This is a genomic window from Pseudomonas sp. H3_A02, from assembly GCF_054671965.1.
In genome coordinates, this window is the sequence record NZ_CP162807.1 from 633,482 (window position 1) to 691,152 (window position 57,671).

At 62.2% G+C, this 57,671-nt stretch carries 47 protein-coding genes and 2 pseudogenes (2 of these 49 running past the window's edge); 37 read left to right on the forward strand and 12 right to left on the reverse strand.

The genetic code is table 11. The features are described 5' to 3' along the window. The 4 genes from aceF to msrA all read left to right on the forward strand — a co-directional run. Positions 1–744, forward strand: the 3' end of a protein-coding gene (aceF, locus tag AB4N80_RS02650; RefSeq protein WP_460080568.1) for a dihydrolipoyllysine-residue acetyltransferase. The gene continues 897 nt to the left of window position 1, outside the view; the window shows 744 of its 1,641 coding nt (coding positions 898–1,641); its start codon lies off the left edge, out of view; the stop codon is at positions 742–744. Positions 745–2,170: 1,426 nt separating this feature from the next. After that, complete coding sequence (locus AB4N80_RS02655; protein ID WP_122565365.1) at positions 2,171–3,562, forward strand: alkaline phosphatase D family protein; 1,392 nt, start codon at positions 2,171–2,173, stop codon at positions 3,560–3,562. Positions 3,563–3,744: 182 nt separating this feature from the next. Next, entirely contained in the window at positions 3,745–6,438 is a 2,694-nt protein-coding gene (locus AB4N80_RS02660; RefSeq protein WP_122565364.1) for a putative bifunctional diguanylate cyclase/phosphodiesterase, read from the forward strand. Positions 6,439–6,522: 84 nt separating this feature from the next. Beyond that, positions 6,523–7,170: a peptide-methionine (S)-S-oxide reductase MsrA gene (msrA, locus tag AB4N80_RS02665; protein WP_122565363.1), complete on the forward strand. Its 648-nt coding sequence runs from the start codon at positions 6,523–6,525 to the stop codon at positions 7,168–7,170. Between the two features lie 495 nt (positions 7,171–7,665). Here msrA and AB4N80_RS02670 read toward each other — a convergent pair whose 3' ends face one another. The 3 genes from AB4N80_RS02670 to AB4N80_RS02680 form a co-directional block, all read right to left on the reverse strand. Then, a complete protein-coding gene (locus AB4N80_RS02670) occupies positions 7,666–8,505 on the reverse strand; it encodes a 23S rRNA (adenine(2030)-N(6))-methyltransferase RlmJ (protein WP_122565362.1) in 840 nt (279 codons plus the stop codon). Between the two features lie 81 nt (positions 8,506–8,586). Next, positions 8,587–9,318, reverse strand: a complete 732-nt coding sequence (locus AB4N80_RS02675; protein WP_163006690.1) for a DUF4123 domain-containing protein — start codon at positions 9,316–9,318, stop codon at positions 8,587–8,589. Next, a complete protein-coding gene (locus AB4N80_RS02680; RefSeq protein ID WP_460080572.1) occupies positions 9,315–11,366 on the reverse strand; it encodes a type VI secretion system Vgr family protein in 2,052 nt (683 codons plus the stop codon). Before AB4N80_RS02680 ends, AB4N80_RS02675 begins: the two co-directional genes overlap by 4 nt. Positions 11,367–11,632: 266 nt before the next feature. Between AB4N80_RS02680 and AB4N80_RS02685 the strand changes: the two genes are divergently transcribed. Further along, a complete protein-coding gene (locus AB4N80_RS02685; RefSeq protein ID WP_122565360.1) occupies positions 11,633–12,127 on the forward strand; it encodes a DUF2165 domain-containing protein in 495 nt (164 codons plus the stop codon). Between the two features lie 212 nt (positions 12,128–12,339). Here AB4N80_RS02685 and putP read toward each other — a convergent pair whose 3' ends face one another. Then, complete coding sequence (gene putP / locus AB4N80_RS02690; protein ID WP_122565359.1) at positions 12,340–13,824, reverse strand: sodium/proline symporter PutP; 1,485 nt, start codon at positions 13,822–13,824, stop codon at positions 12,340–12,342. Between the two features lie 462 nt (positions 13,825–14,286). Between putP and putA the strand changes: the two genes are divergently transcribed. Together putA and AB4N80_RS02700 are read left to right on the forward strand one after the other, a co-directional pair. Beyond that, positions 14,287–18,240, forward strand: a complete 3,954-nt coding sequence (gene putA / locus AB4N80_RS02695; protein ID WP_460080575.1) for a trifunctional transcriptional regulator/proline dehydrogenase/L-glutamate gamma-semialdehyde dehydrogenase — start codon at positions 14,287–14,289, stop codon at positions 18,238–18,240. A 267-nt stretch (positions 18,241–18,507) separates the two neighbouring features. Then, complete coding sequence (locus AB4N80_RS02700) at positions 18,508–20,310, forward strand: acyl-CoA dehydrogenase (protein ID WP_460080578.1); 1,803 nt, start codon at positions 18,508–18,510, stop codon at positions 20,308–20,310. Positions 20,311–20,527: 217 nt separating this feature from the next. Here the strand turns inward: AB4N80_RS02700 and AB4N80_RS02705 are convergent, their stop codons facing one another. After that, positions 20,528–20,830, reverse strand: a complete 303-nt coding sequence (locus AB4N80_RS02705) for a cell division protein ZapA (RefSeq protein WP_460080580.1) — start codon at positions 20,828–20,830, stop codon at positions 20,528–20,530. After that, positions 20,827–21,057 carry a hypothetical protein gene (locus AB4N80_RS02710; RefSeq protein ID WP_122565356.1) on the reverse strand — a complete coding sequence of 77 codons (231 nt, stop codon included), beginning with the start codon at positions 21,055–21,057 and terminating at the stop codon, positions 20,827–20,829. Before AB4N80_RS02710 ends, AB4N80_RS02705 begins: the two co-directional genes overlap by 4 nt. 324 nt (positions 21,058–21,381) lie before the next feature. On the opposite strand from AB4N80_RS02710, the pseudogene AB4N80_RS02715 reads away from it, so the two are divergent. The 6 genes and pseudogenes from AB4N80_RS02715 to AB4N80_RS02740 all read left to right on the forward strand — a co-directional run. Continuing rightward, a pseudogene (locus tag AB4N80_RS02715) lies at positions 21,382–22,038 on the forward strand (MCP four helix bundle domain-containing protein); the annotation flags it as partial. 303 nt (positions 22,039–22,341) lie between these two features. Continuing rightward, positions 22,342–22,941: pseudogene (locus AB4N80_RS02720) on the forward strand (methyl-accepting chemotaxis protein); the annotation flags it as partial. Between the two features lie 276 nt (positions 22,942–23,217). After that, on the forward strand, positions 23,218–24,960 hold the full coding sequence (locus AB4N80_RS02725; protein WP_122565354.1) for a potassium/proton antiporter: 1,743 nt from the start codon (positions 23,218–23,220) through the stop codon (positions 24,958–24,960). A 34-nt stretch (positions 24,961–24,994) separates the two neighbouring features. After that, entirely contained in the window at positions 24,995–28,357 is a 3,363-nt protein-coding gene (gene mscK / locus AB4N80_RS02730) for a mechanosensitive channel MscK (protein ID WP_122565353.1), read from the forward strand. Between the two features lie 37 nt (positions 28,358–28,394). Further along, positions 28,395–29,858 carry a protein adenylyltransferase SelO gene (gene selO, locus AB4N80_RS02735; protein WP_460080583.1) on the forward strand — a complete coding sequence of 488 codons (1,464 nt, stop codon included), beginning with the start codon at positions 28,395–28,397 and terminating at the stop codon, positions 29,856–29,858. A 558-nt stretch (positions 29,859–30,416) separates the two neighbouring features. Beyond that, on the forward strand, positions 30,417–30,767 hold the full coding sequence (locus tag AB4N80_RS02740) for a DUF6124 family protein (RefSeq protein WP_354338195.1): 351 nt from the start codon (positions 30,417–30,419) through the stop codon (positions 30,765–30,767). 123 nt (positions 30,768–30,890) lie between these two features. Here the strand turns inward: AB4N80_RS02740 and AB4N80_RS02745 are convergent, their stop codons facing one another. The 4 genes from AB4N80_RS02745 to AB4N80_RS02760 all read right to left on the reverse strand — a co-directional run bounded on the left by AB4N80_RS02745 (position 30,891) and on the right by AB4N80_RS02760 (position 33,182). Next, the gene (locus AB4N80_RS02745; RefSeq protein ID WP_305482453.1) at positions 30,891–31,292 is read right to left on the reverse strand and encodes a helix-turn-helix domain-containing protein; all 402 of its coding nucleotides are present in this window, start codon (positions 31,290–31,292) and stop codon (positions 30,891–30,893) included. After that, positions 31,289–31,585: a type II toxin-antitoxin system HigB family toxin gene (locus AB4N80_RS02750; protein WP_305469399.1), complete on the reverse strand. Its 297-nt coding sequence runs from the start codon at positions 31,583–31,585 to the stop codon at positions 31,289–31,291. Before AB4N80_RS02750 ends, AB4N80_RS02745 begins: the two co-directional genes overlap by 4 nt. A gap of 166 nt (positions 31,586–31,751) precedes the next feature. Beyond that, positions 31,752–32,030: a hypothetical protein gene (locus AB4N80_RS02755; protein WP_305469397.1), complete on the reverse strand. Its 279-nt coding sequence runs from the start codon at positions 32,028–32,030 to the stop codon at positions 31,752–31,754. Between the two features lie 246 nt (positions 32,031–32,276). Further along, entirely contained in the window at positions 32,277–33,182 is a 906-nt protein-coding gene (locus AB4N80_RS02760; RefSeq protein ID WP_205929588.1) for a LysR substrate-binding domain-containing protein, read from the reverse strand. Between the two features lie 207 nt (positions 33,183–33,389). On the opposite strand from AB4N80_RS02760, the gene ycaC reads away from it, so the two are divergent. Beyond that, positions 33,390–34,016: an isochorismate family cysteine hydrolase YcaC gene (gene ycaC, locus AB4N80_RS02765; RefSeq protein ID WP_018603387.1), complete on the forward strand. Its 627-nt coding sequence runs from the start codon at positions 33,390–33,392 to the stop codon at positions 34,014–34,016. Positions 34,017–34,189: 173 nt separating this feature from the next. Further along, on the forward strand, positions 34,190–34,612 hold the full coding sequence (gene trxC, locus AB4N80_RS02770) for a thioredoxin TrxC (protein WP_122565348.1): 423 nt from the start codon (positions 34,190–34,192) through the stop codon (positions 34,610–34,612). Between the two features lie 124 nt (positions 34,613–34,736). Here the strand turns inward: trxC and AB4N80_RS02775 are convergent, their stop codons facing one another. Then, positions 34,737–35,507: a ParA family protein gene (locus AB4N80_RS02775; protein WP_014336219.1), complete on the reverse strand. Its 771-nt coding sequence runs from the start codon at positions 35,505–35,507 to the stop codon at positions 34,737–34,739. Between the two features lie 352 nt (positions 35,508–35,859). Between AB4N80_RS02775 and AB4N80_RS02780 the strand changes: the two genes are divergently transcribed. The 20 genes from AB4N80_RS02780 to AB4N80_RS02875 all read left to right on the forward strand — a co-directional run bounded on the left by AB4N80_RS02780 (position 35,860) and on the right by AB4N80_RS02875 (position 53,398). Then, positions 35,860–36,588 carry a beta-ketoacyl synthase chain length factor gene (locus AB4N80_RS02780; protein WP_122565346.1) on the forward strand — a complete coding sequence of 243 codons (729 nt, stop codon included), beginning with the start codon at positions 35,860–35,862 and terminating at the stop codon, positions 36,586–36,588. Then, the gene (locus tag AB4N80_RS02785; RefSeq protein WP_122565345.1) at positions 36,564–37,373 is read left to right on the forward strand and encodes a lysophospholipid acyltransferase family protein; all 810 of its coding nucleotides are present in this window, start codon (positions 36,564–36,566) and stop codon (positions 37,371–37,373) included. The genes AB4N80_RS02780 and AB4N80_RS02785 overlap by 25 nt, the downstream gene beginning before the upstream one ends. Further along, positions 37,354–37,614 (forward strand): phosphopantetheine-binding protein, encoded by a 261-nt coding sequence (locus tag AB4N80_RS02790; protein ID WP_122565344.1) that lies wholly within the window; start codon positions 37,354–37,356, stop codon positions 37,612–37,614. The genes AB4N80_RS02785 and AB4N80_RS02790 overlap by 20 nt, the downstream gene beginning before the upstream one ends. A gap of 9 nt (positions 37,615–37,623) precedes the next feature. After that, positions 37,624–37,878, forward strand: a complete 255-nt coding sequence (locus tag AB4N80_RS02795) for an acyl carrier protein (protein ID WP_030140951.1) — start codon at positions 37,624–37,626, stop codon at positions 37,876–37,878. Beyond that, the gene (locus AB4N80_RS02800) at positions 37,875–38,420 is read left to right on the forward strand and encodes a COG4648 family protein (protein ID WP_122565343.1); all 546 of its coding nucleotides are present in this window, start codon (positions 37,875–37,877) and stop codon (positions 38,418–38,420) included. Before AB4N80_RS02795 ends, AB4N80_RS02800 begins: the two co-directional genes overlap by 4 nt. Further along, the gene (locus AB4N80_RS02805) at positions 38,417–40,096 is read left to right on the forward strand and encodes an AMP-binding protein (RefSeq protein WP_122565342.1); all 1,680 of its coding nucleotides are present in this window, start codon (positions 38,417–38,419) and stop codon (positions 40,094–40,096) included. The genes AB4N80_RS02800 and AB4N80_RS02805 overlap by 4 nt, the downstream gene beginning before the upstream one ends. 185 nt (positions 40,097–40,281) lie before the next feature. Beyond that, positions 40,282–41,016, forward strand: a complete 735-nt coding sequence (locus tag AB4N80_RS02810; protein WP_305491583.1) for a glycosyltransferase family 2 protein — start codon at positions 40,282–40,284, stop codon at positions 41,014–41,016. Then, positions 41,013–41,957, forward strand: coding sequence for an LpxL/LpxP family acyltransferase (locus AB4N80_RS02815; RefSeq protein ID WP_122565340.1), 945 nt, complete (start codon positions 41,013–41,015; stop codon positions 41,955–41,957). The genes AB4N80_RS02810 and AB4N80_RS02815 overlap by 4 nt, the downstream gene beginning before the upstream one ends. Beyond that, positions 41,938–43,482: an HAL/PAL/TAL family ammonia-lyase gene (locus AB4N80_RS02820; protein WP_460080593.1), complete on the forward strand. Its 1,545-nt coding sequence runs from the start codon at positions 41,938–41,940 to the stop codon at positions 43,480–43,482. The genes AB4N80_RS02815 and AB4N80_RS02820 overlap by 20 nt, the downstream gene beginning before the upstream one ends. Beyond that, the gene (locus AB4N80_RS02825; RefSeq protein WP_122565338.1) at positions 43,475–43,900 is read left to right on the forward strand and encodes an acyl-CoA thioesterase; all 426 of its coding nucleotides are present in this window, start codon (positions 43,475–43,477) and stop codon (positions 43,898–43,900) included. The genes AB4N80_RS02820 and AB4N80_RS02825 overlap by 8 nt, the downstream gene beginning before the upstream one ends. Further along, positions 43,897–44,490, forward strand: coding sequence for an outer membrane lipoprotein carrier protein LolA (locus AB4N80_RS02830; RefSeq protein WP_460080596.1), 594 nt, complete (start codon positions 43,897–43,899; stop codon positions 44,488–44,490). Before AB4N80_RS02825 ends, AB4N80_RS02830 begins: the two co-directional genes overlap by 4 nt. Next, on the forward strand, positions 44,474–46,813 hold the full coding sequence (locus AB4N80_RS02835; protein ID WP_122565336.1) for an MMPL family transporter: 2,340 nt from the start codon (positions 44,474–44,476) through the stop codon (positions 46,811–46,813). Before AB4N80_RS02830 ends, AB4N80_RS02835 begins: the two co-directional genes overlap by 17 nt. Before the next feature lie 23 nt (positions 46,814–46,836). After that, positions 46,837–48,096: an NAD(P)/FAD-dependent oxidoreductase gene (locus AB4N80_RS02840; protein ID WP_122565335.1), complete on the forward strand. Its 1,260-nt coding sequence runs from the start codon at positions 46,837–46,839 to the stop codon at positions 48,094–48,096. Continuing rightward, entirely contained in the window at positions 48,093–48,821 is a 729-nt protein-coding gene (locus AB4N80_RS02845) for a class I SAM-dependent methyltransferase (protein ID WP_305469385.1), read from the forward strand. The genes AB4N80_RS02840 and AB4N80_RS02845 overlap by 4 nt, the downstream gene beginning before the upstream one ends. Continuing rightward, positions 48,818–49,300 carry a DUF3261 domain-containing protein gene (locus AB4N80_RS02850; RefSeq protein ID WP_122565333.1) on the forward strand — a complete coding sequence of 161 codons (483 nt, stop codon included), beginning with the start codon at positions 48,818–48,820 and terminating at the stop codon, positions 49,298–49,300. Before AB4N80_RS02845 ends, AB4N80_RS02850 begins: the two co-directional genes overlap by 4 nt. Beyond that, complete coding sequence (locus AB4N80_RS02855; RefSeq protein ID WP_354338192.1) at positions 49,297–50,493, forward strand: beta-ketoacyl-[acyl-carrier-protein] synthase family protein; 1,197 nt, start codon at positions 49,297–49,299, stop codon at positions 50,491–50,493. The genes AB4N80_RS02850 and AB4N80_RS02855 overlap by 4 nt, the downstream gene beginning before the upstream one ends. After that, the gene (locus AB4N80_RS02860) at positions 50,490–50,957 is read left to right on the forward strand and encodes a hotdog family protein (RefSeq protein WP_305482446.1); all 468 of its coding nucleotides are present in this window, start codon (positions 50,490–50,492) and stop codon (positions 50,955–50,957) included. The genes AB4N80_RS02855 and AB4N80_RS02860 overlap by 4 nt, the downstream gene beginning before the upstream one ends. Further along, positions 50,954–51,682, forward strand: coding sequence for a 3-oxoacyl-ACP reductase FabG (gene fabG / locus AB4N80_RS02865; RefSeq protein ID WP_122565330.1), 729 nt, complete (start codon positions 50,954–50,956; stop codon positions 51,680–51,682). The genes AB4N80_RS02860 and fabG overlap by 4 nt, the downstream gene beginning before the upstream one ends. Beyond that, a complete protein-coding gene (locus AB4N80_RS02870; protein WP_122565329.1) occupies positions 51,682–52,908 on the forward strand; it encodes a beta-ketoacyl-ACP synthase in 1,227 nt (408 codons plus the stop codon). The genes fabG and AB4N80_RS02870 overlap by 1 nt, the downstream gene beginning before the upstream one ends. A gap of 43 nt (positions 52,909–52,951) precedes the next feature. Further along, positions 52,952–53,398 carry a hypothetical protein gene (locus AB4N80_RS02875; RefSeq protein WP_003197008.1) on the forward strand — a complete coding sequence of 149 codons (447 nt, stop codon included), beginning with the start codon at positions 52,952–52,954 and terminating at the stop codon, positions 53,396–53,398. Positions 53,399–53,776: 378 nt separating this feature from the next. Here AB4N80_RS02875 and AB4N80_RS02880 read toward each other — a convergent pair whose 3' ends face one another. Then, positions 53,777–54,298 (reverse strand): hypothetical protein, encoded by a 522-nt coding sequence (locus AB4N80_RS02880; protein WP_305469379.1) that lies wholly within the window; start codon positions 54,296–54,298, stop codon positions 53,777–53,779. A gap of 449 nt (positions 54,299–54,747) precedes the next feature. Between AB4N80_RS02880 and AB4N80_RS02885 the strand changes: the two genes are divergently transcribed. Both AB4N80_RS02885 and AB4N80_RS02890 read left to right on the forward strand, forming a co-directional pair. Further along, on the forward strand, positions 54,748–55,677 hold the full coding sequence (locus tag AB4N80_RS02885) for an alpha/beta fold hydrolase (RefSeq protein ID WP_460080602.1): 930 nt from the start codon (positions 54,748–54,750) through the stop codon (positions 55,675–55,677). 291 nt (positions 55,678–55,968) lie between these two features. Next, on the forward strand, positions 55,969–57,671 hold the 5' portion of the coding sequence (locus AB4N80_RS02890; protein ID WP_460080605.1) for a dermonecrotic toxin domain-containing protein. Its footprint extends 1,669 nt past the window's final position; the window shows 1,703 of its 3,372 coding nt (coding positions 1–1,703); the start codon lies at positions 55,969–55,971; its stop codon lies beyond the right edge, outside the window.

Sequence of the window (57,671 nt, forward strand, 5' to 3'; positions counted from 1 at the left end):
GGCGGCGCGGGCATCCCGCCGATCCCGGCGGTGGACTTCAGCCGCTTCGGCGAAACCGAAGAAGTGGCCATGACTCGCCTGATGCAGATCGGCGCGTCGAGCCTGCACCGCAGCTGGCTGAACATTCCCCACGTGACTCAGTTCGACCAGGCTGACATCACCGAGCTGGAAGCTTTCCGCGTCGCGCAGAAAGCCGTGGCGGAAAAGGCCGGCGTGAAGCTGACCGTGCTGCCCCTGCTGCTCAAGGCCTGTGCGCACCTGCTCAAGGAACTGCCGGACTTCAACGCCTCCCTGGCCCCAAGCGGCAAGGCTGTGATCCGCAAGAAATACGTGCACATCGGCTTTGCCGTCGACACCCCGGAAGGCCTGCTGGTACCGGTCATCCGCAACGTCGATCAGAAGAGCCTGCTGCAACTGGCTGCCGAAGCCGCTGCCCTGGCCGAAAAAGCCCGGAACAAGAAGCTCACCGCCGACGACATGCAAGGCGCCTGCTTCACCATCTCCAGTCTCGGCCACATTGGCGGCACCGGCTTCACGCCGATCGTCAACGCGCCGGAAGTGGCGATCCTGGGTGTTTCCAAGGCCACCATCCAGCCGGTCTGGGACGGTAAAGCCTTCCAGCCGAAGCTGATGCTGCCTCTGTCGCTGTCCTACGATCACCGTGTGATCAACGGCGCCGCCGCGGCACGCTTCACCAAGCGCTTGAGCGACTTGCTGGGCGACATCCGCACCATCCTGCTGTAACACCGGGCGGCCCTCCCTTGGGGGAGGGCCATTCGGCGCATCGTTTTCCGAGCGCCACGCTCGTACCTCAACCCCGTCCGTTTGGCGGGGCTTTTTTTTGCCTGGAATTCAGGCCGGGTATATGGGTATTGGATGTGCCGGCCTCATCGAGAGCAGGCTCGCTCCCACAATGGATTTGCGGTGCGGCACAGTACCTGAAACTGATGAAGCCCTGTGGGTGCTGTTCACTTAGGAAAAGTGGCGTTTTTTCAGAAATGGAAAGCGTCGTTTTTTGGAAAAATCTACTCGCCTTTTTCCGGGCAGGTGGTGTGTATATCCATTGCTGCGGTAACGGCTGCTGGCGGTTCCGCTCTTACAGCGGGTCACTTTTGAAGAGCCCGGAAGCCGGCCCAGTCAAAAGTAACCAAAACGCTTTTGCCCCACCACTCGGTGCCTCGCCTAGGCTCGGCATGCCTGAACGAAGGCATTGCTCCGTGGGCCGCCGCGAAGGGCCATCCATGGCCCAGCGCGGCTAACCCGGCATCCATGCCGGGTTGCCCACTGCGCAATACCTTCGTTCAGCCAGCGTGGTTAACGGGGCGCCCGAGATCAACGTCCACGGCGAGGCGGCCTGATAGCCGACCTGGCTCTTGGTTGGGACCGCGTTCCTCCTGTGGGAGCGGGCTTGCTCGCGAAGGCGGTGGGTCAGTTTGCGGTGATGTTGGGTGTGCCGACGGCATCGCGAGCAAGCTCGCTCCCACAGGGGATCTTGGGTGTTCATGAGTCTTGTGTTCACCACAGGCCCACTGTGGGAGCGAGCTTGCTCGCGATAGCGGTGGCTCAACCACATAGGGCCGGCATGTGCCCCGCTCTTGCTCTTGCTTTGGCTCTTGATCTTGATCTGGACGCCCCGTTAAACCACGCTGGCCGAACGCAGGCATTGCGCAGTGGGCATCCCGGCATGGATGCCGGGATAGCCGCGCTGGGCCATGGATGGCCCTTCGCGGCGGGCCCACGGAGCAATGCCGGAGTGAGGGCACACCGAGCCTTAGCGAGGTGCCGAGTGGTGGGGCAAAGCGCTTTTGGTTACTTTTGGCGCTCTTCCAAAAGTGACCCGCCGTAAGGGCGGAACCATAAGCAGCCGTTACCGCAGAAACGGATATACACACCAACCCACGCCTTTCGGAACACATAATCAGAGTCGTCAATAACGACTTAGTGAACAGCATCACCTGTGGAAGCGAGCCCACTCGCGAAAGCGATATGTCAGGGCAACCCGGCATTTTCCTACCCCGCAAGCTTCAAATGACTACGTCCCCTGTTAGTCATTACCCACAGCCTGCGCCCCCTACCCTATCGATATTTATGGCGCGCCGGGCTTTAGCATCAAACCGTCAGGCCACTTGATGCCTGCACCCACCGACTAAAACTTCGAATGGATTCGAATATGTTCAAACCTACCGTCGGCCCCATTGTCGGGCACACGACCACCGATCACGCCCGGATATTCCTGCGCGGCGATCACGGCAACAACCGGGTATTTGCCGGCATTCGCCACCGGCGCCGAGGGGACACCCGTTGGTCAAAAGGGCACTTCGTCCAATTGAAGGCATACCGCGACATGTCCGATGTCATCGTATTGAAAGGCCTTCAACCCGACACCGCCTACGAATACCAGGCCGGCTGGCTCAGCCCCTTGAGCCCGACCCATACCGTGGAAACCATCCAGGAACTGCCGCTGCAATGGCCCCGCAACACCTACTGTTTGCGCACGCCGGCCGATAAAACCGATGCACCACGGGCTTATATCGTGGGTTCATGTCGCTACTTGCGGATCGCCGCCAGCACCCCGTTACTCCCCAGCCTTGGGGATCGCACCTTTGCCGGCATCAATCGCGTCGTCGAACAGGCCGACCCGCCGATCAGCGCGGTGTTGATGACCGGAGACCAGGTTTATCTCGATGACTTGAATATCATCGGCCCGGACCGAACCTATAAACACATCCTTTTCAGATACCGATCGGTATTTACCCAGCCGCACATCAGAAAACTGATGTCTGGCACGCCGACCTACATGATCCTCGACGACCACGAAATCGAAGACAACTGGCCCGCCAGGAAAACCGACCACGATGATGTCCTGTATGCCAATGCCATGAGCGCTTATGGGCTTTACCAGGCCAGCCATGGGCCCGCCCATGAACTGTCGAGCGACGGAACATTGAACAAGTCGTTGGCCCGCTACTGGTACACCTTTGCCCATGGCGATATCCACTGGTTCGTCACCGACAGCCGGACGCAACGCAACCTGTCGGCGGACGATCGGCGCATCCTCGACGCGGAACAGGAACGGTCCCTGCTCGAGTGGCTCGTCAGCAGCCCCGCACGGGTCAAGCTCGTCGTCACCAGCGTGATGTTTTTCCCTGACAGCCAGCGCAACGACGGCGATGCCTGGCAGGCCTTCCCGGAACAACGTCTGCGCCTGTTGGAGACCATCCGCCGCCATCGGATCAAAAACGTGGTGTTCATCTCGGGTGACGTCCACGGTTCCATGACCAGCCGCCTGCGTCACAGCCAGGATCCTGATTTCGAGGTCAACACCGTCGTTTCATCGCCGTTCTACAACAGCAAACTGCTGCCTTTTGCAAAAGCCGCGGATTTTATTTTCCACAGGTCCATGGCCCGCACGGACAGCGGTGAGTACCGCTATGAACTGACCAGCGAAGTGGTGAGCCGGGACAACTTCGCCCGCCTGCAGGTCACGGCGCAGAGCCTTCAAGTCACCTTCCACGACCGTGACGGCGGGCCCTTGCAGACGGTCGATATCCCGCTGCGATGAACTTCCATGCCCTCTGATCGGCCGGCGACTGGAGAAATCCCGTTGTCGGCCGATAAAAGGTTTATAGCACTTGGCCTTCATCTCTCTTGTCAGCCAGTGCCGCAATGATGCAACCTTGCGCCAATCCGTAATAACGAGGGCGTCAGCCCGGCGCGATCAGCATTTTCGAAGCGAGTTTCCCCATGAAAAGCCAACCCGATGCCGCCAGCCGTATGGCGGCCGAGGTAGTGACGCAGTTACCGGTGCCCGCGCGGCTCGGTATGCTGCGTTTCGAACGGCTGAATGAAGCTAGCTGGGCGCTGTTGTTTCTCGACCCCAACTGCGAGCGACACTTCGGCCTGCCGGCGGTAGAGCTGTGCTCGCTGGTCAGTTCGCCCTACGCCAGCCTGATGGAACCCGAAGCGCGCTATCAATTGCACGACGCCATCCAGCAACAATTGGCCCAGGCCGCGCATTACCAGATTCGTTACACGCTCCACACCGCCAAGGGCCCGATGAATGTGCTGGAAACGGGCGAAGCCTACAAGCAGCACAATCGTCACCTGCTGCGCGGCTACCTGCTGGTGGTGGACAATTTGCTGCAAAGCGAACCCTCCATGCCGGCCCTGGACCTAGAAACCCAGAACTCGCGCCTGCAGATCGCCCTGGAACTGAACCAGCGCGCCCAGCAAGAGCAGCTCCAGCACCTGGACCGGGTACGTGCCCAACAGGACCTGATCCTGCTGCTGACCCGTCAACGCTACAGCGCCAACAACTCCCTGCTCGAAGCGGCCGAACTCATCACCCGCAGCGCCTGTGACATCTACCAGATCGACTGCGCCAGTATCTGGAATCTGGACGATGGCCAACTGGTGCCGATTTCCGCGTACAACCGCGCGTCCCAGGAGTACTTCCTGCCGACGGTCATCGACGTCAACGAGTTTCCCGACTACATGGAGGCGCTGCAGACCTGCCGCGCCATCGACGCCCACAATGCGATGCGCGACCCGCGTACCCGGGAACTGGCCGAGAGCCTGCGCGCCCGCGACGTCAACGCCATTCTCGACGCCAGCGTGCGTATCGACGGCCAGGTAGTAGGCGTGCTGTGCCTGGAACAAGTGGGCGTCACCCGCGCCTGGCAATCGGATGAGATCGCCTTTGCCGGCGAGCTGGCGGACCAGTTCGCCCAGGTCATCAACAACCACAACCGCCGCACCGCCACCAGCGCCCTGCACCTGTTCCAGCGCGCCGTGGAGCAGAGCGCCAACGCGTTCCTGCTGGTCAATTGCGACGGTGTGGTGGAGTACGTCAACCCGAGCTTCACCGCGATCACCCAATACACCACCGAGGAAGTCCACGGCCAACGCCTCTCGGAACTGCCGGCCCTGGAAAACCTCAGCGAGCTGCTGTTCGACGCGCCCTCGGCGCTGGCTCAAAGCAATAGCTGGCAGGGCGAGTTCAAGAGCCGGCGCAAGAACCTGGAACCCTACTGGGGCCAGCTGTCGATTTCCAAGGTGTATGGCGACAACCGCGAGCTGACCCACTACATCGGCATCTACGAAGACATCACCCAGACCAAGCTGGCCCAGCAGCGCATCGAGCGCCTGGCCTACACCGACAATCTGACTAACCTGGGCAACCGCCCGGCGTTCATTCGCAACCTCGATGAACGCTTCGCCCGGGACAGTGATTCGCCCATCAGCCTGCTACTGGTGGACATCGACAACTTCAAGCGTATCAACGACAGCCTCGGCCACCAGACCGGTGACAAGCTGCTGATCAGCCTGGCCCGGCGCCTGCGCAACAGCCTGAGCCCCAGCGGCAGCCTGGCGCGATTCGCCAGTAACGAGTTCGCCGTGCTGTTGGACGACACGAGCCTGGAAGCCGGGCAGCAAATCGCCAGCCAATTGCTGATGACCCTCGACAAACCGATGTTCGTCGACAACCAGCTGATCAGCGTGACCGGTTCCGTGGGCCTGGCCTGCGCGCCGCTGCACGGCCGTGATCCGCAGACCCTGATGCGCAACGCCGGCCTCGCCCTGCACAAGGCCAAGGCCAACGGCAAGCATCAGGTCCAGGTGTTCACCGAGGCGCTGAACGCCGAGGCCAGCTACAAACTGTTTGTCGAAAACAACCTGCGCCGCGCCCTGACCCAGAACGAACTGGACGTGTTCTACCAGCCCAAGTTGTGCCTGCGCAGCGGCCGCCTGCTGGGCATGGAGGCGTTGCTGCGCTGGAACCATCCGGAAAAGGGCATGATCCGCCCGGACCAGTTCATCAGCGTGGCCGAAGAAACCGGCCTGATCATCCCCATCGGCAAATGGATCGCCCGCCAGGCTTGCCGCATGAGCAAGCAATTGACCGCCGCCGGCCTGGGCAACCTGCAAGTGGCGATCAACCTGTCGCCCAAGCAGTTCTCCGACCCGGACCTGGTCGCCTCCATCGCCAGCATCCTCAAGGAGGAACAACTGCCGGCCCGGCTGCTGGAACTGGAGCTGACCGAAGGCCTGCTGCTGGAAGCCACCGAAGACACCCACTTGCAGCTCGACCAGCTCAAGCGCCTGGGGCTGACCCTGGCCATGGACGACTTCGGCACCGGGTATTCATCCCTGAGCTACCTGAAGAAATTCCCGATCGACATCATCAAGATCGATCGCAGCTTCATCCATGAGATCCCGGACAACCAGGACGACATGGAAATCACCTCGGCGGTGATCGCCATGGCTCACAACCTGAAACTCAAGGTCGTGGCCGAAGGCATCGAAACCGCCCAGCAACTGACGTTCCTGCGGCGTCACCGTTGCGACGTCGGCCAGGGCTACCTGTTCGACCGGCCAATCCCCGGCGCGGAGCTGATCGACAAGCTCAAGCGCTACCCGCGCGGGCCTCTGGTCTGACAGCAGCGTATAGCTTGCGGCGGCTTTTCTGAGGCACACTGACGGTCTATGTCGCTCAATTCAATCTGACTGAGAGGACTGATCATGGTCTTGCGCTCGGAAATCCTGGTGAATAAAAACGTGCTACCTACTCAAGAACAAGCCCTGCCTGGCCGTGAAACCCCCATGACCGTGCCGGACAAACACTTCGTCCACGACGCGCCCCTGCTGGGCCCGTTTGCCATGGACGTGGACTTCGCGATCTTCGGCCTCGGCTGCTTCTGGGGCGCGGAGCGCAAGTTCTGGCAGCGCGAAGGCGTGGTCAGTACAGCGGTGGGTTACGCCGGGGGGTTCACGCCAAACCCAACGTATGAAGAAGTCTGCTCGGGCCTTACCGGCCACAGCGAAGTGGTGCTGGTGGTCTACGAGCCAGCGAAAGTCAGCTACGAACAGCTGTTGAAGATGTTCTGGGAACTGCACAACCCGACCCAGGGCATGCGCCAGGGGAACGACATCGGCACCCAGTACCGTTCGGTGATCTACGCCACCAACCCGACCCAACTGGCGGCGGCCAGACACAGCGAGCAAGTCTTCCAGGCCGAGTTGACCAAGGCCGGCAAAGGCACCATCACGACCGAAATCGAAGAGGCGCCGACCTTCTACTTCGCCGAGGCCTATCACCAGCAGTACCTGGCGAAGAACCCGGAAGGCTATTGCGGGATCGGCGGGACCGGCGTGACGTGCCCGATCTGACTTTCTGGCTCCAGATCCAGTGTGGGAGCTGAGCCTGTGGGAGCAAGGCTTGCCCGCGATGCGGCGGCACATTCAACATCGATGCAGCTGAACCACCGTCATCGCGAGCAAGCTCAGCTCCCACAGGAAATTTTGTCACTTGCAGTTCTGTGAACACCCCACAACCCATGTGGGAGCGAGCTTGCTCGCGATGCAACGGCACATTCAACATCGATGCAGCTGAACCACCGTCATCGCGAGCAAGCTCGGCCCCCACAGGAATTTGTGTCACTTGCAGTTCTGTGAACACCCCACAACCCATGTGGGAGCGAGCTTGCTCGCGATGCGACGGCACATTCAACATCGATGCAGCTGAACCACCGTCATCGCGAGCAAGCTCGGCTCCCACAAGGATTTGTGGCAGTTACAGTTCTGTGAACACCCCCGCAACTTATGTGGGAGCAGCTTGCTCGCGAAGGCGTCCTTCCTGACGACCTGACTGCATCGGCTCAACGATCAACTTTCAGCGATCAACCAATCCATCTGCCACCCGCCCTGGGTCTGCCCCAGCTTTTTCGACAGCCACGGCAGCAGCTCGCGCAACTCTTCTTCCAGCCCCCACGGCGGATTGGCAATCGCCAGGCCGGAGCCGTTCAGGCTGTTGGGCGTCGCCAGTGGGTGCACCAGCAGCTCCACCCGCAACAGCTTCGGCGCGCCGGTGCCGGCCAGGTCCTGGTAGAAGCGGCGCAACATCCGCTGGTCCTTCACCGGGTACCAGATGGCCGCCACCGTCTGACGCATCCGGCCAATGGCCTCCTTGAGCGAGGCGGCGCAGCGCTGCATCTCGTCAAGCTGCTCGAAGGGTGGATCGATCAGCATCAGCGCACGCTTTTGCGCCACCGGCAGCAACGCCCGCGGCACATGCCAGCCCTCACCCAAGTGCACCGCCACGCGACGGTCGCCTTTCATGTTGTCCTTGAGCAACACGCCGTCTTCCGGGTGTTTCTCGTTGAGCAGCACACGGTCCTGCGGTCGAGTCAGGCGCCGCGCCAGTTCCGGCGAGCCCGGGTAGTAGCGCAGTTGCCCGTCCGGGTTCATCTCGTGCAGCACTTTCATGTAGTCGGCAGTCAACGGCGGCAGGTCGCCCTCGCCCCACAACCGCGCAATGCCTTCCAGGTACTCACCGGTACGGTTGGCCTGGTCACCCTGCAAGTCGTACAGCCCGATGCCCGCATGGGTATCGAGGTAGGTGAAGGGCTGTTCCTTGCGCGACATCAACGCGATGAGTCGGGTCAGGGTCAGGTGTTTGAACACGTCGGCGTGATTGCCGGCGTGGAAGGCGTGGCGATAATTCATGGCGGCTCCTGCGAAGGGCGACGAGTTTACCTTGAAGCGCGTCGAACGTCAGGGGTTCGCAGCCCAGCGGACAGGCCACGATCAGCCCAACTCCCGCATCAAGTACGTCTGCAGTGACGCCTTCGGCGCGGCAGCCGGCTTTGATCGCTCAAGAAAGTGAGCAATCTTGCGCCGCAGGATGCGGGGTTCGACCCGCTCGAACAGATCCGGATGCTCTTCGCCCAACCATGTGAGCACGTTATCCACCAGACAGTCCGTCGGCGCCTCGGCCATAGTGTCCAGCAGCGCCACGGGCACTTCCCACCAAGGAAAAATTTGAGCCGGCCGCTGGGCGCTTCCTTTGATCTCAAGGGAGTGACCGTTGATCAGGCAACGACTGATGACCGGTAGGAGTTCCCCGACATCCACCGCCGTCGATTGCAGGATCGACCCCATGAAGCGCCCATCCCAAAAACGCAGGAAAACCGCCTTGCCACCCGGCAACAGCACCTGCGTCAACCCACGTAAATGCTCGGCAAGGGTTTCCTGGCTGGCACACGACACCGCCAACCACCCCCAATCGAGCGAATCGGTGGCCGCTATCCAATCAAGAAACTCACTGTCTGTCCGAACAATCCCTACATAGGGCATGACCGATTCCCACTCGGCGTACGGCGTATCGCCCCAGATCGGCGTGGGTGTCGCGGCCATCGAACGCCGCCAGGCAGACAACGCCCCGGCGCTGCTGGCGTTGCAGAAAATGGCGAACAATTGCTCGGACGCCTGCAACGGATGGTTCTCAAGCCAAGTATGGGGTGTTTGACCGCTGTTCATGGGCGCTCCTGGACGTCGACAGGTTTGTGAAAGGCCGAGGGTACGCAGACGCCGTTCCTGCAACGCTCACACTCCTCGCAGAACGGCGCCGAGCCTTGGAAGCTGAGGATCTGCGCCAGGGAAAGCCGAGGCGCCGCCACTGGGACCGATTTCCCGACACTGCCCGACGAACCCGCTGACGCCCCCATCACCGCCATCGGCGCCCCACCGACCTCGATCGGCGCGCTGCTGAAAATCCCGTCGGCACCAATGTTGATCCAATGGCCACCGGCCTGCAGGGTCACACTGGCGCCAGCCTCCAGGACCACTTGCTGGCCGGCACTGACATGAAACTGCTGGCTGGCGTTCAACATCTGGCTGCTCACGCGAACATGCCGCTCGCCGCTGACCAGCAAATGATCGTCCTGCCGGACTTCAGCCTGGCGCCGACCATGGGTAACGCGCTGCTCATCGGCCTTGAGTTCGTGCCGCGCCGTGCCGGTGACGACAATACTGCGCTCGTGATCGACCTGTACCCGCTGGTCGTGCAGCACATGCTGGGTCCAGTTTCGCTGGGCCCGCAGGTAAATCTCCTCCGCCCCCTGGCGGTCCTCGATGCGCAGTTCGTTATAGCCTTCCCCACCAGGGCTGCTCTGGCTGCGCCAGATACTGCGGGTCTTGTCCGCCGGCAGGTCCAACGGCACCGGGTTGGCGCCGTTGGGCAGGCAACCCACCACCAGGGGCTTGTCCACGTCGCCATCAATGAACCCCACCAGCACTTCCATGCCGACCCGGGGAATCATCACTGCACCGTAGTGATCGTGGGCCCACCCTGCGGCCACTCGCAGCCAGCAACTGGAATGCTCGTCGCGCGTGCCGTCGCGATCCCAGGCCAATTGCACCTTGACCCGTCCAAACTCATCGCAATGGATCTCGCTGTCCACCGGCCCGGTCACCACCGCTGACTGATAACCGTGGGCACGAGGCTTTTCGTGATGCAGGGGCGGCCGAAAGCACACGTCCCAAGGCGTGGCGAGAAAGGTGTTTCTGTAGCCCTGGAATTCATCCGGGCTGGCGGAGGCTGTTTCTTCCAGCACTTGGGGTTGACGGCCATGGTGATCGATATGCGTCAGGAGCCAGAGATCGTTCCACGGCTCCCGGGGATGGGCCTCGATGCGCATGAAATGTCCGCTGACGAAAGCACTTGCGTCGCTGCTGCCCTGCGCTACGCGATGATCGGCACCGTGACGCTCAAGAGCACGCCGGGTCAGGTGCTTACCATCGTCACGGTCGCAGAACCCACCCGGGTACCGATAGTCCTCGAGCACAGGGAGCTGCCGATTGTCGAGATGGGTTTGCAATAACAAGCCGGGCTTGCGGAAGTCGTAGTCGCGCAACGTCACGGCCGTGGTGCGGGTCTGGAGTCGCACCGCCAAGCGCTTGATGGCCGGCGCATCGGCAGCCATGCCGCTGTCCGGCAGATACAGCGTCGATTCGGGCAGGCGAGGAAACCCGGTCTGGTCGTCGCCGAACACCAGCAGATGGCCGTCAGGGCGATGCCGAAAGTGGTAGTGGATACCGACTTCGGCGCAGATCCGCTCGATGAACGTCAGGTCGCTTTCGCCGTACTGCACACAGTATTCACGCTCGGGATAGTGCCCACCGAGGGTGAACTGGCAGTCCCCCGCCAGGATCCCGTGCTCCTTCAACACCCGGGCGACGATATCGGGCACGCTCAAGTGCTGGAAAATCCGCTGGTTGATGCGGTGGCGCAAATAAGTCAAGCGCGGCACCAGGCAGATCTGGTAACGGGTCAGGCGTTTGCCCGAATCGCCTTGGGCAACGCTATAGACCTGCCCGTGTATGCCACCTTCCCGGCCATACCGCAGAAATGCCTCGCGATGCAGGAGTGCTTCCAGTTCCAAGTCGCAGCGCTCGCTGACCAGTTCCACGTCAAAGCGATAGGGCTGGCTGATGGTTTCCTTGCCCTTGAACTCAAGCACCTTGAGATCATTCGGCCCGCTGTCGAGCGTCAGGGTGAAACGCGGTAGGTTGGCAGGCGGGAACATCCGATGTGCCTCTGCTGAATGGAGGCGGGCGATTCTGCATGAGCAATAAGGGAAGTGTATTGGAGGTCAGGAAAAACAGATTTGCCCTACAACCAAGAAGCTAAAAGCCGCAAAGCGTGATGCATTTTCCGATAGACATTCGAGACATTGCGGCCATCCGCACCGTCCTACACATCAATCAGCCGTTTCTTGCAACGCGCTCGATCTCACGGCGTTGGTGAGCGTGATAACGTGCCCGGGTCGCAAAAAAGCAAAGGACGCATGACATGACGACACGCTACGCAAAAATCGCAATGACCCTGGCGCTCGCCGCATTCGCCCTCCTGACCGTGTTCAACAACATCACGGACTACCGCTCCAACTTCAATTTCGTCCAGCACGTACTGAGCATGGACACCACCTTTCCCGACAATGCCGCTCGGTATCGCGCCATCGCTCAACCCTGGATGTGGCACGGCGCGTATTGGTTGATCATCCTCGGCGAAGCGCTGACCGCAGGGCTGCTGGGCTACGGCGCGCTGAAACTATGGCAGGTGCGCGAGGCCGAAGCCCAGGTGTTCGCCCGCGCCAAGCGCTGGACCATCGTCGGTTTGACGGTGGGCTTCTTCGTCTGGTTCTTTGGTTTCATGGTGGTCGGCGGCGAATGGTTCCTGATGTGGCAATCAGAGATCTGGAATGGCCAGGACGCTGCGTTCAGGTTCTACATGGCGATTTTGGGCGTATTGATCTTTCTCAATCAGCCTGACACCGAGGTGAAGTGATGCGCGTCCTTTGAAGATCCAGTGTGGGAGCGAGCCTGCTCGCGTATCAGCTTGCCTGGATGCTGAATGTGACACCTCATCGCGAGCAGGCTCGCTCCCACAGGTAACAGGCGCGGTCGATAAATTCGGCGCATAAAAAACGGCCCGTTTCCATTGGAGACGGGCCGTTTTTTATGTTCTTCAAGCGCGCCGTCAAGGCCGCGCTGAAGGCCTTACTGGTTCAGACGAAAATCTTTTTCCGCCGCGTCGAAGCGCTGCAGCATACCTGCGGTAGGCGAGCCCATCTTGCTGACGAAGTAGATGGCCAGGCTGGCGAAGATGAAGCCCGGGATGATTTCGTACAGGCCCAGCAACGCGAAGTGCTTCCAGACGATCACGGTGATTGCACCCACCAGAATGCCGGCGAGCGCGCCATTGCGGGTCATGTTCTTCCAGATCACGGAGATCAGGACAACCGGGCCGAAGGCGGCACCGAAACCGGCCCAGGCGTAGCTCACCAGACCCAGTACGCGGTTTTCCGGGTTAGCGGCCAGGGCGATGGCCACCAAGGCCACCAGCAGCACCATGGCGCGGCCGACCCAGACCAGCTCCAGTTGGGAAGCGCTCTTGCGCAGGAAGGTCTTGTAGAAGTCTTCGGTCAGGGCACTGGAGCACACCAGCAACTGGCAGCTCAGGGTACTCATGACCGCCGCCAAGATGGCCGACAGCAACACGCCAGCCACCCATGGGTTGAACAGGATCTTCGCCAGCTCGATGAACACCCGCTCAGGGTTCTCGGTCACGGGGCCGGCCACGTCAGGGTGCGCCGAGAAGTAAGCGATGCCGAAGAAGCCCACAGCCACGGTACCGCCCAGGCAGAGGATCATCCAGGCCATGGAGATGCGACGGGCTTTGGCGATCGACTTGACCGAGTCCGCCGCCATGAAGCGCGCCAGGATGTGCGGTTGGCCGAAATAGCCCAGGCCCCAGCCCATCAGCGAGATGATGCCGATGAAGGTGGTGTTTTTCAGCATGTCGAAGGACGTAGGATCTTTCGCTTCAATGGCCAGGAACGTGGTGTCCACACCACCGGTGGCCAGCAGCACGATGATCGGCGTCAGGATCAGCGCGAAGATCATCAGGGTGGCTTGTACGGTGTCGGTCCAGCTCACGGCCAGGAAACCGCCGATGAAGGTGTAGGCGATGGTCGCTGCGGCACCGGCCCACAGCGCGGTCTCGTAGGACATGCCGAAGGTACTTTCGAACAGACGGGCGCCGGCCACGATGCCGGAAGCGCAGTAGATGGTGAAGAACACCAGGATCACCACCGCGGAGATGATCCGCAACAGCCCGCTCTTGTCTTCGAAACGGCTGGAGAAGTAATCCGGCAGCGTCAGGGCGTCACCGTTGTGCTCGGTCTGCACCCGCAGGCGGCCGGCCACGAACAGCCAGTTGAGATAGGCACCGATGACCAGACCGATGGCGATCCAGCTTTCCGACAGGCCAGACATATAGATGGCACCCGGCAAACCCATCAACAACCAGCCGCTCATGTCGGAAGCACCGGCGGACAATGCCGTGACCACGCTGCCCAGGCTGCGACCGCCCAGGATGTAATCGGAAAGGTTATTGGTGGAGCGGTAAGCCATCAGGCCGATCAGGACCATGGCTGCGATGTAGATCACAAAAGTGATCAAGGTGGGATTACTAACACTCATGAGTTACGCCCTGGCTTTGTTTTTATGGTGCGGTGGCAGTTGAAAGCGCCGACAACGCAGACGTTGTAGCGACGATTTGCAGTCCCGCGAATTTATGACTGATGTTTCCCCAGGAAAGCCATCAGCCGATGCCCCTCGGCTTGGAACCGGTTGCACCTTGGCCGTGAATGCTATTCAACAAATCAAATAAGGTGCAACCAGTTTCGTTCGAATAAGTTGCACCTGATCGGTTTTGTCGCATATTCGGCGTTTTTTGCTCCCTTTTAGTGCAGTCCAAAGCGCACCGTTAGAAGCCAAAGCACTATGCCGGTGCAGGAAGGACGGAGCCGAGCAGGCTTCCAGATGAGCTGCCGGTCATTTCACGAAAAAAAGGGTTGCACCCGGTTGCACCTCAATCATCGCACAGCTAATCTTGCCGCCAGCTGATGCCACGCCATACGTGGTAAACATGAGGATAAAAATATGGCTACCACCACCCTTGGGGTCAAACTCGATGACCCGACCCGCGAACGCCTCAAGGCGGCCGCAACCTCGATTGATCGCACGCCGCACTGGCTGATCAAGCAGGCAATTTTCAATTACCTGGAAAAACTCGAGGGTGGTGCAACCCTGACCGAGCTGAACGGTTCCCCTCGTACTGACAGCGATGATGCTGGCGATGTACAGGTCGACCACGCTCACCAATGCTTCCTCGAATTCGCCGAGAGCATCCTGCCGCAATCGGTCCTGCGCGCCTCCATCACCGCCGCTTACCGTCGCCCTGAGCCGGAAGTGGTGCCGATGCTGATCGAGCAGGCCCGCCTGCCGGCCGAAATGGCCGAAGCCACCAACAAGTTGGCGGCTTCGATTGCGGAAAAACTGCGTAACCAGAAAAGTGCCGGCGGCCGTGCCGGTATCGTTCAGGGCTTGCTGCAGGAATTTTCCCTGTCGTCCCAGGAAGGCGTGGCATTGATGTGCCTGGCGGAGGCGCTGCTGCGCATCCCGGACAAAGGTACCCGCGATGCGCTGATCCGCGACAAGATCAGCACCGGCAACTGGCAACCGCACCTGGGCAACAGCCCGTCGCTGTTCGTCAACGCAGCCACCTGGGGCCTGTTGCTGACGGGCAAGCTGGTCGCAACCCATAACGAAGCAGGCCTGACCTCCTCCCTGAGCCGCATCATCGGCAAGAGCGGCGAGCCGATGATCCGCAAGGGCGTCGACATGGCCATGCGCCTGATGGGCGAACAGTTCGTCACCGGCGAAACCATCGCCGAGGCCCTGGCCAACGCCAGCAAGTTCGAAACCAAGGGTTTCCGTTATTCCTACGACATGCTGGGTGAAGCCGCACTCACCGAACATGATGCCCAGAAGTACCTGGCCTCGTACGAACAAGCCATTCACTCGATCGGCAAAGCGTCCCACGGCCGTGGGATTTATGAAGGCCCGGGCATTTCCATCAAGCTCTCGGCCCTGCACCCGCGCTACAGCCGCGCCCAGTACGAGCGCGTCATGGACGAGCTGTACCCGCGCCTGCTGTCGCTGACCTTGCTGGCCAAGCAATACGACATCGGCCTGAACATCGACGCCGAAGAAGCCGACCGCCTCGAGCTGTCCCTGGACCTGTTGGAGCGCCTGTGCTTCGAGCCGCAGTTGACCGGCTGGAACGGCATCGGCTTCGTGATCCAGGCGTACCAGAAGCGTTGCCCGTACGTGATCGACTACGTGATCGACCTGGCTCGCCGCAGCCGCCACCGCCTGATGATTCGCCTGGTAAAAGGCGCGTACTGGGACAGCGAGATCAAGCGCGCCCAGGTCGAAGGCCTGGAAGGCTATCCGGTCTATACCCGCAAGGTGTACACCGACGTGTCCTACATCGCTTGCGCGCGCAAACTGTTGTCGGTGCCGGAAGTCATCTACCCACAGTTCGCCACGCACAACGCCCATACCTTGTCGGCCATTTACCACATCGCCGGTCAGAATTATTACCCGGGCCAGTACGAATTCCAGTGCCTGCACGGCATGGGTGAGCCGCTGTACGAACAGGTTGTAGGCAAGGTCTCCGAAGGCAAGTTGAACCGTCCGTGCCGTGTGTACGCCCCGGTCGGCACCCACGAAACCCTGCTGGCCTACCTCGTACGCCGTTTGCTGGAAAACGGCGCGAACACCTCGTTCGTCAACCGCATCGCCGACCAGTCGATTTCCATCCAGGAGCTGGTGGCCGATCCAGTAGCCAGCATCGAGCAGATGGCAACCCTGGAAGGCGGTTTCGGCCTGCCGCACCCGCGCATCCCACTGCCGCGTGACCTGTACGGCAGCGACCGCGCCAACTCCAGCGGCATCGACCTGGCCAACGAGCATCGCCTGGCGTCGCTGTCCTGCGCCCTGCTGGCCACTGCCCATAACGATTGGAAAGCCGTGCCGATGCTCGGTTGCGCTGCCAGCGAAGAAACCCCGGCAGCGGTGCTGAACCCGTCTGATCACCGCGATGTGGTCGGCCATGTGCAGGAAGCCATGGTCGCCGACGTCGACAACGCCATCCAGTGCGCCCTCAACGCCGCACCGATCTGGCAGGCCACGCCACCGGCCGAGCGCGCCGCGATCCTGGAACGTGCCGCTGACCTGATGGAAGGCGAGATCCAGCCGCTGATGGGCCTGCTGGCCCGCGAAGCCGGCAAGACCTTCGCCAACGCCATTGCCGAAGTCCGTGAAGCCGTGGATTTCCTGCGTTACTACGCGGTGCAGGCGCGCAACGATTTCACCAACGACGCCCACCGCCCTCTGGGCCCGGTGGTCTGCATCAGCCCGTGGAACTTCCCGCTGGCGATTTTCAGCGGCCAGGTCGCCGCTGCATTGGCCGCCGGCAACCCGGTTCTGGCCAAGCCCGCCGAGCAGACGCCACTGGTGGCTGCCCAGGCCGTGCGTTTGATGCTTGAGGCAGGCATTCCGGAAGGCGTCCTGCAACTGCTGCCGGGTCGCGGCGAAACCGTCGGCGCCCGCCTGGTGGGTGACGAGCGGGTCAAAGGCGTGATGTTCACCGGCTCCACCGAAGTCGCCCGCCTGCTGCAACGCAACATCGCCGGACGCCTGGACAACCAGGGTCGTCCGATCCCGCTGATCGCCGAAACCGGCGGCCAGAACGCCATGATCGTCGACTCCTCGGCCCTGACCGAACAAGTGGTCATCGACGTAGTGTCCTCGGCCTTCGACAGTGCCGGCCAGCGCTGCTCGGCCCTGCGGGTCCTGTGCCTGCAGGAAGACTCCGCCGACCGCGTCATCGAAATGCTCAAGGGTGCCATGGCCGAATCGCGCCTCGGCAATCCTGAGCGCCTGTCGGTGGACATCGGCCCGGTGATCGACGCCGAAGCCAAGGCCGGCATCGAAAAACACATCCAGGCCATGCGCGACAAAGGTCGCACCGTCTACCAGATGGCAATCGCCGACAGTGACGAGTGCAAGCGCGGCACCTTCGTGATGCCGACCTTGATCGAGCTGGAAAGCTTCGATGAACTGCAGCGCGAGATCTTTGGCCCGGTGCTGCACGTGGTGCGCTACAAGCGCAAGGAACTGGATCAGTTGATCAACCAGATCAACGCTTCCGGCTACGGCCTGACCCTGGGCGTGCACACGCGCATCGACGAGACCATCGCCAAGGTCATCGACAACGTGCATGCCGGCAACGTCTACGTGAACCGCAACATCGTCGGTGCAGTGGTCGGTGTACAACCGTTTGGTGGCGAAGGCCTGTCGGGCACCGGTCCCAAGGCCGGTGGTCCGCTGTACCTGTACCGCCTGCTGTCGACACGCCCTACCGATGCGATCCAGCAATCCTTCGTCCGTGGCGATGCCCTGGCGGCGCCGGACCTGCGTTTGCGCGAGGCCATGGGTAAACCGCTGGCCGCGCTGCAAGCCTGGGCCGACAGCCAGAAGCTCGCCGAACTGAGTGCCCTGTGCGTGCAGTTCGCCGCCCAGTCGCAAAGCGGTATTACCCGCCTGTTGACCGGTCCGACCGGCGAACGCAACAGTTACGCCATCCTGCCGCGCGAGCACGTGCTGTGCCTGGCCGACGTGGAAGGCGACCTGCTGACGCAACTGGCGGCCGTACTGGCCGTGGGCGGCTCGGCCGTGTGGCCGGAAACCGACACCAGCAAAGCGTTGTTCGCACGCTTGCCGAAGGACATTCAGGCACGTATCCAGCGGGTTTCCGACTGGGCCAAGGACGAAGTGGTGTACGACGCAGTCCTGCACCACGGTGACTCGGATCAACTGCGTAGCGTTTGCCAGCAAGTGGCCAAGCGTGCCGGCGCCATCGTCGGGGTCCACGGTTTGTCCCAGGGCGAGACCAACATTGCACTGGAGCGCCTGGTGATCGAGCGCGCCTTGAGCGTCAACACCGCCGCGGCGGGTGGTAACGCCAGCCTGATGACCATCGGCTAAACCGCTGCAACCAGGCGCCTGCAAGGGGTGCCTGGTCATAGAAATCCCTGTGTGCGAGCTTGGTGGGAGCAAAGCTTGCTCGCGATCCAGGCGCTGCGGTCCTCAAGAGACCGCGGCGCTTTCATCGCGGGCAAGCCTTGCTCCCACAAAGCCCGCTCCCACATTGGATTAGTGTCACCCTAACCTCTGCATCACTGCCATCAATCATCCTGTTCAGCCTCCATTCCCACGCCTAGACTCGGCCCATTCCAAAAAAGGTAGGCCGCCATGTCCGAGACGTTGCTCAGTTCCCGCAATCTGGCTTTCGAGCTGTATGAAGTCCTCGATGCCGAGGGCCTGACCCAGCGCGAGCGGTTTGCCGAACACAATCGCGAAACCTTCGACGCAGCCCTCGGCACGGCCCGCAGTATCGCCGAGAAATTTTTCGCGCCCCATAACCGCAAGAATGATGAAAACGAACCGCGCTACGAGAACGGCCAGGCGATCCTGATTCCCGAGGTCAAGCCGGCGGTGGATGCCTTCCTCGAGGCGGGCTTTCTCAACGCCGCGCGCAGCTTCGAGGCGGGTGGCATGCAACTCCCGACGTTGCTGTCCCAGGCTTGCTTCGCACACTTCCAGTCGGCCAATGCCGCATCGACCTCTTACCCGTTCCTGACCATGGGCGCGGCGAACCTGATCGAAAGCTTCGGCAGCGAGGAGCAAAAGCAACGCTTCCTGCAACCGATGATCGACGGCCGCTTCTTCGGCACCATGGCCCTGACCGAGCCCCATGCAGGTTCTTCACTGTCGGATATTCGTACACGCGCTGAACCGGCTTCCGACGGTACCTATCGACTCAAGGGCAACAAGATCTTCATCTCCGGCGGCGATCACCCGTTGTCGGAAAACATCGTGCACATGGTCTTGGCGAAATTGCCGGACGCCCCACCGGGTGTGAAAGGCATTTCGCTGTTTATCGTGCCCAAGTTCCTGGTCAACGACGATGGCAGCCTCGGCCCGCGTAACGACGTGCTGCTGGCCGGGCTGTTCCACAAGATGGGCTGGCGCGGCACCACGTCGACCGCGCTGAACTTCGGCGACAACGGCGAATGTGTCGGTTACCTCGTAGGAAAACCGCACCACGGCCTGAGCTACATGTTCCAGATGATGAACGAGGCGCGGATCGGCGTCGGCATGGGCGCGGTGATGCTGGGTTACGCCGGCTACCTGTATTCCCTTGAGTACGCTCGCGAACGCCCACAGGGCCGAGTGCCCGACAGCAAGGACCCGACCACCGCCCCCGTGGCGATCATCCAGCACGCCGACGTGCGCCGCATGCTGTTGACCCAGAAGGCCTACGTCGAGGGTTCGTTTGACCTGGGCTTGTACGCGGCCCGGCTGTTCGATGACACCACCACCCTGGACAGCGAAGCCGAGCGTCGGCGCGCCCATGAACTGCTGGACCTGCTGACCCCCATCGTTAAATCCTGGCCCTCGGAGTTCTGCCTGAAAGCCAACGAGCTGGCGATCCAGATTCTCGGCGGCCACGGCTACACCCGCGAATACCCGGTGGAACAGTATTACCGCGACAACCGCCTCAACCCGATCCATGAAGGCACCCACGGCATCCAGTCCCTGGACCTGCTGGGGCGCAAGCTGGCGCAGAACGGTGGTGCCGGGCTCAAGCAATTGATCCGTCTGGTGGCCGACACCACTGAACGGTCCCAGGCTCACCCCTCATTGACGCCGTTGCGTCAGCCGCTGGAAGCGTTGGTGGCACGCCTGCAAACCCTCACCCTCGGCCTGCTGACGGACTTGGCCCAAGGCAAAGTCAACAGCAGCCTCGCCAACTCCGCACTGTACCTGAAGGTGTTTGGGCACATGGTGATCGGCTGGCGCTGGCTGGAACAGGCGATTCGGGCCGAGGAAGGTCTGGCCAAGGGCAATGCCGCGGACAGCGACTTCTATAACGGCAAGCTGCAAGCGGCGCGCTACTTCCTGACCTGGGAAGTGCCGGGGTGTCACCATGAGCTAGAGCTGCTCGAAGCGCGGGATGATACGTGTTCGGGGATGCGGGATGAGTGGTTCTGAGCCGGGTCTTGCAGCGGGGCTGAAAACCAATCGCGAGCAAGCTCGCTCCCACAGGGGGGGGCAAGTGGACACAATATTTGCGTTCACCACCAATCCATTGTGGGAGCGAGCTTGCTCGCGATAGCGGTATGTCAGTTGCAATTGATCTGCCTGATCCACCGCCATCGCGAGCAAGCTCGCTCCCACACAAACCCCACCGTCAGCATTCGCTAACGGTTCAGGCCTGCTGAATCGTCTTGGCAATCACCTCGACCGTGGCGCTGACTTGCTCTTGGTAACGGTCGAGTTCTGCCTGATGGCTCTTCTGCATTTCAATCTGTTGCGAACACAGATTCATGGCCGCCAATACCAGCAGGCGATCACCGATCAGTGTCGGGTATTTCCTTTTCGTGTCGGCCAGTGCGGCCTTGAGCATCAAAGCGGCGTCCAACAGGGCCTGCTCCTGCCCGGCCGGCGCTTTGATTGAATAGTCTTCTCCCAGGATCGAGATGACCGTCACCCCATCGACGCCGTGCTTCATGCGCTGACAGGACCGGCGCTAGCGCGCTCGATCAGGGCCTGGATGCGGGCGGCGGTGGCGCCGTGCAGTTCTTCCTGTTCCATCAGGCTCAGTTGCAGGCTTTCGTTTTCATCCTTGGCCCGGGCAAGTTCCGCGCTCAGGGTTTCGTTCAGGCCGGTCAGGCGCAGGTTCTGTTGCACCAGGTCGTTGACCAGTTGCTCCAGTTGGCTGAGGGATGTTTCCAACATATTGATTTCCAGGCTTTTCCAAGGGGCGCGTACGATAAAGAAAAGTCACCGCCGATGCCACGCTTTACAAAGGTGGCGGTGCTTGGCTCGCGAGCTGTAGAGACTACGATTCAAGCATCCGGTTCCTACCCTTCGTCGCGTGACAAGCGTTGCCCTGCGACAAAAGCCCACAGCGCCTCAAGACTTCAGGCGTATGACCGATAAGTCAGGGAACAGCAGTCTCAGCCCGCACGGACGCATCTTCTTTCGGTACTTTCCATGTCCCTACGTAATATGAACATCGCGCCGCGGGCGTTCCTGGGGTTTGCCTTGATTGGCGCCCTGATGCTGGCCCTTGGGGTATTCGCCCTGAGCCAGATGAGCAAAATCCGCGGGTCCGGCGAAAGCATTGCCCAAAACAGCGTGCCCAGCATCAAGGCCCTGGATGAGTTCACCCAGCTCACTCTGCGCCTGCGCGTATTGTCCTATCGCTTGCTGGTCAACCGCGAACCGGACATCCAGCAGAAAACCTACGATCTGTTCGAACAACGCAGCCAACAGATCCGCGCGGCCCAGACCGCCTACGAAAAGCTCATCAGCGCACCGGACGAACGAGCCGCCTACGATCAGTATGTGCAACTGCTCGGGCAGTACCGTCAGCTCGAAGAGCGCATGAAAACCCTGTCACGCAACAATCAGGTCGATGAACTGCGCACGCTGCTCAACACTGAACTGCTGAGTAACTCCGATGCCATCAATGCCGCAATCGGCCGCTTGGTGGAGATCAACAACCAGCAAGCCGAGGCCCTCAATCAGGGCGCAGCGCAACAATATTCAAGCGCTTTCAACTGGGTAGTCACCTTACTGGTCATCGCCACCGGCCTGACCCTGCTGTTCGCCTGGCTGCTGACCAACAGCATCACCCAGCCGATTGCCAACGCGCTGGAGGCCGCCGAAGAAATCGCCAAGGGCAACCTGACCCGGCCGATTACCGTCGATGGCAGCGACGAAGCCGGCCGCCTGCTGCGGGCGATGTCGACCATGCAGGAAAAACTGCGCGACACCTTGCAGCGGATCTCCGGCTCGGCCACGCAACTGGCCTCCGCCGCCGAAGAGCTCAACAGCGTCACCGACGAAAGCGCCCGGGGCCTGACCCAGCAGAACAACGAAATCGAACAGGCCGCGACAGCGGTCAACGAGATGACCAGCGCCGTGGAAGAAGTCGCGCGCAACGCGGTCAGCACCTCCGAAGCCTCGAAACACGCCACCACGTCCGCTGGCGACGGCCGCGACCTGGTGCAGGAAACCGTCGGCGCCATTGAACGCATGAGTGCCGACGTGCAGAGCACCGCCACGCTGATCGGCAACCTGGCCAACGAGTCCCGCGACATCGGCAAAGTGCTGGACGTGATCCGTGGCCTGGCCGACCAGACCAACCTGCTGGCCCTGAACGCCGCCATCGAAGCGGCCCGTGCCGGTGAGGCCGGGCGTGGCTTCGCGGTGGTAGCCGACGAAGTCCGCGCACTGGCTCACCGCACCCAGCAGTCGACCAGCGAGATCGAACGCATGATCGGCAGCATCCAGAGCGGCACCGAACACGCCGTGGACTCGATGCGCAACAGCACCGAGCGCGCCGAATCGACCTTGAACATCGCCCGCGGTGCCGGGATGTCCCTGGACACGATCAACACCGCCATCGTGGAGATCAACGAACGCAACCTGGTGATCGCCAGCGCCGCCGAGGAGCAGGCCCAGGTGGCCCGTGAAGTGGACCGCAACCTGGTGAACATCCGCGACCTGTCGGTGCAATCGGCCACCGGCGCCAACCAGACCAGTGCCGCCAGCGCCGAACTGTCGCGCCTGGCCGTGGATTTGAACAGCATGGTTGGGCGGTTCAGCCTTTAACCGCAAACCCTTGATCGCTCACAATCCGTGAGCGATCAATGCTGTTGTGGCGAGGGAGCTTGCTCCCGCTGGGCTGCGAAGCGGCCCCAAAACTTCAAAAGCGACGACTGCTTCGCAGCCGAGCGGGAGCAAGCTCCCTCGCCACAAGGGCTGCGCCCAGAACCCCGGTCCCCCAACCTTTTTTGACAGCATCACATTTCAACAGGTTAGAATCGCTGGCACGCAGACTGCATGGTCAGTCTGTGCCCGCCCCTCAGTTTTCCCGGAGTAACGCCTTTGACTGCAACGACCATCAACAGCCTGTTCTTGATCGGCGCGTTGCTGGTAGGTGCGAGCATCCTGGTCAGTTCTCTTTCGTCCCGCCTGGGCATCCCGATTCTGGTGATCATCCTGGCCGTGGGCATGGTCGCCGGTGTCGACGGCGCCGGTATTCTTTTCGATAACTACGCCACGGCCTACCTGGTCGGCAACCTCGCCTTGGCGGTGATCCTGCTGGACGGCGGCTTGCGCACACGGGTGTCGAGCTTTCGCGTAGCGTTGTGGCCGGCGTTGTCCCTGGCCACGGTCGGGGTGCTGATCACCACCGGGCTGACCGGCCTGGCGGCGGCGTGGCTGTTCAATCTGAACTTGATGCAAGGTCTGCTGATTGGCGCCATCGTCGGTTCGACCGATGCCGCGGCAGTGTTCTCGCTGCTGGGCGGCAAGGGCCTGAACGAACGGGTCAGCGCAACACTGGAGATCGAGTCCGGCAGCAACGACCCCATGGCGGTGTTCCTCACCGTCACCCTGATCGGCATGCTCGCCAGTGGCGAAACCGGCCTGCATTGGAACCTGCTGGGGCACCTGGTACGCGAGTTCGGCATCGGCGCGGTGATCGGCCTGGGCGGTGGTTGGCTGATGCTGCAATTGGTCAATCGCATCAACCTGGCCAACGGTCTCTATCCGATCCTGGTCATCAGCGGCGGCCTGGCGGTATTCGCGCTGACCAACGCCCTGCATGGCAGCGGCTTCCTGGCGGTGTACCTGTGCGGCCTGGTGCTGGGCAATCGCCCGGTACGCAGCCGCCACGGCATCCTGCACATGCTCGATGGCATGGCCTGGCTGGCGCAGATCGGCATGTTCCTGGTGCTGGGGCTGCTGGTCACGCCCCACGACCTGTTGCCGATCGCCCTGCCGGCCCTGGGGCTGGCGTTGTGGATGATCCTGTTTGCCCGCCCGTTGTCGGTCATGGTCGGCCTGCTGCCGTTCAAGGCGTTCCATGGTCGTGAAAAAGCCTTCATTTCCTGGGTCGGCCTGCGCGGCGCGGTGCCGATCATCTTGGCAGTGTTCCCGCTGATGGCCGGCCTGCCCCACGCCCAGCTCTATTTCAACCTGGCATTCTTTATCGTGTTGGTCTCGCTGCTGGTGCAGGGCACGAGCCTGCCGTGGGTCGCCAAGTTGCTGCATGTGACCGTCCCGCCCGAGCCGCTACCGATTTCCCGGGCCGCGCTGGAAGTGCACGTCACCAGCGAGTGGGAGCTGTTCATCTATCGCCTGGGCGCGGAGAAATGGTGCATCGGCTCGCCCCTGCGGGACCTGAAAATGCCTGAAGGCACCCGTATCGCCGCCCTGTTTCGGGGTCAGCAACTGCTCCATCCGTCGGGTAGTACGGTGTTGGAAGTCGATGATTTGCTGTGTGTTATCGGCCATGAACACGATTTGCCGGCCCTTGGAAAACTGTTCAGCCAAGCGCCGCAACGGGGCCTGGATTTGCGCTTTTTCGGCGACTTCGTACTCGAAGGAGACGCCCAGCTGGCCGCGGTTGCCGCGCTGTACGGGTTGAAGCTGGACGGCATCGATCCAGACATGTCCCTGGGCCGCTTCATTGCCCAGAAAGTCGGCGGTGCGCCGGTGGTCGGCGACCAGGTGGATTGGAACAACACCCTGTGGACCGTCGCGGCCATGGACGGGAACAAGATCGGCAAAGTGGGCGTCAGATTCCCCGAAGGAAGTCGCCCGGGTCCCGGCTTGTTCCTCTAAACTGCTCCCACTCTCACTTGCTCGACCGGTCTCTATGCCTACCCTGCGCTCCTTTTTCGCCATTGCCCTGCTGGGCCTGAGTCTCTCCGTCTGCACAGTGCAAGCCGCAGATCTTCCCACCAGCACCTCGGTGCAGGCCAGCTTGGACAAGATCGCCGACCGCAAACTGCCGGAAGCCGACCAGAAAGCCCTGCAGGCCGTCTTGCAGAACACGCTGACCCAGCTCAACAACAAGGCTGACTACGAACAGAAGTTGCAGGCGCTCAAGCAGCAACTGGCCACTGCGCCCAAGCAGAACATCGAGAACCAGCGCGAACTGGCGCGGCTCAAGAGCACCACCGTGGTGCCGGTGGCGCAACGCTATGGCAACCTGCCGATTCCCCAGCTCGAGCAAATGCTCTCGGATCGCTCCACCCAGCAGAGTGATCTGCAAAAAGCCCTGGCCGATGCCAACAGCCTGATCATCACCGCCCAGACCCGTCCCGAGCGTGCCCAGGCGGAAATTTCCAGCAGCCAGACCCGTATCCAGCAGATCAATACCATCCTCAAGGCCGGCCGGGACGCCGGCAAGACCTTGAGCGGCGAGCAGCGCGACCAGCTCAACGCCGAGTTGGCGGCGCTCAATGCGCTGATCCCGTTGCGCCGCCAGGAACTGGCCGGCAACAGCCAACTGCAGGACCTGGGCAACGGCCAGCACGATCTGCTGATGGAAAAAATCGCCCGCATGGAGCAGGAAATCCAGGACCTGCAAAACCTGATCAACCAGAAGCGCCTGGCCCAATCCCAGGAGACGGTGACCCAGCAATCCATCGAGGCCCAGAAGGCCGGTGGCAGCAGCTTGCTGGCCACCGAAAGCGCGGCCAACCTGAAGCTCTCCGACTACCTGCTCAAAAGCACCGACCGCCTCAACGAGGTCACCCAGCAAAATCTGCAGACCAAGCAACTGCTGGACAACGTGACCCAGACCGACGCCGCCCTGGACGAGCAAATCAGCGTGCTCAAGGGCAGCCTGCTGCTCTCCAAGATCCTCTACAAGCAGCGCCAGACCCTGCCACGCCTGAAGCTCGACCAGAACCTCGCCGACCAGATCGCCGACATCCGCCTGTACCAGTTCGAAGTCAGCCAGCAGCGTGAGCTGCTGAACAACCCCAGCGCCTACGTCGACAACCTGCTGGCCTCCCAGCCTTCGGAACAAGCCACGCCGCAACTGCGCAAGACCTTGCTGGAACTGGCACTGACCCGCGTCGACCTGCTGGAACGCCTCAACCGCGAGTTGAGCGCGGTGCTCAACGAATCCATCACCCTGCAGCTCAACCAGAAGCAGTTGCTCAGCACCGCCCAGAACCTGCGGGCGACCCTCGAAGAGCAGATGTTCTGGATTCCCAGCAACAAGCCGCTGGATTTCGAATGGATGCGGGCCGTGCCGACGCGTCTGGAGAAACAGGTCGACTCGCTGCCCTGGGCCTCCAGTCTCAGTGAACTGGCCGATGGCCTGACCCAGCGGCCATTGCTGTTCCTACCCCTGGCGCTGCTGATCGGTGCCCTGCTGTGGCGGCGCAAGCATCTCTATGCTCGCCTGAACAAGGTTCACCAGGACGTTGGCCACTTCAAGCGCGACAGCCAGTGGCACACCCCCCAGGCGATCCTGATCAATATCCTGCTGGCGATGCCGGTGGCCCTGGGGCTGACCCTCTGCGGCTATGCCTTGCAGATCGACGCCCGCGGCCAGAACGCCAACCTCGGCGCGGCGCTGCTGCAGATCGGCCAGGCCTGGCTGGTGTTCTACACCGCCTATCGAGTGCTGGCGCCGGGCGGCGTGGCCGAGTTGCATTTTCGCTGGGAGAAACCCCAGGTCGAATTCCTCCAAGGCTGGATCCGCCGGCTCGGGCTGGTGGTGCTGGCGTTGGTGGCCGTGGTGGCCGTGGCCGAGTTGCAACCCTCGACCCTGGCCGATGACGTGCTCGGCATGCCGGTGGTGCTGACCTGCTACGCGCTGATGGCCTGGTTGCTCAGCCGCCTGTTGCTCAGCAGCCCAACGCACAGAAACACCTCGCTGTTCCGCAAGGCCGTCGGGGTGCTGTTCACCGCGCTGCCGATCGCGCTATTCGTAGCAGTGTGCTTCGGCTACTACTACACCGCGCTGAAGCTCAGCGACCGCTTGATCAACACCCTGTACCTGCTGATGTTCTGGCTGGTGATCGAGGCCACCTTCGTCCGCGGCCTGTCGGTGGCGGCGCGGCGCCTGGCCTACCAGCGTGCCCTGGCCAAGCGTCAGGCCGCCAAGGAAGCCGGCGACGGCGAAGCGGTGGTCGAGGAGCCGACCCTGGACATCGAGAAGGTCAACGAACAGTCCCTGCGCCTGATCCGCCTGGCGCTGCTGGGCGGTTTCATCGCCGCGCTGTACTGGGTCTGGTCGGACCTGATCAGCGTGTTCTCCTACCTGGACAACATCACCCTCTACGAATACACCAGCGGCACCGGCGCCAACATGAGCATGGTGCCCATCAGCATTGGCGACATGCTCGGGGCGCTGATCATCATCGGCATCACCTTCGCCCTGGCGCGCAACCTGCCAGGCCTGCTGGAAGTGTTCGTGCTGTCGAAGCTGAACCTGGCCCAGGGCAGTGCGTATGCCACCACCACGTTGCTGTCCTATGTGATCGCCGGCGTCGGCTTTGTCACCACCCTGTCCACCCTGGGCGTGAGCTGGGACAAACTGCAATGGCTGGTGGCCGCGCTGTCGGTGGGCCTGGGCTTCGGCATGCAGGAGATCTTCGCCAACTTCATCTCCGGGATCATGATCCTGTTCGAGCGTCCGGTACGCATCGGCGACACCATCACCATCGGCAACCTGTCGGGCACGGTCAGCAAGATCCGCATTCGTGCGACCACCATCACCGACTTCGACCGCAAGGACATCATCGTCCCGAACAAGACCTTTATCACCGGGCAACTGATCAACTGGTCGCTGACCGACACCGTCACCCGGGTGACTCTGAAACTGGGCGTGGACTACGGCTCGGACCTGGATCGGGTGCGTGAATTGCTGCTCAAGGCCGCGCGTGACAACCCCCGCGTCTTGAAGGAGCCGGAGCCGATCGTGTACTTCCTGAACTTCGGTGAAAGTACCCTGGACCATGAGCTGCGCATGCATGTGCGCGACCTCGGCGACCGCAACCCGGTGCTGGACGAGATCAACCGCTTCATCAATCGGGAATTCAAGAAGGAGCACATCAACATCTCCTTCCGGCAGATGGAAATCTATCTGAAGAACCTTCAGGGCCAGGAATACAAACTGGTGCCTGCCGAGCCCGACAAAAAGACCATCACGCCCGTGCCGTCGGCTGTCGCCAGCATCAAGCCGGTGCCTGAACCGCCGCAAGGCACACTCGACTGATCGCGGGTTGCCTGCGGGCGTCCCGCCGGAGACGGCCATGAAAACGCTGGAAACCCTGACCTTCGATAACCGCTTCGCCCGCCTGGGCGACGGTTTCTCGGCCCACGTGCTGCCCGAGCCCATCGACAATCCACGACTGGTGGTCGCCAGCCCGGCGGCCATGGTGTTGCTGGACCTCGACCCCGCTGAAGCCGACGCACCGCTGTTCGCCGAGATCTTTGGCGGCCACAAGCTCTGGGCCGAAACCGAGCCACGGGCGATGGTGTATTCCGGGCATCAGTTCGGGCATTACAACCCGCAATTGGGTGATGGCCGCGGGTTGCTGCTGGGCGAGGTGTACAACGAGGCCGGCGAGCACTGGGACCTGCACCTCAAGGGCGCCGGCCAGACGCCGTTTTCACGGATGGGCGACGGGCGCGCGGTGCTGCGTTCCTCGATTCGCGAATTCCTCGCCTCCGAAGCCCTGCACGCCCTCGGCATCCCCACCACCCGCGCCTTGTGCGTGATCGGCTCGGACACCCCGGTGTGGCGGGAAAAGCAGGAGCGCGCCGCCATGGTGCTGCGCCTGGCCCCCAGCCATGTGCGCTTCGGGCATTTCGAATATTTCTACTACACCAAGAAGCCAGAGCTGCACGCGGCCCTCGCCGAGCACGTGTTGAATCTGCATTTTGCCGAGTGCCGCGAGCAGCCGGAGCCGTACCTGGCGATGTTCCGCGAAATCGTCGAGCGCAACGCAGAGCTGATTGCCAAATGGCAAGCCTACGGTTTCTGCCACGGCGTGATGAACACCGACAACATGTCGATCCTGGGCATCACCTTCGACTTCGGGCCGTTCGCGTTCCTCGACGACTTCGACGCCAACTTCATCTGCAACCACTCCGATGACCAGGGTCGCTACTCGTTCAGCAACCAGGTGCCCATCGGCCAGTGGAACCTCAGTGCCCTGGCCCAGGCCCTGACGCCCTTCATCAGCGTCGACGCCCTGCGCGAGACCCTCGGGTTGTACTTGCCGCTGTACCAGGCCCACTACCTGGACCTGATGCGCCGCCGCCTCGGCCTGACCGGCGCCGAAGAAGATGACCAGAAGTTGCTGGAACGCCTGCTGCAATTGATGCAGAACAGCGGCGTCGACTACAGCGTGTTCTTCCGCCGACTGGGCGACCAGGCGCCCGAGCAAGCCGTCGCCACCCTGCGCGATGACTTCGTCGACCTCAAGGGCTTCGACGCCTGGGGCGAGCTCTATGTCGCCCGCGTCAACCGCGAAGGCCCCGTCGACCAAGACCAGCGCCGCGCCCGCATGCACGCCGTCAACCCGCTGTACGTGCTGCGCAACTACCTGGCCCAGAAAGCCATCGACGCCGCCGAATCAGGCGACTACGAAGAAGTCCGCCGCCTGCACACGGTGCTGAGCAAGCCGTTCGATGAACAACCGGGCATGGACAGCTACGCACAGCGCCCGCCGGAGTGGGGCAAGCACCTGGAGATCAGCTGTTCGTCATAACACTCCCTTGCCACAGGTTCAGGGTTGTCTGGGAGAAAGTCATCGCGAGCAAGCTCGCTCCCACATTGGGAACTGTGTGATCGCAATACTTGCGACAACACCCACCCCCTGTGGGAGCGAGCTTGCTCGCGATAGCAATCTTCAATTCATCAAAGACTTCTCAGTCCAACGCCTGAACATCAAGCCAATCCACTCCCCGTAAAAATCACCGCGTTTATTTCGATGTAGGACCATTCAGGAGCAGGCTACGCCGCCTTGCGCCATTGCCTACAACTACGCCAGAATCCGCCGGCTTGTGCGCCTTGGGGTCGGGCTTTATCGTTTCCTGGTCGCTGAAAATCAGCGATCGGGTTTAGCAGCTCGAACAACATCAAGGCACGCCAGTGTCGCCATTCGAACAGTTGATCACCATCAACTTGTCAGCATTATGGCGGCTATGCGTGGGGCACTTCGGTGCGCCGGGTTCCTTGATGCCTGGTCTGCTAACCCGCGTACAGCCGCCACCCTCTTCGTTTAGCAGCGACGGGTGACGACTCCACTCATCAAGGAGTTTCATCTATGTTCAAAGCAACCCCCAACCCACCAGACACCGATCCAGCCAACCCAAACTCAAAAGAATTCGACGAAACGGCAGACCGCGTCCTCGACTACTACCTCAACCCAAAACCCAGCAAACCCGAGGCCGATCCAGGCCAACTGTTCACCGTCGTCAATGGCGTCGACACAGAAACCCTGCTCGCCAACCTCAGCGAAAACCTAGCCTCGGCCAACGCCATGATCAGTGACCTGGCATTCGATCTGAAAGGCTCCAGGCGACACATTGCCATGGGCATTCAGCAGTTGATCGAACTGAGCGGCTTACTGGCGAACCGCGCACTGGACAGTGTCGAACCACGCCAGTCGACATAGCACATCCTCTGTGGCGAGGGAGTTTGCTCCCGCTGGGCTGCGCAGCAGCCCCAACACCTCATAAGCGACGACTGCTTCGCAGCCGAGCGCGAGCTTGCTCCCTCGCCACAGCGCGCCAAGCCATCAAATAAAGGTTTCAACCGATACGCCGAAGCGCTCCGCCAGCCAGCGGATCTGCCTTAAATTGAGCTGGCGCTTACCACTCAATATCTCCGACACCACCGACTGGGTGCCTATGCCCGGCAAATCGCTCTGGCTCAAACCGTGTTCACGCATCAGATAACGAAGCGCCTCAACGCCAGTGGCCTTGGGCATCGGCCGGTGTTGATGGTCCCAGGCCTCGATCCATTCACCGATGATGTCCACCAGGCTCATCAGCGGATGGGCTTCTTCTTCGCCAACCAATTCCAACAATTCATCGAGCGCTGCAGCCAACCGGTCGTAATCCTCTTCGCTCCTGGGCTTACGCAGCAGGGGCGACACAAACTCCCAATGGGCGGCGACTTGTTCGATCAGTGCACTCATCCCTTTTGCTCCTTCCACTTGCCTCTGTCATATTCCCGATGGTCAAGCACGCATTTGATATACAGACGCTGCGCTCGGTATCGAATCACCGCAATCAGCCGCAACTTGTTTCCACCGATGTCAAACACATGCAGCGGACCGACCTTATCGGTTGCCGGAAATATGGATTTCATCGCTGCGAAATCTGCCGGGCTATTACGCTTGATCAGCCGATACCATTGATCCAACGCATTCGCTGAATGTGGCCATTTCTCCTTGGCCTCCCAAATGCGTTTCTCAGTGATCACATGCATGCAACGTCCTTATCGCATTTTGCTATGGAGGAAGTTAACCACAAATCTGGCGCATCGCAAATTGCGATAGCGCCAGTTAGACAAATGGTCAGCTCTTGCTGGTTTCCAGCCTAGTCGCCAAAAGCTTTAGGTCTCGGTAAGAAATGTGAGCAGATATGAGTCCTGCTCATCCAACCTTATCGTTCCCCTGCTCAGGCGTCTCGATCCCCGGTTCTGCCTCCTCAACCCCCTTCTCCTTGGGTTTGGCAGGTGGCTTTTCCTCGGGATAGCCGGGCATGCCGCGGACGTCTTCAGGGGTCAGTTCATCCCGGTCGTGGCGGCGGTCGATGGCGTAGGACGGAGCGGCGTTGGGATCTTCGTCGCGGCCGGCGGTGCCGAGTACGAAGCCGTCGTCGTTGGGGTTGTCCACTGCCTGGGGCGTGGTTGGATCTTGAGGATGGCTCATGGGACCTCCTGGGTTGCAAACAGGTACGTGGTGTCTTTTTGAGGCCGTGACACCTTTTCAGTGCAGCGCACCTGATGAATGGCAGCCTTGGATACCTTTGGCGAAACTCGGAAGGAAGATCGGTGAAAAGCCTGTGGGAGCTGAGCTTGCTCGCGATGAAGGCACCACGATCTACCGGAAGATCGCGTTATCGTTCATCGCGAGCAAGCTTGGCTCCCACAGCACGCTCACTCAAGAGCGCCTGCCCTACGCCATATCGCTGTGGCTGAATTCCTCGGCCAGAAAATCGATCAGCGTACGCACCGACGGCAGCAACCCACGTCGTGAGGCAAAGATCGCATGGACGATGCCACACTTGGGCGTCCAGCCTGGCACCAGCTCCACCAGCCGCCCGGCCGCAACGTCCTCACGCACCACCACGGTGGGCAGGTGAGCGATGCCGATGCCTGCCAGCACGGCGTGACGCAGGGCCAGCAGGTCGTCGGTGACCATGCGCGGTTCATGGCGGATCAGCGCGCGGGTGCCGTCCGGGCCGAACAACTCCCATTGGTATTCCCGCTGCGCCGCGCCCCAGTGCACGCTGGGCAAGCCGTTGAGGTCCGCCGGGGAGGCCGGTGAAGACAAGCACTCCAGAAACGCCGGGCTACCTACCAGGCATTGGGTGCTGTTGCTCAACACCTTCATGACCATGTCGGTGTTTTCCAGCGGCGGAAAGCGCACCCGCAAGGCGATATCGAATCCTTCGTGAATCAGGTCGACCCGGCGGTTGGTACTCTCGATGAACAACTCCACCCGTGGGTACTTGAGCATATAGCGGGTCAGCATCGGTCCGACCCAACTGTTGAGCAGCGCCGTCGGGCAACTGATGCGCACCAGCCCCTGGGGTTCGGAGCGGTTGCGCTCGATCACCTCCGCCGCGCTCTCGGCCTCGACCCGCATCGCCAGGCAGCGCTGGTAATAGGCCTGGCCGATCTCGGTCAACGTGCAGTGGCGGCTGGTGCGATGAAGCAAGCGTACCCCGAGCCGATCTTCCAACTGGGCGATACGCCGGCTGAGCTTGGACTTTGGCATGTCCAGCGCCCGGCCCGCGGCGGCGAACCCACGGTGCTCGACCACCTGGGTGAAGTAGTAAAGCGTATTGAGGTCTTCGATGATCGTTCTCCAAATAGAACGCTAAGGCGGATTTTTGCAGTCTAGCGATTCAAAGGTGCCAGTTCTAATCTACACCCATCGAAACGCAACACGGTTTGAAGCCGAAGCGCTTCGACCGGATGAGTCACCGATCAATCGCTACACCGACATTAAAAACCTTAACCACGCCGAAACCTTCGGCAACCAAAACTTAATGAGGGCTACGCCATGACTACTTCCTACAACCGTCTCGACAAAGATAACGCCGCCGTCCTGCTGGTCGATCACCAAGCCGGCCTGCTGTCCCTGGTACGCGACATCGACCCGGACCGCTTCAAGAACAACGTGCTGGCCCTGGCTGATCTGGCGAAGTACTTCCAACTGCCGACCATCCTCACCACCAGCTTCGAAACCGGCCCCAACGGCCCGTTGATGCCCGAACTCAAGACCCTGTTCCCGGACGCGCCGTACATCGCTCGCCCTGGTCAGATCAACGCTTGGGACAACGAAGATTTCGTCAAGGCGATCAAGGCCACCGGCAAGAAGCAACTGATCATCGCCGGCGTCGTCACTGAAGTCTGCGTAGCCTTCCCGGCACTGTCGGCCCTGGCCGAAGGTTTCGAAGTGTTCGTGGTCACCGACGCGTCCGGCACGTTCAACGAACTGACCCGTCAATCGGCCTGGGACCGCATGTCATCCTCGGGTGCACAACTGATGACCTGGTTCGGCCTGGCCTGTGAACTGCACCGCGACTGGCGCAACGACGTGGAAGGGCTGGCGACCTTGTTCTCCAACCACATCCCGGACTACCGCAACCTGATGACCAGCTACAACACGCTGACCAACGCCAAGTAATCGCCACACCGATCTACCCTTGTGGGAGCGAGCTTGCTCGCGATAGCGGTCTGACAGTCAATGCAGTATTGACTGATACGCCGCCATCGCGAGCAAGCCCGCTCCCACAGGTTTTTGTGGTGATTTCTATATAGCGTTCAATCTGTAAATGATTTTTCCTGGAGACTGACCTGATGCTGATCCCCTGCCCCCATTGCAACGGGCTCAATCGCATACCCGCCGAACGCCTGGGCGACCAGCCCAAGTGTGGGCGCTGCAAGGCCCAGGTGTTATTGAGCAAACCGTTCGAACTCAAGCAAGGCGACTACGCCAGCCAGATCAAGGGTGACCTGCCGTTGCTGGTGGATGTGTGGGCCGATTGGTGTGGGCCGTGCAAGTCCTTCGCGCCGGTATTCGAACAGGCCGCCGCGCAACTGACGGGCAAATGCCGGCTGGCCAAGCTCGACAGCGAGGCCAACCAGCAGTTGTCGGCGCAGTTGGGGATCCGCTCGATTCCCAGCCTGATCCTGTTCAAGGATGGCCGGGAGGTGGCGCGCCAGAGTGGGGCGCTGCCGTTGCCGCAGTTGATGGGTTGGTTGCGTAGCCAGGGGATTTAAAACAAAGCACTGTGTGGGAGCGAGCTTGCTCGCGATGGCGATGTATCAGTCAATACTGCATCGACTGTCAGACCGCCATCGCGAGCAAGCTCGCTCCCACAGTGGACTTGTATAAGCCTGTCTATCAGGCACTTTCCAGCAAACTATGCAACTCCATGAACTGCTGGGTCAGCTTGTGCCGTGGGTCGAGATGGATCAGCGGCAGGCTGGCCTGGTGGGATTCGCGCATGCGTACTGAACTGCTCAGGTACACCGGCAATACCGGCAGGCCTTCGGCGATCAGTTCGTCGAGAATCTGCTGTGGCAGGCTGGCGCGAGCCTGGAACTGATTAACCACAATGCCCTCGACTTCCAGGCCTTCGTTATGGTCGTCCTTGAGCTCTTCGATTTCCGCCAGCAGGCCATACAGCGCCTGACGGGAAAAACTGTCGCAGTCGAAAGGGATCAACACCCGATCAGCGGCGATCAACGCCGAAACCGCATAGAAATTTAACGCTGGCGGGGTATCCAGGTAAATCCGGTCGTAATCCTCCTCCAGCTCTTCGAGCAATTTGCGCAGCTTGTTGATCTTGTGCTTGGCCTCGAGCTTGGGCTGCAGGTCCGTCAACTCCGCCGTGGCGGTGATGACATGCAAGTTGTCGAACGGCGTTTCGTAGATATCCACCTTGTTCTTTTTCGAGAAGGGCCCGGACGACAGGGTCTGCTTGAAGAAGTCAGCAATGCCCATGGGAATGTCATCGCCGGTCAAGCCAGTCAGGTATTGAGTGGAGTTGGCCTGGGCATCCAGGTCTACCAACAACGTGCGATAGCCCTCGCTGGCGCTGACTGCCGCCAGATTGCAGGCGATGCTGGACTTGCCCACGCCACCTTTCTGATTGAACACCACACGCCGCATGTCAAAACCTCCGTGTATCAAAGATTCCCGAGTGTAGTAGGCCGCGACACCGCTTAGCTACCTTCTGCGTAGAAGGACTACAGCAACAGTGGCTTTTCCAACGATTCAGGCGTCAATTTTGCCGGGGCAATGACAGAAACAACCGGCAGACACGCTCACGGTGATCGCGACAATGGTCCAAGCCCTGGCATTGAGCGGACCGGCCCGTACATTTTGCTGGGCAAAATGTAACCAGTATTTGCTACAAGCCAACCGCACCGGGATAATGCGCGCCACTTGGGTCGCAAGACCATGCAGGGTTGGACGCGGGTCAAACCACTGAACCGTGACAATAAAAGCCCGCAGGGGTGGGATGAAGTTTGTGATCAATTTCAATATCGCCCAATGGCGCGCGTGGGCCCCTGGGCTCGAAAGCGTGGACGATTGGCAGGCATGGAGCCGACAGCCGGTGGTATTACCGGCCAGCGACGCCGCCCCTGACGTATCGTTCCTGCCGGCCATGCAGCGTCGGCGCCTCAGCCGCCTGGCGCGGATGGCCTTCAGCGTCGGCTGGCCACTGGCCGAGGATCGGCCGGACCTACCGTTGGTCTTTATTTCCCGTCACGGCGAAACCCCGCGCACTTTCGAGATTCTCAAGGACCTGGCAGCCGACCAGCCCTTGTCGCCGACCCAGTTCAGCCTGTCGGTGCACAACGCCGTGATTGGCCTGTGGTCGATCATGCGCGGCGAAACCAGCGAAATGACTGCCCTGGCCGCTACCGGTGACGGCTTGGAACACGGTGTGCTGGAAGCCGCCGCATTACTGAATGAGGGCTCGCCGGCGGTGTTGCTGGTGATCACCGAAGAACAACCGCCGCAGGTCTACGCACCGTGGGTCAATGACGTGCCATTCCCCTATGCCGTGGGCCTGCTGCTGACCCCGGGCGATGACTGGCAACTGGACCTGTCCGCGCAGGCCGGCCAGTTGCATGGCAACGACTGGCCCCATGCCCTGGATCTGTTGCGTACCCTGCTGAACAACGAAACCACCTGCCAACATGCCTGGAAGAATCGTGTATGGACCTGGCAACGCAACCGGTGACCGGTAAACATCGCGACGCCTATTACTGGCGCCTGGTCGCGACCGCCGCAAGCTTCGCCCTGTTCGGGCTGGGCGGGCTGTGCCTGCGTTTACTGGTTTTTCCGTTGCTGGCCTGGCTGCCCGGCGATGCCCAGGCCCACCGCCAAAGGGCCCGCCGCACCGTTGGGCGGTTGTTCTGGTTCTTTATCCGCTTCATGGCCCGCACCGGCGTGCTCACCTATCAGATCGATGGCGCCGAACGGCTCGGGCGCCCCGGGCAGATGATCATTGCCAATCACCCGTCGCTGATCGACGTGGTGTTCCTGATCGGGCTGGTGCCCGACGCCAACTGCGTAGTCAAGCAAAGCCTGTGGGACAATCCTTTTACCCGGGGCCCATTGCGTTCGACCCAGTACATCAGCAATGACGGCAGCATGGACATGCTCGATGCCGCCAGCGACGCGCTGCAAGATGGCCAGGCGCTGATCGTCTTCCCCGAAGGCACGCGCACCCAGCCAGGCCAGGTGCCGGCCTTTCATCGGGGGGCCGCGGCCATCGCCCTGCGGGGTGCGAAAATCCTCACGCCCGTCACGATCAAGGTCAACCCCACGACCCTGACCAAGGCTGAACCCTGGTATCGCATCCCCCAGCGCCGCGTGCACTTCAGTTTTCACGTCGGGGCCGATATAGATCCACAGGCGTTCGCCGCGCTCGGCCCGCCGCCCCAGGCCTCGCGCAGGCTCAACGATTTTTTGCATCACTATTACATCAAGGAGCTCGCCGAAGATGAGCGATCTGCACCGTGACATCAAACAGCTGATCATCGACGCCCTCGGCCTGGAAGACATCGGCATCGACGACATCGGCGACCACCAGACCCTGTTCGGCGAAGGCCTGGGCCTGGACTCGGTGGATGCCCTGGAGCTCGGCCTGGCGATCCAGAAAAAGTACGGCATCAAGATCGACGCCGACGCCAAGGACACCCGTAATCATTTCAGCAATGTGGCGAGCCTTGCGGCCTTCGTCAGTGCAAAACAAGAAGCCTGAGACCGGACCATGCAAACTCGCGACGACATCTTCAACACCCTGCGTGATGCTCTGGTCGAGCTCTTCGAGCTGGACCCCGAGCGCGTGACGCTGGAATCGAACCTGTACCAGGACCTGGAAATCGACAGCATCGATGCGGTCGACCTGATCGACCACATCAAGCGCCAGACCGGCAAGAAAATCGCCGCCGAAGAATTCAAGTCGGTGCGCACCGTCAATGACGTGGTCGAGGCGGTCTATCGACTGGTTCAACCGGCCGCATGACCCGGCTGATTGGCCTCGGCCTGCTGCTGGCGGGCCTGCTGTACCCCTTTGCGGTGTATTTCGGCATGGAGCATTTCGCCCCGTGGCAGTTCGGGCTGCTGCTGGGTAGCCTGTGGTTGGCCCGGGCAGTGCTGGGCGAGGGCGGCGCCGGCAGCCGTTGGATGGCGGCGACGGCGATCGTGTTTTGTGTGTTGCTTGCGCTGTTCGACAGCCCGCTCCTGCTGCGCTGGTACCCGGTGCTGATCAGCGCGTTCATGCTCGGGCTGTTCGCCCTGAGCCTGAAATACGGCCCGCCGATGATCGAACGCCTGGCCCGCCTGCGTGAACCGCAGTTGCCGGCCAAGGCGGTGGTGTATACGCGTCAGGTCACAGTGGCCTGGAGCGTGTTTTTCCTGTGTAACGGTTTGCTCGCCGCCGCCCTGACCCTTTGGGCGCCGCTGAGCTGGTGGATGTTGTACACCGGCCTGATTTCCTACGGATTGATGGGGCTGCTGTTTGCCATTGAATGGCTCATACGACAACGGGTAAGAGGCCGCCCATGAATTGGATAACACTTGAGCAGATGTTGCTCAGGGCTCAGCCGGAACGCGCCGTCGCGGTCGATCCGACGCTGGATCATTCGCAACTGCGGGACGCGGCGCTGCGCCTGGCGGCCGGCCTGCAAGCCCGGGGCGTGCGCCATGTGGCAGTGCACCTGGAAGATGCCGCCGACCTGGCCATCGCCCTGCTCGGTGCCTGGCGCGCCGGGGTACGGGTCCTGCTTCCCGCCGACCTGCAAGCGCAGACACGCCAGCGCTGGGCTGCGGACGTCGACCTGTGGCTGACCGACCAGCCCGGCGACACCCATCCCGGCGATTTGCAACAGACGCCGATGGACGCCGCCGAACTGGACCTTGATCAGTGCTGGCTGAGCCTGTGCACCTCCGGCTCCAGCGGCGAGCCCAAGCGTATCGAGAAAACCCTGCGGCAGTTGAGTAACGAGGTCCAGGCCTTGGAACACCTGTGGGGCGCCGACCTGGGCCCGGCCTGCGTGATCGGCAGCGTTGCCACCCAACACATCTACGGGCTGCTGTTCCGGGTGCTGTGGCCGCTGTGCGCCGGGCGTACCTTTGTGCGTCGGCAATTGGCCTTCCCCGAAGACCTGCAACGCGCCAGCCGCGAGCAACCGGTGTTCGCCTGGGTCGCCAGTCCGGCGTTGCTCAAGCGCATGGGCGATAACCTCGATTGGCCGGCCCTGAGCAGCGTGCGTCGGGTGTTCTCCTCCGGCGGCGCCTTGCCAACCGAGGCCGCGCAAAGCCTGCAGCGACGCCTGGGACAATGGCCGACGGAAATTTTCGGCAGTTCGGAAACCGGCGGTATCGCCTGGCGCCAGGGTGGCGGATTGTGGCAACCCTTTGCCGGCGTCGAACTGAGCCAGGACAGCGACGGCGCCTTGCTGATCGCTTCGCCCTATCTGCCGGTCGGGCATGTGGAGCACACCGCCGATGCGGCGCAGATTGCCGAAGATGGCCGCTTCGAACTGCTCGGGCGACTGGACCGTATCGTCAAGCTCGAAGAGAAACGCATCTCCCTGCCCATGCTCGAACACGCGCTGGTGACCCACGACTGGGTCAGCGAAGCACGGCTGGGGGTGGTACAGGAGAGTCGTGCCTCCCTCGGCGCGCTGTTGGTGCTGAGCGACGCCGGCCTGCGGGCCTTGCGCAACCAGGGCCGGCGCGCCGTGACCGAGGGCCTGCGCCGGCACCTGAGCGAACATTGCGAAACCCTCGCTCTGCCACGGCGCTGGCGCTGGCTGCGGCAGTTGCCGCTCAACGCCCAGGGCAAGCTGCCTCAGGCCGAAGTCGAGGCGCTGCTGATGGCGCCACGCCCCAAAGCCCCCGAAGTGTTGGAGCAGGTCGAAACCGACGGTGAATGGAACCTGCGACTGGTCGTGCCGCCTGACCTTGCGTACTTCAGCGGCCACTTCCCCTGCGCTCCGGTATTGCCCGGCGTGGTGCAGGTCGACTGGGCCTTGAGCCTGGGCCAGCAACTGCTGGACCTGCCGCCCCGATTCGGCGGCATGGAAGTGCTGAAATTCCAGCAACTGGTGCGCCCTGGCGATGAGCTCCAACTGCACCTGCGCTTCGACCGCGAACGCGGCAAGCTGTACTTTGCCTATCGCAACGCCACGGCGGCCTGTTCCAGCGGGCGGATTGTGTTGGGGATGGCCGATGACTGATTGCACCGCGGTGCTCCTGTGGCGAGGGGATTTAGCGAAACGTCGCACCGCCCCGCTCGAGTGCGGAGCGCTCGCCATCAGTCTGTGTCGTTGCACAGAATTTGGGGTCGCTGCGCAACCCAGCGGGGATAAATCCCCTCGCCACAGGAAGGTTGTGCACAGTGAAACCGTGGAGGGAGCAGAATATGCATAACCCCTGCGCCGTCATCCCGGTCTACAACCACGAAACCGCCATCTCGGCCGTAGTCCAGGCGTTGCTCGCCAACGGCCTGCCCTGTGTGCTGGTGGATGACGCCAGCAGCCCGGCGTGTGCCGCTGTGCTGGAACGGCTGGCCGAGGGCGATCAGGTGCATCTGGTCAGGCTGGCCGTCAACCAAGGCAAGGGCGGCGCGGTGATGACCGGCTTGCGCGAAGCATCGCGGCTGGGTTTCAGCCACGCCTTGCAGGTGGACGCCGACGGACAGCACGATTTGGGCGACGTGAAGACCTTCATCGAGCAATCCCGTGCCCACCCGGACGCAGTGATCTGTGGGTATCCGCACTACGACGCCAGCGTGCCGAAAGGTCGCTTGTACGCACGCTACCTGACCCACGTCATGGTCTGGATCAACAGCCTGTCCCTGCAAATCCGCGACTCGATGTGCGGCTTTCGGGTCTATCCCCTGGCACCGGTCCTGGCACTGATCGACTCGGCCAACATCGGCAAGCGCATGGATTTCGACTCGGACATCCTGGTGCGCCTGGCCTGGCGCAATCAGCCAATGCGCTGGCTGCACACCCGGGTCCATTACCCTCAAGACGGGGTTTCGCACTTTCGCCTGTTCCACGACAACGTGCTGATTTCCAGCATGCACACCCGGCTGTTCTTCGGCATGCTCGTGCGTTTCCCCCTGATTCTCTGGCGACGGTGGCGGACATGAGCCTGCAGGCAGACAAGCAACATTGGGCCGACCGCCAGGAGCGCGGCAGTTTCTGGCTGATGAAACTCACCGCGGTCGCCGCCAAGGTCCTCGGCCGGCGCCTGCTGACCCCGGTGCTGTACGGCATCGTCCTGTACTTTTTCATTTTCGGCCGCAGCGCGCGCCAGGCCGCCTGGCAATACCAGCAACGCCTGGCCGACTGGAGCGCACGCCCCGAACTGCGCCCGACCCGCTGGCGGGTGTTCGGGCAGTTCATGGCGTTCGCCGATTCCCTGCTGGACAAGCTCGACGTCTGGAACGGTAAGCTGAGCATCGACCAGATCGAAATCGTCGACCCGGCGCTGCTGCGCAATCACCTGCGCGATGCCCGTGGACAAATGCTGGTGGGCGCGCACCTGGGCAACCTGGAGATGTGCCGGGCACTGGCCGAACTGGGCGAGAAAGTCACCATGAACGTGCTGGTGCACACCAAGCACGCCGAGCAGTTCAACCGTTTGCTGGGCGAGGCCGGTGCCACACACTTGCGACTGATCCAGGTCAGCGAGCTGAACCCGGTGATCATGTTGCAACTGAGCGAGCGCCTGGAGCGCGGCGAGTGGCTGGCGATTGCCGGCGACCGCGTACCGCTGCACGGCGGACGCAGCGTGACTGTGGACTTCATGGGCCACCCGGCGGCATTTCCGCAAGGCCCCTGGCTGCTGGCCGGCCTGCTCAAATGCCCGGTCAACCTGCTGATGTGCCTCAAGCACGAGGGGCGCTATCGCGTCACGCTCGAACCTTTCGCCGATGCCGTGGCGTGGAAACGCAACGAGCGCGAGCAAGTGATCGCCCACTGGGCCGCCCGCTACGCCGAGCGCCTGGCGCAGTATTGCCTCCAGGGGCCCCAACAGTGGTTCAACTTTTACCCTTTCTGGAAGACCGATGACGATGCCCACTCTTGAGCCGGTAACCTTCGGCGAACGCCCCTTGCGCATTGAAGATGTGCAGGCCCTGGCCAACCGCCAGGCACCGACGCAATTGCAGGACGACCCGGCGTTCCGCCAACGCATTGCCAAGGGTGCGCAATTCCTCGATTCCCTGCTGGACAAGGAAGGCGTGATCTATGGCGTGACCACCGGCTATGGCGACTCCTGTGTGGTAGCCGTGCCGCTGCACCACGTCGAGGCCCTGCCGCGCCACCTGTACACGTTCCACGGCTGCGGCCTGGGCAAGCTGCTGGACGCCCAGGCCACCCGTGCGGTGCTGGCGGCGCGTTTGCAGTCGCTGTGCCACGGTGTGTCGGGGGTGCGGGTAGAACTGCTGGAACGCCTACAGGCCTTTCTCGAACACGACATCCTGCCGCTGATTCCGGAAGAAGGTTCGGTGGGCGCCAGCGGCGACCTGACGCCGCTGTCCTACGTCGCCGCCACGCTGTCCGGTGAACGAGACGTCATGTTCCGTGGCGAGCGGCGCCTGGCCGCCGACGTACACCGGGAACTGGGCTGGACGCCGCTGGTGCTGCGGCCCAAGGAAGCTCTGGCGCTGATGAACGGCACCGCCGTGATGACCGGCCTGGCCTGCCTGGCTTTTGCCCGCGCCGACTACCTGCTGCAACTGGCGACCCGCATCACCGCGCTGAACGTCGTCGCCCTGCAAGGCAACCCGGAACACTTCGACGAACGCCTGTTCGCCGCCAAGCCACACCCGGGGCAGATGCAAGTCGCCGCGTGGCTGCGCAAGGACCTGGCGATCGACGCACCGACCGCGCCGCTGCATCGTCTGCAGGATCGCTATTCCCTGCGCTGCGCGCCCCACGTGCTCGGCGTACTGGCGGACAGCCTGAACTGGCTGCGTTCGTTCATCGAAACCGAACTCAACAGTGCCAACGACAACCCGATCATCGACGCCGAAGCCGAGCGCGTGCTCCACGGCGGGCATTTCTACGGCGGGCATATCGCCTTCGCCATGGACAGCCTGAAGAACCTGGTGGCCAACGTCGCCGACTTGCTGGATCGCCAGCTCGCGCTGCTGGTGGACGCGCGCTACAACCATGGCCTGCCCAGCAACCTGTCCGGCGCCAGCGCCGAGCGGGCGATGCTCAACCATGGCTTCAAGGCCGTGCAGATCGGCACCAGTGCCTGGACCGCCGAGGCTCTGAAAAACACCATGCCGGCCAGCGTGTTCTCGCGTTCCACCGAGTGCCACAACCAGGACAAGGTGAGCATGGGCACCATCGCCGCCCGGGACGCGATCCGCGTGCTGGAACTGACCGAACAAGTCGCCGCCGCCACCTTGCTGGCAGCCAACCAGGGCGTGTGGCTGCGCAGTCGCGCCGAAGACGCGCGACCGCTGCCGCCGGCCCTGGCCGCCATGCACCAGCAACTGGCCGAGGATTTCCCGCCTGTGATCGAAGACCGCGCCCTGGAAGGCGAACTGCGCCTGTGCCTGCAACGCATCGCCGAGCAACACTGGAGGCTGCATGCGTAGCCAAGGTGTTTTGCACGTCGACACGCAGATCGTGGTGCCGTTTTTCGACGTCGATTCGATGAACGTGGTCTGGCACGGCCACTACGTCAAATACCTGGAAGTGGCCCGCTGTGCGCTGCTCGACCTGATCGGCCACAACTACAACGACATGCTCGAATCCGGCCATGCGTGGCCGATCATCGACCTGCAACTTCGCTACGTGCGCAGCGCCGTGTTCGGCCAGGCCCTGACCGTGCGCGCGAGCCTGGTGGAGTGGGAAAACCGGCTGAAGATCAACTACCTGATCAGCGACGCAGCCACGGGCGATCGCTTGACCCGCGCCAGCTCGGTGCAAGTGGCGGTGGACGTCGCCAGCCGCGAAATGCTGCTGGCCTCGCCCCGGGTCTTTGTCGAAGCCGTTGAAAGGAAACTGCCATGAAGCGCCTGGCTATCTGGTTGTTGCTGTGCTGCCTGGCGCCTGTGGCCCAGGCATTCGACTTGCAACAACTGAGCGACCAACTGGCCCGCCCGGAAGTAATCCACGGACAGTTCATCCAGGAAAAACACCTGCGCGCCCTGCCCCAGCCCCTCACCAGCAAGGGCCGCTTCGTGTTGGCGAAAAACCACGGTCTGCTGTGGCTGCTGCAAACCCCGCTGCAACAGGACTACCGCATCACCGCCGAGGGTATCGCCCGGCGGGACGGCAATGCCTGGCAGATGCTGCCGAACAAGAGCGCCGGCGCCGAGCAGAACCGGCTGTTCCTGGCGGTTCTGCAGGGCGACAGCAGTGGCTTGCAACGGGATTTCGAGCTGAGCCTGTCGGGCGAACCACAACAGTGGAAACTCACCCTGACCCCGCGCTCGGTACTGCTCAAGCAGGTCTTCAACCAGATCAACATTGACGGCGGCGAACTGGTCCAGCGCATCGAACTGCTGGAGACCCAGGGCGACAGCACCGTGCTGCGCATGCAGGGCGCTACCGGCGCGCAACCGTTGAGCGAAGCGGAGCAACATGATTTTGCCGAGTGAACGGATGCTGCCCCGGCTGTTCCTGATCCTGCTGCTGGCGGTGTTGGCGCTCGCCGGTTGGCAATGGCGCAATGGCGCGCCGCTGTCGGCCAATCTCATGGAACTGGTGCCGGGGACGTCTCCCGATGCCTTGGAGATCACCGCCGAGCAGCGCATGCAGGAGCCGCTCAACCGCGAGGTGCTGGTGCTGGTCGGCCACACCGATCGCCAGCAAGCCATCACCCTGGCGCAAACCCTGGGCGAGCAATGGCAGGCCAGCGGCCTGTTCGACAAGGTGCAGTGGACGCTGCAGGCCGACTTGCCGGCGCTGCGCACGCAACTGCTCAACGGGCGGTTGGCGATGCTCTCGGCAGAGGACCGGGAGCAATTGATCGAACAGCCCCAGGCGTTCATCCAGCAACGGGTGCAGGCCCTGTTCGACCCGTTCAGCGGCTTCAGCCTGGTGCCGAACCAGGACGATTGGCTGGGCCTGACCGGGCGCATCCAGAACAGCCAGCCCCAACGCGGCGCGATAAAATTCGACATCGGTAGCGGGGCCTTGGTCGCCGATGCCGACGGTAAAAGCTGGGTGATGCTGCGGGCCCGTGCCCAGGGCAACGCCTTCGACATGAACCTGCCGCTGCAAGTGGCCGAACTGCTGCAACACAGCCGCGACCTGGCGAGCCAGGCTCAAGGGCAACTGCTGGCGGCCAGCGGCCTGCTGTACGCCGCCAGCGGCCAGCAACAGGCGTCGCGGGAAATCACCTGGGTCGGCGGTGGTGCGACGGTCGGCATCCTGCTGCTGTTGTTGCTGGCCTTCCGGCGCCTGCGCGTGTGGCTGGCGTTCGTGCCGGTGCTGGTGGGCATGCTGTTCGGCGCCGTGGCGTGCGTGGCCTTGTTCGGGCGCATGCATGTGATGACCCTGGTACTGGGTTCCAGCCTGATCGGCGTCGCGGTGGACTACCCCCTGCACTACCTGTCCAAGAGCTGGAGCCTCAAGCCTTGGCGCAGCTGGCCGGCCTTGCGCCTGACCCTACCGGGGCTGAGCCTGAGCCTGGCGACCACCTGCATCGGCTACTTGGCCCTGGCCTGGACACCGTTCCCGGCCCTGACCCAGATCGCGCTATTTTCCGCCGCCGGACTGGTTGGCGCCTACTTGACCGCGGTCTGCCTGTTGCCGGCGCTGCTCAAGGGTGCAGACCTGCGTCCAGCCCAATGGCCGCTGCGGCTGTGCGAATGTCTGCTCCAGACCCGCCAAGCATTGTTGGCGCGGGTGCCCACGCCGCTGCTGCTGGTGTTGTTGCTGAGTTTCTGCGCGGGCGGTCTCTGGCACCTGACCACGAAAAACGACATCCGCCAGTGGATCGGCACGCCCCAGCACCTCACCGACGAAGCCCGCGACATCGCGCGCATCACCGGCTTCCAGCCCACCAGTCAGTTCTTCCTGATCCGCGCCGACGATCAACCCCAACTGCTGGAGCGCCAGACCGCGCTCAACGAGCGATTGGATCAGTTGATCGCCCTGGACAAGCTCCAGGGCTACCTGTCGCTGAACCAACTGGTGAGCACGCCCGCCGACCAGCAGAAAGTACGCGAGGCCCTGGCCCGGTTGCCGGCCTTCTGGCAACCACTGCTGGACCTGGGCGTACCGGTCGCCGCGCTGCAAACAGAGCTGGCGCAATTGCAGGCCCTGCCGGTGGCAGACATCGATGCCGCGCTGGCCGGCCCCCTGGCCGAACCCTACCGCACGCTCTGGCTCGGCCCCACCGCCCAAGGCGTGGCCGCCATGATCAGCCTGCAAGGCTTGAACGATGCCGCGCTGCTGCGCGTGCAAGCCGTGGACCTGCCGGGTGTTCAACTGGTGGATCGCCTGGGCGACCTGAACCGGGTCTTCGCCGCCACGCAGGTCAGCGCCGCCGAGTTGAAACTGGCCTCCTGCGTGCTGATTGTGCTGGTGCTGATCTGGCCCTTCGGTGTCGGCGCGGCCTTGCGCATCGTCGCCCTGCCATTGTTGGCCGCGCTGTGCAGCCTGGCGAGCCTCGGCTGGCTGGGGCAGCCACTGACCTTGTTCAGCCTGTTCGGCCTGTTGCTGGTGACGGCCATCGGTGTCGATTACGCGATCCTGATGCGCGAACAGATCGGCGGTGCTGCCGTGAGTCTACTGGGCACCTTGCTGGCGGCGGTCACCACCTGGCTGTCGTTCGGCCTGCTGGCGTTGTCCAGCACACCGGCGGTGAGTAATTTCGGCCTGGCGGTGAGCCTGGGGCTGGCCTTCAGTTTCATGCTGGCGCCGTGGGCCGGGCGCCAGGAACACCCTATACCTGCTCAAGAAGACCAACGATGACCAAGGATATTCAAGGAACCCCAATGCCTGTCACTGAAACGGAATATCGCCAGGTCGTCATCATCGGTGCCGGCCCCTCCGGCGCCATCGCCGCTGCGCTGCTCAAGCGCAAGGGCCACGATGTGCTGGTCATCGAGCGCCAGCATTTCCCACGGTTCTCCATCGGTGAGAGCCTGTTGTCCCATTGCCTGGATTTCGTTGAAGAAGCCGGCATGCTCGACGCAGTGAATGCCGCCGGGTTCCAGCGCAAGAACGGCGCCGCGTTTGCCTGGGGCGAACGCTACAGCGCCTTCGATTTCGGCGATACCTTCAGCAACGGCAAGCCCACGACCTTCCAGGTGCAGCGCGCCGACTTCGACAAGTTGCTGGCCGACCAGGCCGCCCTGCAAGGCGTGGAGATCCGCTACGGCCAGGCGATTGCCAGTGCCGACTTCACCCTCGCCAAACCACGACTGGGCGTGCAGCGCGAAGACGGCAGCGAGTACTGCGTCCAAGCTGACTTCGTGCTTGATGCCAGCGGCTACGGTCGCGTCCTGCCGCGCTTGCTGGACCTGGAGGCGCCGTCGAACTTCCCGGTGCGCCAGGCCGTGTTCACGCACATCGAGGATCGCATCGATGCCCCGACGTTCGACCGGGAAAAGATTCTGATCACCACCCACCCGAGCAAACGCGACGTGTGGTTCTGGACCATTCCGTTCAGCGGCGGACGTTGCTCGGTGGGCGTGGTCGCGGCGGCGGAACATTTCGCCGGCCGCACCGACGACCTCGACGCCTGCCTGCGCGGTTTCATCGACGAAACCCCGAGCCTGGCCGGCGTGCTGCAGAACGCGGTGTGGGACACCCCGGCGCGGACCATCGGCGGCTACTCGGCCAACGTCAAGACCCTGCACGGCCCTGGCTTTGCCCTGTTGGGCAACGCCGCGGAATTTCTCGACCCGGTGTTTTCCTCCGGCGTGACCATTGCCATGCGCTCGGCGAGCATGGCCGCCGACGTGCTCCACCGTCAGTTGCAAGGTGAAAGCGTGGATTGGCAAAGCGAGTTTGCCGAACCGCTCAAGCGCGGCGTCGACACCTTCCGCTGCTATGTCGAGGGCTGGTACGCCGGCACCTTCCAGGACGTGATTTTCTACACCGAAGGCTCGGACGACATCCGACGCATGATCAGCTCGATCCTGGCTGGCTACGCCTGGGACCAGCGCAACCCGTTCGTCAGTGAACCCAAGCGGCGCCTGCGCATGCTCTCGGAGATCTGCGCGAGCCCGGCGCCGAGTCAGCAGCCATGAGCTACCTGAGCGACAACTACGTCGAAGAAACCCGCTTCGGCTTCTGGTTCCTGCGCAGCCACACCTGGCAGCACCACGTGTTGCGGGTGGCGATCAACGACTTGCGCAGCCTGTTCAGCAGCCCTCTGCCGGCCAACCCGGTGCTGCTGGATGCCGGCTGCGGCCAGGGCAAGTCGTTCCAGTACCTGCGCCAGGTGTTCGCGCCACACCGCCTGATCGGCGTGGATGCCGACCCCCACAGCCTCGACCTGAGCCGGGAGGAAGCCACGCGCCAAGGCATGGCCGTGGAACTGATCGGCAGCGACTGCGCGACCTTGGCGGTGCCGGATGCCAGCGTCGACCTGCTGTTCTGCCACCAGACGTTCCATCACCTGGTGGAGCAGGAAAAAGCCCTCGCCGAGTTCTACCGCGTACTCAAGCCCGGCGGCTATTTGCTGTTCGCCGAATCCACCGAAGCCTACATCGATACCTGGGTGATCCGCTGGCTGTTCCGCCATCCCATGCACGTGCAGAAAAGTGCCGCGCAGTACCTGCAGATGATCCGCGCTCAAGGGTTCCAGTTCGAAGACCGCAACGTGTCCTACCCGTACCTGTGGTGGAGCCGTGCCAAGGATTTCGGCCTGCTGGAGCGCTTCGGCCTGCGTCGGCCCAAGCCCTTTGGCGAGCGTGAGGAAACCCTGGTCAACGTGGTGGCGCGCAAGCCTCACGAAGGGGCTGTCGGATGATCCGTGGCCTGCTGATCGCCTGTGTGTTGCTGCTCAGTGCCTGCGCCAGCCAGGCGCCGCTGCCCGCCCGCACGCCGACCCTGGCGTTGCCGATGCAATTGCACGTCGAGCGGACACTGGCCGGCCAACGCCAGGACTGGTTGCTGGTGATCCAGCGCGAAGACGCCGGCATCCGTTGGTCGATGATGGACCCGCTGGGCATTCCCGTGGCCCGCCAGCGCCTGGTCGACGGCCAGTGGCAGGCCGACGGTCTGCTGCCGCCCAATGCCGAAGCCCGGGAGTTGTTCGCCGCGCTGTTGTTCGCCCTGACCCCCGAAGGCGAGCTGTCCGGCAACTATCCGGCGGCCCGGAAACAGGCATCGCAACGGACCCTCGATAATCGTTGGCAGGTGCGCTACACGCAGCCGCTGGATTTTGAAATGAGCCTGCCCCAAGGCCCCCGCTACCGCATCACACCGTTGACCGAGAACGCCCCATGACCGCCTACCTGAATGCCCTCGGGGTGATCTGCGCCCTGGGCCGCGACAAGCACACCGTCGCACGCAACCTGTTTGCCGGCGACTGCTCGGGCGTGCGCAGCGAGGATGGCTGGGTGGCCGAACGGGCCTTGCCGGTCGCTGCGGTGTCGGGTGAGCTCGCGCCCATCCCGCCAGCCCTGGCGGCGCAACGCAGTCGCAATAATCAACTGCTGTTGGAAGCGGGGCTGCAGATTCGCGCCGAGATCGACCAAGCCATCCAAGCCTACGGTCACGCCCGCATCGGCATCGTCCTGGGCACCAGCACGTCGGGCATCGATGAGGCCAGCCAGGGCATTGCCCACTACTTGCGTGAGCAGCGCTTCCCCGACGGCTACGACTATCAGCAGCAGGAACTCAGCGCGCCGGCCAACTTTCTTTCCGACTGGCTCGGCCTCAGTGGCCCGTCCTACGTGATTTCCACCGCTTGCACCTCCAGCGCCCGGGCCTTGATGAGCGCCCGGCGCCTGTTGGACCTGGGCCTGTGCGATGCCGTGCTGTGCGGCGGCGTGGACAGCCTGTGCAAACTGACCCTCAACGGTTTTTCCGCGTTGGAAGCGGTGTCGAACGAACGCTGTAATCCGTTCTCGGTGAACCGCAGCGGCATCAACATTGGCGAAGCGGCGGTGCTGTTTCTCATGAGCAAGACGCCAGGCGAGGGAACACCGATTGCCTTGCTCGGCGACGGCGCCAGTTCCGATGCCCACCATATCTCGGCGCCCGAACCCAGCGGTCGCGGCGCGCGCCAGGCCATGGAAAAAGCCCTGCGCTGCGCCGGCCTCGACGCCCGCCAGATCGACTACCTGAACCTGCACGGCACCGCCACGCAACACAACGACGCCATGGAAAGCCAGGCCGTGGCCGGGCTGTTCCCGGCGGGTGTGCCCTGCTCCTCCACCAAGCCCATGACCGGTCATACCCTCGGCGCGGCCGGGGCGCTGGAGGCGGCGTTCTGCTGGCTGGCCCTGAGCGCGGAAAACCCTGCCCAGGCCCTGCCGCCGCACGTCTGGGACGGCCAGGCCGATCCTGCCCTGCCAGCACTGGACTGGGTCAGCGCCAACACCCGCCTGAACCCGGCCACCCCGCGCCGCCTGATGAGCAATTCATTTGCTTTCGGTGGCAATAACGTCAGCCTGATTATCGGAGACGCCCCATGATTGACTGGCCGCTCGCCGAACTGCTGCCCCATGCCGGCGACATGATCCTCATCGACCGGATCCTGTCGTTCGATGACGAACAGATCCATACCCACACCACCGTCAAGCCCGGTGGTTTGTTCAACCGCGACGACGGCGCGCTGCCGGCCTGGGTCGGCATCGAGCTGATGGCCCAAAGTGTCGCGGCGTTCGCTGGTTGCCACGCCCGCCGACGCGGCGATGCCGTGGAGCTGGGCTTTCTGCTCGGCACCCGCAAGTTCGAATGCAACGTCGACTGTTTTCCCGCCGGCACCGAGCTGAGCATCCATGGCGTGCGCTCCCTGGAAGACGACAACGGCATGGGCGTGTTCGAATGCCACATCCACGCCCCCGGCATCCATGCCACGGCCCGGCTCAATGTATTCCGTCCACCCCAGGCCGCCCACTACCTTCATGAATCGTCCGCAACAGGAAACCCGTCATGACTGAATCAGTACTGGTCACCGGCTCCAGCCGTGGCATCGGCCGCGCCATCGCCCTGCGCCTGGCCCAGGCCGGGCACGACATCGTGCTGCACTGCCGCAGCGGCCGTGCCGAGGCCGAAACAGTCCAGGCACAAATCCAGGCCCTGGGCCGCAACGCCCGGGTGCTGCAGTTCGACGTATCTGACCGCGCCGCCTGCAAGGCCATTCTCGAAGCCGATGTCGAAACCCACGGCGCCTATTACGGCGTGGTGCTCAATGCCGGCCTGACCCGCGATGGCGCCTTCCCGGCCCTGAGCGAGGACGACTGGGACGTGGTGATGCGCACCAACCTCGACGGTTTCTACAACGTGCTGCACCCGGTGATGATGCCGATGATCCGTCGTCGTGCCGCCGGGCGGATCGTCTGCATCACATCGGTTTCCGGGCTGATCGGCAATCGCGGCCAGGTCAACTACAGTGCTTCGAAGGCCGGTTTGATCGGCGCGGCCAAGGCGTTGGCAATCGAGCTGGGCAAGCGCAAGATCACCGTCAATTGCGTCGCGCCGGGGTTGATCGACACCGCCATGCTCGATGAAAACGTACCCGTGGAAGAACTGATGAAAATGATCCCCGCCCAGCGCATGGGCACCCCGGAAGAAGTGGCTGGTGCAGTGAACTTCCTGATGTCCGCCGAAGCCGGCTACATCACCCGGCAGGTCCTGGCCGTCAACGGAGGCTTGTGCTGATGAAGCGCGTTGTCGTCACTGGCATGGCCGGCATCACCTCCATAGGCAGCGACTGGGAGACCATCGCCGCCAACTTCGCCGCCAACCGCAGCGGCATCCGTCGCATGGATGAGTGGGACCGTTTCACCGAGCTGAACACGCGCCTGGCCGGCCCCATCGACGACTTCCAGGTCCCGGCCCACTGGACCCGCAAGCAATTGCGCAGCATGGGCCGGGTCTCGCGCCTGGCGGTCGCGTCGGCGGAACAGGCCCTGGCCGACGCCGGCCTGCTGGGCGACGAATCGATCAAGGACGGGCGCATGGGCGTGTCCTGCGGTTCGTCCACCGGCAGCACCGATGAGATCAAGGCGTTCGGCAACATGTTGCTCAACAGCGTGGCAGAAGGCCTGAACGCCAACTCCTACGTACGCATGATGCCCCACACCACGGCGGCCAACATCAGCATCTTCTTCGGGCTGACCGGACGCCTGATCCCCACTTCCAGTGCCTGCACCAGCGGCAGCCACGGCATCGGCTATGCCTACGAGGCCATCAAGTTCGGGCGCCTGCCGTTGATGCTCGCCGGCGGGGCGGAAGAACTGTGCCCGACCGAAGCGATGGTCTTCGATGCGCTCTACGCCACCAGCCTGAAAAACGACGCGCCGCAAACCAGCCCGCGCCCCTACGACAAAGGCCGCGATGGCCTGGTGATCGGCGAAGGCGCCGGCATGCTCGTGCTTGAAGAACTGGAACACGCCCTGGCCCGTGGCGCACGGATTCATGCCGAAATCGTCGGCTTCGGCAGCAACGCCGACGGCCAGCACGCCACCCGCCCTGAGCTGGTCACCATGCGCCGGGCCATGGAACTGGCCCTGGAAGATGCCGGCCTCGAACCCTCGGCCATCGGCTACGTCAACGGCCACGGCACCGCCACCGAACAGGGTGACATTGCCGAAACCCTGGCCACCAGCAGCCTGTTTGGCGAGCACATGCCCATCAGCTCGCAGAAGAGTTTCCTCGGCCACACCCTGGGTGCCTGCGGGGCGTTGGAGTCCTGGTTCAGCATCGAAATGATGAACCGCGACCTCTACGTGCACACCTTCAACCTCGATGAGGTTGACCCCCAGTGCGGCCAGCTCGATTACCTGCGCAACGAATTCCGGCCGATGAGCCATGAATACGTGATGAACAACAATTTCGCCTTTGGTGGGGTCAACACCTCGCTGATCTTCCGCCGCTGGCACTGAATCGGATTCAAAACCCCGTTACCCCTCGTCAAGGAGACTCATGATGTCGTTGAAGAAAATCGCCGTGACCGCCGCGCTGTTGCTCAGCACCCTGCCAAGCCTCAGCCAGGCCCGTGATACCGCGCTGTTCCTGCCGTTTGACAAGGTTGTCGCCGAAGCCATCCGCACCGGCAAGATCGACGGCAGCGTGAAATTCTACCTGGCCGGCAACAAACCGGCGGGCAACGTCACCGTGGTCAGCCCCGGCGCCGTGACCAACAAGAAAACCAATGCCTTCAACAAGTCCGATGAAGTGGCCTGCGAATGGGTGCTGCAATCAGCCCTGATCAGCCTGCACCAGGCCGCCAAGAACGCCGGCGCCAACGCTGTCACCAATATCGTCAGCTTCTACAAGAGCAACGAACGCAAAGACCCCACCACCTACGAATGCCACGCGGGCGCGATCATGGCTGGCGTTGCGTTGAAGGGGGATTTGGCGAAGGTGCAATAAAAAGCGCCCTTTGGAAAATTAACGAAACCCTGGCGATTAATACCCGTCAGTTACACACCCCTCCGGTGGGAGCGAGCTTGCTCGCGATAGCGGTAGGTCAGTACCGGTGATGCTGGCTGTACTGCCGTCATCGCGAGCAAGCTCGCTCCCACAGGGTTTGGTGGTGTGACCAGCTATTGCCAACACCCTTGACCCACTGTGGGAGCAAGCTTGCTCGCGATAGCGGTAGGTCAGTACCGGTGATGTTGGCTGTACTGCCGTCATCGCGAGCAAGCTCGCTCCCACAGGGTTTGGTGGTGTGACCAGGTATTCGTGTGCCAAGCACGAACCTTGTGGCGAGGGAGCTTGCTCCCGCTGGGCTGCGCAGCAGCCCCTCGTTCATTGGATGTCCTCCCTCATCGCATTCGAGTGCAAACGATGAACCTCGGCCAGCCGAAGCGCAGGCAAAAAATCCTCCGCCATCGGCACGCCCTCACGCACGATGATCATGAATCGTCGCTGAAGCGTATTGATAATCTCGTCGCCATTGCTCAAGCGACTGCCAACCAGCGCGATGTTGCTATTGGCTTCCCCGGCGCCGGTGATGATCCGTGCCGTGCTGCCATCGGCATACACCACCTGGTCGCCTTTCTGCGCGGCGCGTACTTTCCAGCCATTATCCAAGGTGAACGTCAACGACGATGACACCTGCTGGATCGTTCCGCCGTTACGCGTCTGGCTGCCCTCGGTGGCCACTCGATAAATAGCGATGGGTGGATGAGCTTCGACGAATGCTTTTTGTCGATTAACGAATGCCGCGACTTCTTCGCCGTAACCTTCCAGTTGGCGTGGCTCCAAGTACAAGTCATCCAAATGACGGAGAGATTCACGGGAAATTTCGTTGGTGTAAGGGGCATCCAAAGATGAGTGCATTTCCAGGGACCTTATTCATGGGCTTCAGGCTGCGCCCCTTGCCGCTGGGAAGGAGCACTGAGCCGGACGATTTGCAATGATGAATAAGACGTTGCAGCGCTGGCGAGTCGCAAGCCCAGCGGCGTGGTATCTGGAGCGAATAGGAAGTGTCGTAACCAGAAAAGCGCGTTTTCCTACAGTCCAGGCGCCTGACGCAACATCCATCCTTCCGCCCTTTTTCTGCCCCCCTCAATCGAAGCCGCACTTTTTGCCTGTTGTCGGAACTGTCAACTCTGACAGTAGCAAAAGTGCTCGGAATAGCTTCAGGCTTCCAGACGTCGACGCTCGATCAAACCGTTCGACCTTATGAGCTGTGATTCGCAGCCCATAAAATTACTTTGGCTCCAAACATGGACAAAAAATTGATAAACACAATAGCCTGGTCGGGCCGCCCCCCCATGTCCCTCAAACAGCACGACACATTGCCTTCAACGGAACCAAACAGCGTTGTTGTCGACGGCGCGACATTTACACATGCCTACGTATCCGTGAACGGTATTCGCCTCCACTACCTCATGAGCGGTGATGGCAAACAACCGGTCCTGCTGGTGCATGGGTTTCCAGGCAGTTGGCGTAGCTGGGAGCCATTGATGGGCGCGTTGGTGCATGCCGGTTTTACCCCCATCGTTCCTGATTATCGCGGCGCTGGCGAAACGGATATTTCAGTCGGTGGCTACGACAAAAAAAGCATGGCCCATGATCTGCACGAACTGGTCACCCTCTTGAACATCAAGCAGGTCGATATCATTGGCCATGACATGGGCTTGATCATTGCCTACGCCTACGGGGCGCTTTATCCGGCTGAAACCGGGCGCATGGTGTTGATGGATGGATTTATTCCGGGCATTCCCGGATGGGAAGTTGCCTATAACGGAGATGCAGCAGCCGGCATAACCAGCAAATGGCACTTTCGTTTCTTTGGCAAAGCGGCCCTGGCCCTGATTCAAGGACAAGAGAAAACCTACCTGGACATGTTCTTCGATGACTTCGTGCTCGCGCGCAACGCTAAAGTCAGTCACGAGGTGCGACAGGCGCTGGTGCAAGACTACTCCCGGCCTGGACGCATGGAGGCGGCCTTCAAGCTCTATTCCGCCTGGGTAGAGCAGGATGCAAATGACAACCTGGAATTTTCCAAGAACAAATTGACTGCTCCACTGCTCACCATCGGCGGGGACCACTCGAGAGGAAAGACCTTGGCCGAACAGGCCTTGCACATTGCGACGCAACCGCACTCATTGATATTGGTAGATACCGGGCATTGGGTGCTGGAGGAACAAACGCAGGCAACCCGCGAGGCGATTCTGGCGTTTTTCACAATCACTCAATGACCCAAGGGCGCCTAATGCCGGCGGTTAAGCGCAATCCCTGTGGGAGCGGGCTTGCTCGCGAAGACGGCGGGACCGTCAACATTGAGGTTGTCTGACACACCGCTTTCGCGAGCAAGCCCGCTCCCACAGGTTCTGCGACTAACTGACAGACATTGCCGAGTGCCCCACGTCCTAGCCGCTCATTGATTGCTCTTACCCTATCGCCCCTCCCTGCATGCGGTAGCTATGTACCACCCACCCAAACTTTTATTGAATAGGTTGTGCTGCCAACATTCCTCCAGGAAGAAAGCAGTGGAACACACCCCCTTAACAACGTCTCATGACTTACTGTCGGCCGACAGCGCCGTGGTGGCGGATGCCCCGCTGGTCAGCCAGCTCAAGGTTTCGCAACAACACATGATTCGCCTGAACAACACCATCCCACGGCCTTCCCATGTAATGAGGCAACACCTGGATTATTGGTTCAGGAGAACCTTCCCTGCCTTGGCCGGCAATGTGACGGTGCACGAGCTGTCCGTGCGCACACTGCGAGAAGAGGCGATCCCGCCTGCGCAGCGCACAGCCGATGGCCCGGCGACCCGTAAGACGGTGACGGACATCCTCTTCCTGGAGACGCTTTTGCTGCAGGCCGTCGCCGGCAGGATCGATCCAGGCGCGTTGCTCCGTGACCTGGACAACATCGAGATTGTCACCCGCCGGGACAGCACCACCGCAGCGCCCGTCGCCCTGAACGAGCGCGCCGTAAAAACTGAAATCAAGCGGCTGATCAGCACCATGCCGGCGCTTTATGAACGCCTGCTCACCCACGCATTGGATGAGTTCTGGCACACACCGGCCGACTTCAGCCAGGACCGCAACGTCGGCGACTGGCTAGCGGATGAACTCGCCAGGCAACTCAAGGCCCAGGCCAATCTACATTGGCTGGACATGGCATTGAGCCCGCAGATGCATCAGGCGCTGACCGACTATGTACTGTCGGCACCGGACGCGGCGTCTCGTGCACTGTTGGCGGAACGGGTCCGGCCCGGGGTCTTCAGCCTGGAGATTACACCCCAGCGGTGGAGCCTCAGCGTACCGGTGTCGGGCGCCGTGGCCTTGTCGCGATATGACAACGCCAGCGATTCGGGAAGTGCCGCGCTGTACCGTCCGGGCCAGCCGTTGCAACTGTATGACACGCTGGCGGCGCTCAAGGCCGACCTGGTGCAAGACGGCGACGCTGGGGATGAAGTCGACACCGAGCCTGTCACCGAGCACTTCTTCGCGCGTCTGGTCACGGAGCTACGGGCGGGGCAGAAAACCGCCGTGCGCAATGCCGTGCTGGACGGTCCCGCAGCGTCGGAAGAAATCACCGCCTGGATGAACAGGATCGACGTGGCGGCAGACATCGGCCACAAACTGGACCTGACGAATGCCATGGCCGAGCGCGAATTGCGGCTAAATCTGAAGAGACTCAATGACTGGCTGCACGACAACCCGCACGTCACCGCCAGTGATCGCCTGGCGTGGTGGGCGGCGACCCAGGCTCTGCACAACACCCTGACGGATCTGCCCCCGCCGCCGGATCCGGTGACGCTGGCCACCCCGGACGCCCTCCGGGAGCGGACCCGTCAGCTGCTCGCCGACGTCATCGAGGCGAAATACCCGCCGGTCGACCCTGAGGACGTGTCCCTGAGCATCAGAAAAACCGTGGTCGATCCCCACGCTCCGACGGGTAGCTCGCCGTTTGGCTCCGGGGTTTCGCAAGGCAGCGTGAGGGGAATCGTCGATGACCGTCGTTCCCTGACGCAGTGGGCGATGTCCAACCTGACCCACGACGAACGCAATGCCCCTCACCCAACCGTGGAAGGGCCGCTGAGCTTCGCGCAAATTGTGGAAGTCATTGAAAGGGCGAACATCGGCGCCCGGCTTCCGACCGAGCTGCAACGTGTGACCCGGAAAGGCCAGGCGCAGTGGATGGTCCTGAAAGGGCAACAGATGCGCGCCCAAGTGTGGGC

What these genes read in the sequence shown, in the direction of transcription:
- AB4N80_RS02670 (WP_122565362.1), bottom strand. Translation starts at nt 8,505, where the DNA reads ATGAATTATCGCCACGCCTTCCACGCCGGCAATCACGCCGACGTGTTC.
- AB4N80_RS02710 (WP_122565356.1), bottom strand. Translation starts at nt 21,057, where the DNA reads ATGTTGGAAACATCCCTCAGCCAACTGGAGCAACTGGTCAACGACCTG.
- ycaC (WP_018603387.1), top strand. Translation starts at nt 33,390, where the DNA reads ATGACTACTTCCTACAACCGTCTCGACAAAGATAACGCCGCCGTCCTG.
- AB4N80_RS02820 (WP_460080593.1), top strand. Translation starts at nt 41,938, where the DNA reads ATGACGATGCCCACTCTTGAGCCGGTAACCTTCGGCGAACGCCCCTTG.
- AB4N80_RS02875 (WP_003197008.1), top strand. Translation starts at nt 52,952, where the DNA reads ATGTCGTTGAAGAAAATCGCCGTGACCGCCGCGCTGTTGCTCAGCACC.
- AB4N80_RS02790 (WP_122565344.1), top strand. Translation starts at nt 37,354, where the DNA reads ATGAGCGATCTGCACCGTGACATCAAACAGCTGATCATCGACGCCCTC.
- AB4N80_RS02705 (WP_460080580.1), bottom strand. Translation starts at nt 20,830, where the DNA reads ATGAAGCACGGCGTCGATGGGGTGACGGTCATCTCGATCCTGGGAGAA.
- AB4N80_RS02775 (WP_014336219.1), bottom strand. Translation starts at nt 35,507, where the DNA reads ATGCGGCGTGTGGTGTTCAATCAGAAAGGTGGCGTGGGCAAGTCCAGC.
- putA (WP_460080575.1), top strand. Translation starts at nt 14,287, where the DNA reads ATGGCTACCACCACCCTTGGGGTCAAACTCGATGACCCGACCCGCGAA.
- AB4N80_RS02660 (WP_122565364.1), top strand. Translation starts at nt 3,745, where the DNA reads ATGAAAAGCCAACCCGATGCCGCCAGCCGTATGGCGGCCGAGGTAGTG.
- AB4N80_RS02810 (WP_305491583.1), top strand. Translation starts at nt 40,282, where the DNA reads ATGCATAACCCCTGCGCCGTCATCCCGGTCTACAACCACGAAACCGCC.
- AB4N80_RS02685 (WP_122565360.1), top strand. Translation starts at nt 11,633, where the DNA reads ATGACGACACGCTACGCAAAAATCGCAATGACCCTGGCGCTCGCCGCA.
- AB4N80_RS02845 (WP_305469385.1), top strand. Translation starts at nt 48,093, where the DNA reads ATGAGCTACCTGAGCGACAACTACGTCGAAGAAACCCGCTTCGGCTTC.
- AB4N80_RS02795 (WP_030140951.1), top strand. Translation starts at nt 37,624, where the DNA reads ATGCAAACTCGCGACGACATCTTCAACACCCTGCGTGATGCTCTGGTC.
- AB4N80_RS02840 (WP_122565335.1), top strand. Translation starts at nt 46,837, where the DNA reads ATGCCTGTCACTGAAACGGAATATCGCCAGGTCGTCATCATCGGTGCC.
- AB4N80_RS02700 (WP_460080578.1), top strand. Translation starts at nt 18,508, where the DNA reads ATGTCCGAGACGTTGCTCAGTTCCCGCAATCTGGCTTTCGAGCTGTAT.
- AB4N80_RS02870 (WP_122565329.1), top strand. Translation starts at nt 51,682, where the DNA reads ATGAAGCGCGTTGTCGTCACTGGCATGGCCGGCATCACCTCCATAGGC.
- AB4N80_RS02755 (WP_305469397.1), bottom strand. Translation starts at nt 32,030, where the DNA reads ATGAGCCATCCTCAAGATCCAACCACGCCCCAGGCAGTGGACAACCCC.
- selO (WP_460080583.1), top strand. Translation starts at nt 28,395, where the DNA reads ATGAAAACGCTGGAAACCCTGACCTTCGATAACCGCTTCGCCCGCCTG.
- msrA (WP_122565363.1), top strand. Translation starts at nt 6,523, where the DNA reads ATGGTCTTGCGCTCGGAAATCCTGGTGAATAAAAACGTGCTACCTACT.
- putP (WP_122565359.1), bottom strand. Translation starts at nt 13,824, where the DNA reads ATGAGTGTTAGTAATCCCACCTTGATCACTTTTGTGATCTACATCGCA.
- AB4N80_RS02675 (WP_163006690.1), bottom strand. Translation starts at nt 9,318, where the DNA reads ATGAACAGCGGTCAAACACCCCATACTTGGCTTGAGAACCATCCGTTG.
- fabG (WP_122565330.1), top strand. Translation starts at nt 50,954, where the DNA reads ATGACTGAATCAGTACTGGTCACCGGCTCCAGCCGTGGCATCGGCCGC.
- AB4N80_RS02850 (WP_122565333.1), top strand. Translation starts at nt 48,818, where the DNA reads ATGATCCGTGGCCTGCTGATCGCCTGTGTGTTGCTGCTCAGTGCCTGC.
- AB4N80_RS02805 (WP_122565342.1), top strand. Translation starts at nt 38,417, where the DNA reads ATGAATTGGATAACACTTGAGCAGATGTTGCTCAGGGCTCAGCCGGAA.
- AB4N80_RS02830 (WP_460080596.1), top strand. Translation starts at nt 43,897, where the DNA reads ATGAAGCGCCTGGCTATCTGGTTGTTGCTGTGCTGCCTGGCGCCTGTG.
- AB4N80_RS02860 (WP_305482446.1), top strand. Translation starts at nt 50,490, where the DNA reads ATGATTGACTGGCCGCTCGCCGAACTGCTGCCCCATGCCGGCGACATG.
- AB4N80_RS02750 (WP_305469399.1), bottom strand. Translation starts at nt 31,585, where the DNA reads ATGCATGTGATCACTGAGAAACGCATTTGGGAGGCCAAGGAGAAATGG.
- AB4N80_RS02855 (WP_354338192.1), top strand. Translation starts at nt 49,297, where the DNA reads ATGACCGCCTACCTGAATGCCCTCGGGGTGATCTGCGCCCTGGGCCGC.
- AB4N80_RS02780 (WP_122565346.1), top strand. Translation starts at nt 35,860, where the DNA reads ATGAAGTTTGTGATCAATTTCAATATCGCCCAATGGCGCGCGTGGGCC.
- AB4N80_RS02655 (WP_122565365.1), top strand. Translation starts at nt 2,171, where the DNA reads ATGTTCAAACCTACCGTCGGCCCCATTGTCGGGCACACGACCACCGAT.
- AB4N80_RS02885 (WP_460080602.1), top strand. Translation starts at nt 54,748, where the DNA reads ATGTCCCTCAAACAGCACGACACATTGCCTTCAACGGAACCAAACAGC.
- mscK (WP_122565353.1), top strand. Translation starts at nt 24,995, where the DNA reads ATGCCTACCCTGCGCTCCTTTTTCGCCATTGCCCTGCTGGGCCTGAGT.
- AB4N80_RS02815 (WP_122565340.1), top strand. Translation starts at nt 41,013, where the DNA reads ATGAGCCTGCAGGCAGACAAGCAACATTGGGCCGACCGCCAGGAGCGC.
- AB4N80_RS02800 (WP_122565343.1), top strand. Translation starts at nt 37,875, where the DNA reads ATGACCCGGCTGATTGGCCTCGGCCTGCTGCTGGCGGGCCTGCTGTAC.
- AB4N80_RS02825 (WP_122565338.1), top strand. Translation starts at nt 43,475, where the DNA reads ATGCGTAGCCAAGGTGTTTTGCACGTCGACACGCAGATCGTGGTGCCG.
- AB4N80_RS02680 (WP_460080572.1), bottom strand. Translation starts at nt 11,366, where the DNA reads ATGTTCCCGCCTGCCAACCTACCGCGTTTCACCCTGACGCTCGACAGC.
- AB4N80_RS02745 (WP_305482453.1), bottom strand. Translation starts at nt 31,292, where the DNA reads ATGAGTGCACTGATCGAACAAGTCGCCGCCCATTGGGAGTTTGTGTCG.
- AB4N80_RS02740 (WP_354338195.1), top strand. Translation starts at nt 30,417, where the DNA reads ATGTTCAAAGCAACCCCCAACCCACCAGACACCGATCCAGCCAACCCA.
- trxC (WP_122565348.1), top strand. Translation starts at nt 34,190, where the DNA reads ATGCTGATCCCCTGCCCCCATTGCAACGGGCTCAATCGCATACCCGCC.
- AB4N80_RS02835 (WP_122565336.1), top strand. Translation starts at nt 44,474, where the DNA reads ATGATTTTGCCGAGTGAACGGATGCTGCCCCGGCTGTTCCTGATCCTG.
- AB4N80_RS02785 (WP_122565345.1), top strand. Translation starts at nt 36,564, where the DNA reads ATGGACCTGGCAACGCAACCGGTGACCGGTAAACATCGCGACGCCTAT.